Genomic DNA, 57,098 nt, shown 5'->3' with positions numbered 1-57,098 from the left:
ATCCGCGAGGATGAAAGCCAGCGCATTGGCCCCCAGGCGGCTGCGGTGACGGTAAAGCTGTTGATGCCCGCGCAGCACCTGTTGCTGTAACGAGTCGATCAGAAAACTGCTGTAGCCACGCTCCCGTGCCAGTGCCAGGTGCTGGCACAGGCGTCGGTAGTCCTTCGGGAAACTGCCGGCGTCGGTAACCTTGCCGTCCCGTTCCAATTGCTCGAGCAGCCCGCAGAAACGTTCCCACTCGGCCTTGTGCCGACGTTCGAAAAGGCTTTGTTTCATGTCGGCCCCAACAAGCCGCGGGCGATGCCGTTGAGCTCGGTCACCGCCTGCGGGGCCGAGACTTGCAAAGGTTGGGCGAGAATGGTGGCCAGTTCATCGACCCGCGCCCGGGAGAGTTCGCCCTGGCGCTCGGCAAACCCGAGAATGGCCCGTTGCTCGCTGAGCGTCAGGGCAAATGCCGTGCGGCGGGGCTGGGCTTCGGGGAGCTCGGGGCGGGTGTGCGAGTGTTCGCGGTAGATTACCAGGGTCCCGGCGGCGATATCGCCAAGGCGCTTGAAGTGGGGGTGTTGCAGGCAGCTGATGGCCCCGAGGAAGTAGCCGAAGGGCAACAGGTCGACAACGCGCAGCAGGTTGCGCAGCAGCGAAGCGGACCAGCCGACCGGGGTGCCATCGTCGTGCACCACCCGCAGTCCCATCCATTGCTTGCCCGGCGAGCGACCCTGGTTGAGCACCTCGAACAGCACCATGTACCACCAGCTCACCACGAACAGCAGGATCGACCCGAGCCCGGCGCCCAATTTGCCGAGCATCGCCAGCGCAATGAACAGCACACCGAGGGCCAGGCCGCGCAAACCGAGATCGATGGCGAACGCCAGCGCACGAACCATCAACCCGGCCGGGCGCAGCGGCAGGTCGACGCCCTCCGGCGTTTCGACCTGGTACCGCGTATCCAGCGGTGGTGACAGCGGCGCATTCCGTGGCTGTGCTGTGGTCTCGAGCATGGGCACCTGATGATGTGGCCTGGATCGGGATTGTGTATCCATTCGATGCTAGCAGCCTATTCGAGGGGCGGGGGCGCAGGGAAACGACATAACTGTGTATTGCATGGCGAGCCGTGCAAGATGCTTGAATGACAGACTACTGGCCGGGGCGTGAGGTGAACGCCTAGACTTTGCCGATCTTCAGTTCAGGAATCGCCCGTGACCTCCATCTTCTGGTACGACTACGAAACCACTGGCATCAATCCCCGTTGCGACCGTCCGTTGCAAATGGCCGGCCTGCGCACCGACTTCGATCTCAATGAAATCGACGAGCCGGTCAATCTGTATTGCCAACCCAGCGACGACATCCTGCCGCACCCGGCCGCTTGTGCGATCACGGGAATCACGCCCGGGCAACTGCAGGCGCAGGGCTTGAGCGAAGCCGATTTCATGACACGGGTGCATGCCCAGCTTGCGGCACCGGGCACCTGTGGCGCGGGGTACAACACGCTGCGTTTCGATGACGAGATGACCCGCTACAGCCTGTACCGAAACTTTTTCGACCCTTATGCGAGGGAATGGCAGGGCGGCAATAGCCGCTGGGACCTGATCGATGTGGTGCGCGCCGCTTATGCCTTGCGCCCCGATGGCCTGCAATGGCCGACGGACGACGAAGGGCGGGTCACGCTCAAGCTTGAACGCCTGACCGCGGCCAACGGCATCGATCATGGCAATGCCCACGAGGCGCTGTCGGATGTTCGCGCGACAATTGCCCTGGCGCGCCTCATTCGGGAAAAACAGCCAAAGCTCTACGCCTGGCTGTTTCAACTGCGCAGCAAGCAAAAAGTCATGGACCAGATACGCCTGCTGCAACCGCTGGTGCATGTTTCCGGACGCTTTTCGGCGGCGCGCAGCTATGTGGGGGTGGTGTTGCCCCTGGCCTGGCACCCACGCAACAAGAACGCCCTGATTGTCTGTGACCTGCACCTGGACCCCCAGGGCCTGCTCGACCTGGATGCCGAAAGTTTGCGTCAGCGCTTGTATACCCGCCACGACGAACTGGCCGAGGGGGAGTTGCCAGTGCCGTTGAAGCTGATTCACATCAACAAGTGCCCGGTGGTGGCCCCGTTGTCGGTACTTCGCCAGGATGATCAGCAGCGCCTGGGGCTGGACATGGCGCTGTATCAACAGCGAGTGCTGCAGCTAAATGACGCGCGGGAAGTTTGGCTGGATAAAGTCCTGGCGATTTATGCCCGCGAAGATTTTTCTCAGAGCCAGGACCCGGAGCAACAGTTATACGATGGATTCATCGGTGATCGGGACCGGCGTTTGTGCGAACAAGTCAGAACCGTTGACCCGATGCAGTTGGCACAAGAGCAGTGGCCTTTCGATGACGAACGCTTGCCTGAGTTATTATTTCGATATCGCGCACGCAACTTTCCCGATACCTTGAATGCCGAGGAGCAAGAGCGCTGGCGAATATTCTGTCAGAAGCGTTTGTCAGATCCCGGATGGGGGGCGCCAAATACCCTCGAAAGTTTTGTAGAGGCTGCAGCCCAATTGAGCGTTAGTGCCACTGCGTTTCAGCAGGGGGTGCTCGGTGAGTGGCAGGATTATGTCCTGGGATTGCGTCAGCGTTTGCATCTTTGAAATCGAACCTGCCGGTGCTTAAATACCGCGCATAAAAAAACGCCAGCATTTGCTGGCGTTCCTTTTTTTGTCACGGGTCCATCTGCGACAAGCTCTGAGGCTTAGCCCAGCAGGGTAGCCCAGCCTTCTACCACGTCGCCGCCCCACTTGGCTTTCCACTCTTTCAGAGTCTTGTGGTTGCCACCTTTGGTTTCGATGACTTCGCCGTTGTGCGGGTTTTTGTATTGTTTAACTTTGCGAGCACGCTTGGTGCCGGTAGTTTTCACTGCACCGCCGCGTGGTGCCTTGGTTTTCGACTCTGGATCCAACAGCGCGATGATGTCACGCAGGGACTTGGAGTACTCACCCATCAAGGTGCGCAGTTTGCCTTCGAATTCCAGCTCGGTTTGCAGTTTGTCGTCTTGGGACAGGTTCTTCAAACGGGCTTGCAGCTCTTTGATAGCTTCTTCGGTGGCGCGATATTCGTTGATCAAGGACATGGGAACTACCTTATGTTGTACGCTGGATGGCAGGTGACAGTGCGGCAATAATAGTCACGGTGTTTCATCAAGTAAACATTTAAGCCAACTTTATTTAATTTAGTTGCTGTGTCTCGGGCGCACATTGGTAATGCCGTTATTAGTGTGATCCAGGTCCGTCAGATATACATAATTTAACAATTGCCCGGCACCGCTAGAGCATCCGGACGAACCGGCACGGGTGTTGTCGGTCCAGCCGCATCGACCTTCCGACAGGGCGAAACGTCAACAATACTGCAGTTTTGCTGCGCAATCGCTAGAATGGCGGCCTTTGCGAAGTTCTGGAGTTTCCCCCTCATGCGCACTTTTCGTCTGGTGATTTCTTGCCCGGACCGTGTTGGCATCGTTGCCAAAGTCAGTAACTTTCTGGCATCACACAACGGTTGGATCACTGAAGCGAGCCATCACTCGGACAATCTCAGTGGCTGGTTTTTCATGCGTCACGAAATCCGTGCCGACTCCCTGCCATTTGGTATCGAAGCGTTGCGCGAAGCCTTTGCCCCGATCGCCGAAGAGTTCTCGATGGACTGGCGCATCACCGATACCGAACAAAAGAAGCGTGTCGTGCTGATGGCCAGCCGCGAGTCGCACTGTCTGGCCGACTTGCTGCATCGCTGGCACAGCGATGAACTGGACTGCGAAATCTCCTGCGTGATTTCCAACCACGATGACTTGCGCAGCATGGTGGAGTGGCACGGCATTCCGTACTACCACGTCCCGGTCAATCCGCAGGACAAGCAGCCGGCTTTCGCCGAGGTATCGCGCCTGGTCAAACAGCACGACGCCGAAGTGGTGGTGCTGGCCCGTTACATGCAAATCCTGCCGCCCGAGTTGTGCAGCGAATACGCGCATAAGGTGATCAACATTCACCACAGCTTCCTGCCGTCGTTCGTCGGTGCCAAGCCGTATCACCAGGCCTCCCTGCGTGGTGTGAAGCTGATCGGCGCGACTTGCCACTATGTGACCGAAGAGCTGGATGCCGGCCCGATCATCGAGCAGGACGTGGTGCGTGTCAGCCACAGCGACAGCATCGAAGACATGGTGCGTTTCGGCCGCGATGTCGAGAAGATGGTGCTGGCCCGTGGCCTGCGTTATCACCTGGAAGACCGGGTGCTGGTGCACGGCAACAAAACCGTCGTCTTCTGATAGACGCACGGCGCGGTTGAAATTCGAAGGGCCTGGGCGTTCAATCGCTCCAGGCCCTTCGCCGTTTCTGCACCGAGGACATGACCATGGCCGATCCACTGGACAAAGCCACATCCAGGGCTCCCGCCACGCTGGGCGAGGGTTGCCTGAGCCGCTACGACCCCGATGACATGGGGCCTGAAGACGGTACGGAGTTTCCGGGGGCGGCTGAGTTGTGGGAGCAGCTGCAGAAGGAGTCTGACGATGAAACCGGGAAGGATTAAAAAAGATCGCAGCCTGCGGCAGCTCCTACAGGGGAATGCGTGCCCTGTAGGAGCTGCCGCAGGCTGCGATCTTTTCAGGCCTGCCTGATTTTCATCAATTTCTTCAGCAGCGGCCGCCCCAGCATCAGCAAAAACACTGGCCCACCGACCAGCAAGTAGAAGTAATACGTTACCGCCCGCCAGATCAGAATCGCCGCGGCGGCCGTGGATTTCCCGACCATGGGTGCCAAAAGCGCCGCCGACGTCAGCTCCGCCGCCCCGGCTCCGCCCGGCAGAAGGCTGAATTGCCCGGCGCTGAGCGCCAGCATCTGGATCAGAAAACTCCAGGCCCACTGCAAATCCGCGCCGAGCCCGCGTAACGCCAGATAGAGCACGCTGTAGCGCAGGAGCCAATGCACACAGGTCAGGACGAATACCTTGATCAAGGTCTGCGCGGGCAATTTCAGCGTGTCGGTAAACGCCGCCAGAAACTGCAGGAGCTTGCGTGCCCAGCGCATTCGCGTGGCCGCCTTGACATTGACTCGGGCGAGCCATCGACCGCTCAGGCGAATCAACGAGCGGTGATAGCGGGCGACCATGGCGCAGGTGATCAAGCCGCCGAACAGCGAAACAGCGCTGACCATCAGCATCCATTCCATGCGCTGGCTGAGGTGCTGGAACAGGGCGTAAACAAGAATCCCGCTCAGGGCGCAGAGGAAAAACAGCAAGTCGCTCAGTTGGTCCATGGCAAACACGGCACTGCCCCTGGCCGGACGCACGCCGTGACGCGCCAGCAACGCCATGATCGTCAGCGGCCCGCCGCTGCCGCCGGGCGTGGCGCAGTAGGCAAATTCGGCGGCCATCACCACGCCAAGGCTCCTGAGCCGGCTGACCTTGTGGCATTGATCCCCCAGCAACAGGCGCAAACGCAGGGTGTTCACGCCCCAGCACAGCAGGATCATGCCGAACATGATCAACAGCCACGGCAGCGGAAATCCGCTCAGCCGGGAGCCGATTTCGCTGCCGCCCAACAGTAACGGAATCAGCACCGCCGCGAGCAGGCCGACGAGCAACAGCAGGGCGCGACTCATGCGGCACAGCCCATCCGGTTGTTTTGCAGCGCCAGCCACTGGGACTTGGTCATCGGAACGCGTCCATTATCGAGCAGGCGCTCAAGGGTTTGCAGCCAGTATCGGTGCGAGAACTCGTGGCGCATGTCCACCGGGTGCAAGCCCAGGCGAATTACCGGGGTGTGCTGCCAGCGTTGTTCACGGCGGTCGCTGACGAGCTTCGATACACCCCGCCGCCAGGCACTGCGCGCACTCCAGACCAGCCCCGGCGCCTCGATCGCGGTGAAATCCGGTAGCCGGTATAAATGCTGCGAGTCGCTGGTGTAACTCAGCGGCAATTGGCGCAATGCCTGGCGAGTGCCTTGGCTCATCAGCCAGGCCGGGGCGACGAACCCTTCCAGCGGCCATTCATGCCGGTGGAACATCTCGATGCCCGAGCGCAGGCGGGCGAGGGCGGCTTCTTGTGACAAACGATAAAACTCGCCTTCGTGGGTGTAGACCCGACGCATGAACCAGTCGCGGGGATTGAGGGGCATCGGCCCCTCGTCGCTATGGAAATAGCCATGCAGTGCCAGTTCGTCGCCCCGGGCGACCCTGGCACTGAGCTGGCGGCAAAACGGCAGATGGGCGTCCAGGTTGTTGTGATTGTGGTAATCGGGAACCACCAGCCAGGTGATCGGCACGTCCCCCAAGGCGTCGACGGCTTTGACGAACGGTTGGTAATCGGCCCAGGTAGGGGGGGCCACGTCGTGCAGTACCAGCAGTAAAGCGGGCCTGTTCATGGGCTCAACCATTGGCTGTCAGCGGCCATTGGCTGCCGAGCACGGCGTGGTAGTGGCACAGCAAGCTGGTGACCACCGTGTCCCAGGCGTAATGTCGTTCGACATGTAACCGCGCTTGGCGGCCCAGCGCTACGCTGCCCGAGCCGAACAGTTCTCGAACAGCGGTGGCCATTGCGGCTGGATCGTTCGGCGCGCAAAGCCGGCCGCAGTCCTCGGTGACGATTTCCTCGAAAGCCCCGGCCGCCACGGCCACCACCGGAATACCGCTGGCCATGGCTTCGAGTATCACCAGACCGAAGGTTTCCTGATCGCCGGCGTGCAGCAAGGCGTCGGCGCTGGCCATCAGGCGGGCCACCTGTGGCGCCGGGCAGAACTGGTCGATCACTGTCACATTGGACGGTACGGCTGTCGGCATCGATGAGCCAACCAGCAGCAGGTGATAGCGGCGGCCCAGGCGTTTCATGCATTCGAGCAGCACTGGCAGGTTTTTTTCCTTGGAACCGCGCCCGGCGAAAATCAGCAGACGGGTGTTGTCGTCCAGGCCCAACTCGGCCCGCAGCCCGGGGTCCCTGGCATCGGGATTGAAAGTTTGCAGGTCGACGCCCAGCGGTTGCACGAACACATTCCTGACCCCAAGCCCGGAGAGTTTGTCGGCCATGACCCGACTGGGCGCCAGGACCCGGTCGAAGTTGCCGTAGAGCTTGCTGACATAGGCCTCGACGTTGTTGGTCACCCAGTTGCCCATGCGGTTGCTGACCAGCAGCGGCAGGTCCGAGTGATAGAAGCCTATGACCGGTACATCGAGTTGCCTCCGTGCGTCCAGCGCTGCCCATGCGGTGAGGTAGGGGTCGCCGACTTCGATCAGGTCAGGTTGCAAATCCTGCAGGACATTGCGCCAGGGCGCGAGACGCAGCGGGAAGCGATAGCCTTTGCCGAAGGGCAAGGCAGGGGCAGGAACGGTGAAGATGCCATCCTGCTCGGTCAAGGACGATCCGGGGATCAGCAAACTGTGGCGAATGCCCGGCTTGATGCCCAGGCGACGGTGCTTTGCATCCAGATAAGTACGCACGCCACCGCTGGCAGGGGCGTAGAACATGGTGATGTCAGCGATATGCACGATGAACGATCCTCCGGTCCCGGTATTCCCTTGGTTGACCTTTATGAAGGATAGATGTTCGGTTGGGGTTGTGCGGGTGGGATGTCAGCGGGTTTTGTAGTGTTTGACAGGCCGCCTTCGCGGGCAAGCCCGCTCCCACAGTGGATTTCGGTCGTACACAAAGTTTGTGTCCACTGAAGATCAAATGTGGGAGCGGGCTTGCTCGCGAAGGGGCCGGTGAGCGCGCCTCAGATCCTGAAACTTCCGACTAGCTGCTTCAACCGCGTCGCCTGCTGCTCAAGGTCCGAGCACGCGCGCAAGGTCGATTGCAGGTTTTCCACGCCTTCCTGGTTCAGTGTGTTGATCTCGGTGATGTCGACGTTGATCGACTCCACCACGGCGGTCTGTTCTTCGGTCGCGGTGGCCACCGACTGGTTCATGCCGTCGATTTCCCCGATACGCAAGGTCACGCTGTTCAGACGTTCGCCCGCGAGGTTGGCGATTTCCACACTGTCCTGGCTGTGGCGCTGACTGTCGCTCATGGTGCTCACCGATTCCCGGGCGCCGACTTGCAGCTCCTCGATCATGGTTTGTACCTGTTGCGCCGATTCCTGCGTGCGGTGTGCCAGGTTGCGCACCTCGTCCGCCACCACGGCAAAACCTCGACCGGCTTCACCGGCACGCGCGGCTTCGATCGCGGCATTGAGTGCGAGCAAGTTGGTTTGCTGGGAAATGCTGGTGATCACTTCGAGAATCTGCCCGATGTTCACGGTTTTGCTGTTGAGCGATTCGATATTGGTGCTCGAGGCGCTGAGCATGCTCGACAGTTGATTCATCGCCACGATGCTGCGGTCCACCACTTGCTGGCCGTCTTCGGCCAGGCTGCGGGCATCGCTGGCCTGGCTCGAAGCTTGAGCGGCGTTGCGGGCGATTTCCTGCGCGGCGGCGCCGAGCTGATTAATGGCGGCCGCGACACTGCTGGTGCGCGAGGCTTGCTGGTCGGAGTTGAACATCGACGAGTTGGAGGCCGCGACCACGCGCAACGCCACTTCGTTGACTTGCCCGGTGGCCGAGGACACTTCACGGATCGAGCCGTGAATGCGCTCGACGAAACGGTTGAACGCGGTGCCGAGGGTGCCGAATTCGTCATTGTTCTGGATGGTCAGGCGTTTGGTCAGGTCACCTTCGCCGTCGGCGATGTCGGCCATGGCGCGGGTCATGACGTGCAACGGCTGGATCAGGATGCGAATCAACATGCCGAGCAGGGCGATGATGATGGCCACGGCAATGATGGTTGCAACCACAGCCGAGGTACGGAACTCGCTGAGCATCGAGTAGGCTTTTTCCTTGTCGACCGACAGACCGATGTACCAGTTGACCGACGGCAAGCCCTTGATCGGGGTAAAGCTGACAATGCGGGTCTTGCCGTCGACGTCCACTTCGCTGAAGCCGTTGCCGATGCGCGGGGTGTCTTTCGGATACGCCTCGCTCAGGGACTTCATCACCAGCGCTTTGTCCGGGTGAACCAGGATCTTGCCGTCGGCACTGACCAGAAACGCGTAGCCCATGCCATTAAAGTCGCGGGCACTGAGGGTAGCGATCAGGGTTTGCAGGCTCAGGTCGCCACCCACCACACCGACGCTCTGTCCGGCTTTTTTCGAAGCCGTGGCCATCGAGATGATCAGTTGGCCGGTTGCCGCATCGATGTAGGGTTCGGTCAGGGTCGGCGTGCTGCTGTTTTCGGCGCCTTTGTACCAGGGGCGAACACGCGGATCGAAACCGTCCGGCATCTTTGCGTCCGGACGAATGGTGAAGTGCCCGGTGGCATCGCCCAGGTAGGACGCCATGAAGGTCGACGTCAGGCTTTTCTGCTCAAGCAGGCTGGCGACATTGGCTTGTTCGGGGTTGATGGCGATGTTTTGCGAGAGGTTCTCGATCAGCAAAATGCGCCCGGCCAGCCAGGTCTGGATGTTGTTGGCGGTGACGTCGCCCATCTCGTTGAGATAGTTGTTAAGGTTCTCGCGGATGGCATTGCGCTGCAAATAGTCGTTGTACAGCGTGAATGAGGCGAAGGCGGCAATAACAATGAGGGCGGCGGCAAGCAGGATTTTATGGCTGAAACGCAGATTTTTGTTCATGGCTTGGGGTTCCGCTAAGGTCTTAATGTCCAGCGCGTGCTTTTATAAAGGGACGCACGACGGGCAAGGTTAAAAGCAATTGAATTTTCCGACTCTCCTTAGGGAAATTTCCTACCAGATCGTGTCTGACTGCTTTGTCGTTATCTCTATCGGCCGTGTAGGACCAAAGATTAATCATGGGTGACCAAATGCCTGACTCACTGCAACTCGTTATCGGCGCCGACCTCAAAGGGCAGCCGATTGCCCAGGCCATGCGCCTGGCCAATCGCCACGGTTTGATCGCGGGCGCGACCGGCACCGGAAAAACCGTGACGTTGCAACGAATGGCCGAAGCTTTCAGCGATGCCGGCGTGGCGGTGTTCGCCGCCGACATCAAGGGTGACCTATGCGGCCTTGGCGCCGCAGGCAACCCCCAGGGCAAGGTCGCCGAGCGGATTGCCGGGATGCCGTGGCTAAACCACAAGCCTCAGGCTTATCCGGTGACGTTGTGGGACGTTCAGGGTCAGTCCGGTCATCCTTTGCGCACAACCTTGAGTGAAATGGGGCCGCTGCTGTTGGGCAGCCTGCTGGAACTGACCGACAGTCAGCAGTCGGCGCTGTACGCGGCGTTCAAGGTGGCGGACCGCGAAGGCCTGCTGTTGCTCGATCTCAAGGATCTGAAGGCGTTGCTCAATCACCTGCGGGACAACCCCGAGTTGCTGGGCGACGATGCGGCATTGATGACCACCGGCTCCAGCCAGGCGCTGCTGCGACGTCTGGCGACCCTGGAACAACAGGGCGCCGAAGCCTTGTTCGGCGAGCCGGCGCTGCAACTCGAGGACATCCTCCAACCCACTGCCGATGGCCGCGGGCGCATCCATTTGCTGGATGCCAGCCGTCTGGTGCATGAAGCGCCGAAAGTCTACGCGACTTTCCTGCTGTGGCTGCTGGCCGAGCTGTTCGAGCAACTGCCGGAGCGTGGCGATGCCGACAAACCATTACTGGCGCTGTTCTTCGACGAGGCCCACTTGTTGTTCAACGGCACGCCCCAGGCATTGCGTGATCGTCTGGAACAAGTCGTGAGGCTGATTCGTTCAAAAGGCGTGGGTGTGTATTTCGTCACCCAGTCGCCGGGTGACCTGCCGGATGATGTGCTGGCTCAGTTGGGCTTGCGCATCCAGCACGGACTGCGTGCGTTTACCGCCAAGGAGCAAAAGTCCCTGCGTGCAGTGGCCGAAGGTTTCCGGCCGAATCCGGCGTTCGATACGTTGTCGGTGTTGACCGAACTCGGGATCGGTGAAGCACTGGTTGGCACGCTGCAGGAAAAAGGCACCCCGGAAATGGTGCAGCGGGTGCTGGTAGCGCCGCCGCAATCGCGGATCGGGCCTTTGACCGGTGCCGAGCGTACGGCGCTGATTGCCGGTTCGCCGTTGCAGGGGCGTTATGACAAGCCGATTGACCGCGAATCGGCCTATGAAGTGCTGATGGGACGCAAGGGCCTGGCGCCCGAGCCCGAAGCGGAGCAGGGCAAACAGGAGCCGAGTTTCACTGAACAGGCGGGTGAGTTCCTCGGTACGGCAGCAGGGAAGGCGCTGAAATCGGCGATGCAACAGGCGGCGAACCAGCTTGGCCGACAGTTGGTGCGCGGCTTGATGGGCTCATTGCTGGGTGGCAGCAAACGCCGCTAGCGGGCGGACTCAATCAAATGTGGGAGCGGGCTTGCTCGCGAATGCGGTGTGTCATTCAACGAAAATGTCGATTGATAAACCCATTCGCGAGCAAGCCCGCTCCCACATGGTTTCTGTGTCAGGATTTGGTCTTGGCGTGCGCCGCCAGTCGCTCCAGCGCTGCCCGCAGATTCGGGTCGCTGATCCCGTCGGCCGTGGCCTGAATGGTGGCCGCAGCATCGTCCGACAGATCCATGGTGTGCCCGGCCGCGCCCCGCTGGACGGTAGGTGGCTGCACCTTGAACAGGATTCGCGTCAGGTTGGCAAACTCGTCGAACAGTTGCAGTTGCCGTTGCAGGCGCTTCTGCTGGTAGCGCAGGCGGGTTGCCCAATGACCGTCGGTGACAATCAGCAACAAACTGCCTTCGCGCCAGGACGCCACGTGGCAATGCTCGCGAGCGGCGGGTTGCAATTGGCTTTCGAGCAAACGTTGCAAATGACCCAGGCGTTGAGCGTGGCCGAGAATGGCTTTCAGCGGCTTGGCTTCGCGTAGTAGAACGGCGGGTACTTTGGCCGTAAGTGGGCGAAATGCCATGATCAGACACCTGAAGTAACAGAGCCGCCATGGTAGCAGAAAGCACCGGATGCGCCCGCCCATTGCTTTTGTGGGCGCTTTACCCATTAAATCAACAACTAACTTCTGCCTTGAACGGCTTGAAATTGAGCAAAACGCCCCTATTTTAAGTGAGCCCCGTCAAAGCGCTGTGCCAGCATCGTGGAATATCGCCACTTTCCTCACCACCGTTTCCGGGTAGAATGCTCGTTCGCATGCGGCCATGAGGGCTGCACGGGCGACTCACGGGGCCGCCCTCCATCCCTTTAGTGTGGAAGATCCTGCCGATATGTTTGCGCCTTTGTTAAAGAAACTTTTTGGAAGCAAGAACGAGCGTGAAGTCAAACGCATGCTCAAGACGGTGCAACTCGTCAATGCCTTCGAAGAGCAAATGGTGGCCCTTTCGGACGATCAATTGCGTGCCAAGACCAGCGAGTTCAAGGCCCGTATCGCCAAAGGGGAATCCCTCGACAAGCTCCTGCCAGAAGCCTTTGCGGTCGCCCGCGAAGCCGGCAAGCGTGTCATGGGCATGCGCCACTTCGATGTCCAGCTGATCGGCGGCATGACCTTGCATGAAGGCATGATCGCGGAAATGCGTACCGGTGAAGGCAAGACCCTGGTGGCAACACTGGGCGTTTACCTCAACGCGCTGTCCGGCAAAGGCGTGCACGTTGTGACGGTGAACGACTACCTGGCCCGCCGTGACGCCAACTGGATGCGCCCGTTGTATGAATTCCTCGGCATGACGGTCGGCGTTGTCACGCCGTTCCAGCCGCCGGAAGAGAAGCGTGCTGCCTACGCCGCCGACATCACCTACGGCACCAACAACGAATTCGGGTTCGACTACCTGCGCGACAACATGGCGTTCAGCATGGAAGAAAAATTCCAGCGTGAACTCAATTTTGCCGTGATCGACGAAGTCGACTCCATCCTCATCGACGAAGCCCGTACGCCGCTGATCATCTCCGGTCAGGCCGAGGACAGCTCCAAGCTGTACATCGAGGTCAACAAGCTGATCCCGCAGCTCAAGCTGCACGTTGAAGAAGTCGAAGGCGAAGTGACCCAGGCCGGTCACTACACCGTCGACGAGAAGACCCGTCAGGTCGAACTCAACGAAGCCGGTCACCAGTACGTCGAAGAAACGCTGACCCGCATCGGCCTGCTGGCTGAAGGCGAAAGCCTGTACTCGGCGCACAACCTGAGCCTGCTGACTCACGTCTACGCCGGCCTGCGTGCGCACAAGCTGTTCCATCGCAACGTCGAATACATCGTGCAGGACGGTCAGGTCGTACTGGTCGACGAACACACCGGCCGTACCATGCCGGGTCGCCGCTTGTCCGAAGGCCTGCACCAGGCCATCGAAGCCAAGGAAAACCTGAACATCCAGGCCGAAAGCCAGACGCTGGCATCGACCACTTTCCAGAACTACTTCCGTCTGTACAACAAACTGTCCGGCATGACCGGTACGGCCGACACCGAAGCGTTCGAGTTCCACCAGATCTATGGCCTGCAGGTCATGGTGATTCCGCCGAACAAGCCGCTGGCGCGTAAAGACTACAACGACCTGGTGTTCCTGACCGCCGACGAGAAATACGCGGCAATCGTGGCCGACATCAAGGAAAGCATGGCCGCTGGTCGTCCGGTGCTGGTGGGTACCGCCACCATCGAAACCTCTGAGCACATGTCCAGCCTGCTCGTGAAGGAAGGCATCGAACACAAGGTTCTGAACGCCAAGTTCCACGAAAAGGAAGCCGAGATCATTGCCCAGGCCGGTCGTCCGGGTGCACTGACCATCGCCACCAACATGGCCGGTCGTGGTACCGACATCCTGTTGGGCGGTAACTGGGAAGTGGAAGTGGCTTCCCTGGAAAACCCGACCCCTGAGCAGATTGCCCAGATCAAGGCTGACTGGCAGAAGCGTCACCAGCAAGTGCTTGAATCGGGTGGTTTGCAGGTGATTGCATCCGAGCGTCACGAATCGCGCCGTATCGACAACCAGCTGCGTGGTCGTGCCGGTCGTCAGGGCGACGCCGGTTCCAGCCGTTTCTACCTGTCGCTGGAAGACAGCCTGATGCGCATCTTCGCCTCTGACCGGGTGAAGAACTTCATGAAGGCCCTGGGCATGCAGCCTGGCGAGGCGATCGAGCACCGCATGGTGACCAACGCCATTGAAAAGGCCCAGCGCAAGGTTGAAGGCCGCAACTTCGACATCCGCAAGCAACTGCTCGAGTTCGACGACGTCAACAACGAACAGCGTAAAGTGATCTATCACATGCGTAACACGTTGCTGGCCGCCGACAACATCGGCGAGACCATCACTGACTTCCGCCAGGACGTGCTCGACGCTACCGTCAGCGCACACATTCCTCCGCAATCGCTGCCTGAACAGTGGGACGTGGCCGGTCTGGAAGCTGCGTTGCAGAGCGACTTCGGTGTGACGCTGCCGATCCAGCAATGGCTCGACGAAGACGATCACCTGTACGAAGAAACCCTGCGCGAGAAGCTCATGAGCGAGCTCGTCGCGGCGTACAACGAGAAAGAAGACCAGGCGGGCGCCGAAGCGCTGCGCACCTTCGAGAAGCAAATCGTTCTGCGCGTTCTGGACGACCTGTGGAAAGACCACCTGTCGACCATGGACCACCTGCGTCACGGTATCCACTTGCGTGGTTATGCCCAGAAGAACCCGAAACAGGAATACAAGCGCGAGTCGTTTACCCTGTTCTCCGAGTTGCTGGACTCGATCAAGCGCGACTCGATCCGTGTGCTGTCTCACGTTCAGGTTCGCCGCGAAGACCCGATCGAAGAGGAGCAGCGCCTGCGCCAGGAAGCCGAGGCATTGGCCGCTCGCATGCAGTTCCTGCATGAAGAAGCTCCAGGTCTGGAGCAACCGGAAGTGCTGGGCGAAGAGGTCGATGTGGCTCTCGCCGCTGCCCCGGTTCGCAGCGAGCACAAGCTGGGTCGCAATGAGCTGTGCTACTGCGGTTCGGGCAAGAAGTTCAAGCATTGCCACGGGCAGATCCAGTAAAACCCGTTTCAATCGCTGAAATACCCGCGCCGCGACCGGCTTCTGCCGTCGCGGCGTTTTACCATTCGAACCACCGTCTTCCTGAAACGGTGCTGACATCATTTATAAAGGAGCGCATTCATGGCTGTTGGTCTTGGTCCTTTGCCAACGTTGCACCCGGTTGCCGGTTTTGAACTCGGTATCGCCTCGGCTGGCATCAAGCGCCCGGGGCGCAAGGATGTTGTGGTCATGCGCTGTGTTGAAGGCTCCACGGTAGCCGGCGTGTTCACCCTGAACGCCTTTTGCGCCGCCCCGGTGATCCTGGCCAAGCAACGCGTACAAGGCCCTGTGCGTTACCTGCTGACCAACACCGGCAATGCCAACGCCGGTACCGGCGAGCCAGGCCTGGCCGCCGCCGAGCGCACTTGCGCCAAACTGGCCGAGCTGACCGGCGTCGATGCCAGCCAGGTGCTGCCGTACTCCACCGGTGTGATCGGCGAACCGTTGCCTGTGGAGAAAATCGAAGGCGCGCTGCAAGCGGCCCTTGACGACCTGTCGATCCACAACTGGGAAGCTGCCGCCACCGGCATCATGACCACCGACACCCTGCCCAAAGGTGCCAGCCGTCAGTTCCAGCACGACGGCGTGACCGTCACCGTGACCGGTATCAGCAAAGGCGCCGGCATGATTCGCCCGAACATGGCGACCATGCTCGGCTACATCGCGACCGACGCCAAAGTCTCCCGCGATGTGTTGCAAAACCTGATGCTCGATGGTGCCAACAAGTCGTTCAACCGCATCACCATCGATGGTGATACGTCGACCAACGACTGCTGCATGCTGATTGCCACAGGGCAGGCGGCGCTGCCGGAAATCACCCGCGCAGAGGGCGAGCTGTTCGCCAAGTTGAAGCAGGCGGTGTTCGAGGTGTGCATGGACGTGGCCCAGGCTATCGTTCGCGACGGCGAAGGCGCGACCAAGTTCGTGACCGTTGAAGTCAACGGCGGCGGCAATCACCAGGAGTGCCTGGATGTCGGCTACACCGTGGCTCACTCGCCGCTGATCAAGACTGCGTTGTTTGCTTCCGACCCGAACTGGGGCCGTATCCTGGCCGCCGTTGGCCGTGCCGGTGTGCCGAACCTGGACGTCAGCAAGATCGACGTGTTCCTCGGTGACGTGTGCATTGCCAGCCGTGGCGCGCGCGCCGCGACCTACACCGAAGCCCAGGGCGCGGCGGTGATGCAGCAGGAAGAAATCACCATTCGTATCGAGCTGGGTCGTGGCGATTGCAGCGAAACCATCTGGACCACCGACCTGTCCCACGAGTACGTGAAAATCAACGCCGAGTACCGTACTTAAGATCGAGTCGCTCCATTCGCGAACAAGCCCGCTCCCACAGGGTTCAATGGTGACACTGTGGGAGCGGGCTTGCTCGCGAAGACTGACGACCAGACGCTAGAGATTTTGGCCTGTCCCCCTCATCAAAAGGTCCTGACTATGAGCCTGCACCTGATCATCGGCGACAAATTGCATTCCTCCTGGTCCCTGCGCGGCGCTCTGGCCCTCGATCTGGCTGGCGCCTCCTACACCGAAGAACTGATCAAGCTGAACCAGCCGGACACCCGCGAGCGCCTGCTCAAGCATTCGCCGACCGCCAAGGTCCCGCTGCTGAAGACCGAACACGGCACCATCGCCGACTCCCTGGCGATTGCCGAATACCTGGCAGAACGGTTCCCCGATGCGAACCTGTGGCCCAAAGACACCGCCGCCCGTGCCCAGGCGCGTTCGGCGTGCGCGCAGATGCACAGCGGCTTTTTCGCCATGCGCGGCAACATGCCGTTCGACCTGAGCCATGACGCAGCGTTGTCGCCGGTCCCGGCCGATGTCCAGGCGGACATCGAGCGCATGTCGGCGCTGTGGGCCGAGTGTCGTGCCGCTGCGACCGAGAGCGGTCCGTACCTGTTTGGCCGCATCACGTTGGCCGACGCGTTCTTTGCACCCATCGCCGTTCGTCTGCGTACCTATCGGGTGAAACTGTCCGCGGCTGACGAAGCCTATGTTGAAACCCTCTACCAATGGCCGGCGTTCAAGGCCTGGCAGAAGGCCGGACTGGAGGAGTTGGAAAAGTGAAGCGAGTCCATGTCGCCGCCGCCGTCATCCGCGATGGCAGTGGCCAGATCCTGATCGCCCGCCGTGCCGCTTCGCAGCACCAGGGCGGCCTGTGGGAGTTTCCCGGAGGCAAGGTCGAGGCCGACGAGTCGGTCGAAACCGCACTGGCCCGTGAGCTCCATGAAGAGCTGGGCATCGTGGTCGACGCGGCGCGCCCGCTGATCAAGGTCCGGCACGATTACCCGGACAAGCAGGTGTTGCTGGATGTCTGGGAAGTCTCGGCGTTTAGCGGCGAGCCCCACGGCGCCGAAGGCCAACCGCTGGCCTGGGTGTCGCCCCGCGATCTGTCGGGTTACGAGTTCCCGGCGGCCAATCAGCCGATCGTCGCGGCAGCCCGATTGTCATCGCAGTACCTGATTACCCCGGAAGATCTGGAAACCCCGGCGTTGCTGCGTGGCATCCAGAAGGCCATTGCCGGTGGCATGAAGCTGATCCAGTTGCGCGCACCGAACGGTTACGATCCCAAATATCGCGACCTGGCTGTCGATGCGGTGGGCCTGTGTGCCGGCAAGGCACAATTGATGATCAAGGGGCCGTTCGAGTGGTTGGGCGACTTCCCGTCCGCGGGTTGGCACATCACTTCGGCGCAGTTGCGCAAATACGCAGCGGCTGGCCGACCGCTACCGGCATCGCGCTGGCTGGCGGCGTCGTGCCATAACGCTGAAGAGCTGGCGCTGGCCGAACAGATGGGGGTGGATTTCGTGACTCTGTCGCCGGTGCAACCCACCCTGACGCATCCTGGCGCCGAGCCGTTGGGTTGGGAGCAGGCGTCGAGCCTGATCGAGGGCTTCAGCAAGCCGGTGTTCCTGCTGGGTGGCGTTGGCCCGGCCGAGGTCGAGAAAGCCTGGGCGGCGGGCGCGCAGGGTGTGGCGGGGATTCGGGCGTTCTGGCCTGAGGCCTGATTTTGTAGCGTTCCTGCTGGCCTCTTCGCGGGCAAGCCCGCTCCCACAGTGGATTTGTGGCGCACACAAAACCTGTGGGAGCGGGCTTGCTCGCGAAGGGGCCCTGACAGGCGCTGGCTAAACCTCAGGCTTCGCCGCCGGCTGCCATAGAATCTCGGCCACGCCCTGACGCTTGGCAATCAGCCTTGCTGCGACAAACAACAAATCCGATAACCGATTGATGTACGCCAGGCCAACCCCGGCCAACGGCTCAATCGCATTCAATTGCTGGCACCGCCGCTCGGCACTGCGCGCCAGGCTACGGCAGACATGGGCCTGGGCAATCAGCGCCGAGCCGCCGGGCAATATGAAGTTTTCCAGTGGTCCCAACTCTTCATTCCACGCATCGATCGCCGCTTCCAGGCGCTCGATTTCCGTTGCATTCAAGGCCTGATACACCGGCATTGCCAGCTCGCCGCCCAGATCAAACAATCGATGCTGGCAGGGCGCCAAAACCTCGATCACTTCCTGCAAGCCGGCAAAAGTATCCGTTTGCGCCGCTAACCCGGCCAGCAACACGCCCACCTGACTGTTGAGCGTATCGACTTCGCCAATGGCCTCGATCCGCGGGTGATCCTTGGGGACGCGACGGCCATCACCCAGCCCGGTCTCGCCTTTGTCGCCAGTGCGGGTGTAAATCTTCGACAGACGAAAGCCCATGGTTACCTCGATAGCAGATTGAGTTCTTGCGCGACAGGTGGTGTGCTCGCCAGGGGCAGGCGCAAGGTGAAGCAAGTGCCTTGGCCCAGGGTCGATTGCACTTCCATCTGCCCTTTGTGGTTATTGGTGATGATGAAGTACGACACCGACAGCCCAAGTCCGGTGCCCTGACCGATTTCCTTGGTGGTGAAGAAGGGTTCGAAGGTCCGTTTGCGCACGCTTTCACTCATGCCGATGCCGTTGTCCTCGACCTGGATTTCCGCCCATGGCGGGTTCAGCCGGGTGCGCAGAATGATCCGCCCCGGCTCGCTGTCGTCCTCGCGCTGGTGAATGGCTTGCGCAGCGTTTTTCAACAGGTTGAGCAGTACTTGTTCCAATTCGTTGGCGGTGCCGGGGACCGGGCCCAGCGCCGGGTCGAACTGACGAATGATGGCCTGACCCTTGAAGTCGAAGCCGATCGCCAGGTCGAAATCGTTGCCGGCAATTTCCACCGCCTGATCAATCAGGGCGGGCAGATCGCACGGGGCCATCTGGCGGGTGCTGCGACGGCTGAAACTGAGCATGTGGGTGACGATTTTTGCGGCCCGGGCACCGGCCTGCTGGATACCGTCGAGCAACTGTGGCACTTCGCGGATTTTCAGATACTGATTGACCGTCGCCAGTTCGATGCCGGCCTGTTCGGCCACTTCCAGGTTTTTCGGCAGCTCGGGGGACAGGCGTCGGCGAATGTTTTGCACGTTGTGCAGGATCGCACCCAGCGGGTTGTTGATCTCGTGAGCCATGCCGGCGGCAAGACCACCTACCGACAGCATTTTCTCCGACTGCACCATCATTTCTTCCAGGGACAGGCGCTGGGTGATGTCGTCGATCCGGATCACCACGCCACGCCCGGCACCGCCCATCAGCGGATAGAAAGTCAGGGCGTAGTGGCGGGGCTCGTCGTCCTTGAGCCAGGTGACACGTTCGATTTTGGCCACCGTATGCTGCTCGACCGTTTCCTTGAGTTGCGGCAAGAACGGCTTGAGCGGTTCGAAGGCGAGGAAGATGGGCTGGTTCAGGGCTTCATCGAGGCGTGTGCCGGACAGGGCGCTGGCCTCCTGGTTCCATTGAGTCACGTAGAGCTGTTCGTCGAGGGCGATCAGCGCCGACGGCATGGAGTCGATGATGCTGTTGAGGTAGTTCTGAAAGCCCGTGAGCTTTTTCTCGATCTTGCTGCGCACCTGGACTTCGAGCTCCAGTTTGCGGTTGGTGTGGCGGGTTTCTTCCGCCAGACCCTGGGCCTGGTCGTAAGCGGCCTGGGAGTCGTCCCGAGCCCGCTTGAGTTGCTGCTCCCTGGCCTCGATCCGCGAGAGCATGGTGTTGAACGCCTCGGCGAGGCTGCCGATTTCATCGTGGTTTCCTCGTGAAGCGCGCAATGCGTAGTTTTCTTCACGGGTGACCTGCCGCGACAACTCTTCGAGCTGGTGGATCGGCCGGGTGATCAGGCGCTTGATCTGGCGGGCAATGATCAGCCACAGCAACACGCTGAAGATCAGAATGCCCAGGCTGGCCGTCAGGGTCCCGGTGTAGAACGCCACTGGCAGTTCACTGCTGGCGACCAGCAGCAAATGTCCCGGTGCAGCACCGGGGCGGGAGAGGGGGATGACTTGATTGGTGCGAAACTCGGTGACCTGCCAGTCTTCGATGTGCCGGAAATGTTTGGGCAGCTCCAGATTGTCGCCATGCTGCAATTGCGCCAACCGCTCACCCTTTGCGTCATACAGGGCTGCCGCGCGCAACGGTGAATAGCTGTTGAGTTCATTCAGCAGGCGCTCGGCGCTTTGCGGTGACGCCAGGGCTTCGGAGGCCAGGCTCGGGTTGGACACAAGCCGGCCGATGGTCTGCAGGGCCTGGGGCGCCATGCTTTCCTGGGAGATGTAGTACGCGGCGCTGATAAAGGTCAGGTTGGCAACCAGCAGGACGGTGACCATCAGTACCAGCAGGGCGGCCAGCAGTTTCTGGCCGACGGGCAGGTTTTCAAGGCGCTGGCGCAATGGCATCGGATTCATCGCAGACAAGGAACAAGTGGCCAGCGTAGCCGCTGCTCAGTCGCTGGGCAATCCAAGGCTTTGCAGGCGCGCGATCAACCTTGCCTGAAGTTGATTGAGGTGAGGCAGGTTCAGTTGATGACGCCCGGCCACTTTGCAGGCGTAGCCCAGCAGGTAGCTGATTTCCGTGCGGCGCTGGCTCGTTACGTCCTGATGCATCGACGAGTAGTTGGCCGCGGTGGCGTGAATCACCCGTTCGACTTCTTGCTGCAGGTTTTCGGCGGCTGCCGGCTGACCGCAACGCTCAAGCAACTCCACCAGTTCACCGCACAGGGTGGCCACTTCGCACTGATGTTGCTGCAAACCGCCGTTGCGGCAATCGTGCAGCACCGTCAGCGGGTTGATCGCACAGTTGAGAGCCAGCTTGCGCCACAGCCTGGTCAGAATGTCGGTGCTCCACTCGTGAGGGATGCCGGCAGCGCTCAAGTCATCGAGCCAGATCGGCGCGACCGGATGGCTCGCATCTCCCAGCCAGGTGAAGCCATGTCCTGCAAACACCACACGCCAATCGCCATCGCGGAAGGCGCCTTCGGTGCTCGAGGCATAGATGCAGCGTGCCTGGGGAACCTGTGCGGCCACCGCGTCCTGGCTGCCCAGGCCATTTTGCAGCAGGATCAGTTCGGCGCCGGGGGCCAGGCGTGACGCCAGTCGGGCCACCGCGCTTTCGGTATCGTAGGCCTTGCACGCCACCAGCAGGCGGTTGATCGGCTCGCTGCTGTCCGCTGTTTCGGCGGGCACGGCGTAGTGTTGCGCCTGGCCGTGTTCCACCAGTGTCAATCCACCTGCAGCTTCATAGGCCTGCAGTCTCGCGGTGTCCCGCAGGATCAGCCTGACCGGCACGCCAGTCCGTGCCAGACGTGTTGCCCATAAAGTGCCGAGGCTGCCGGCGCCGAGTACATGCCAGGTGGTGGGCATCAGCTTTTTGCTCTGTTTAAGGCGTGCATCGGCAGCTCACAGTGAATGATAGGAAAGACCCGTTATAATCAGCGCGGATTTTAACCGCAAGCCAGGCGCGCTCCATCGGTGCGCCTTTAAATTTGGAGAGATTACATGCCGTCGTTCGACGTGGTATCCGAACTGGACAAACACGAAGTCACCAACGCGGTCGAGAACGCCGTCAAGGAACTCGATCGTCGTTATGACCTGAAAGGCAAAGGCAGCTTCGAGTTCAAGGAAAAAGACCTGACCGTCAACCTGACCGCAGAAGCGGATTTCCAGCTCGAAGCGATGATTGAGATCCTCAAGCTGGCTCTGGTCAAGCGCAAAATCGACGTGCAGTGCCTCGAAGTCAAGGATGCCTTCGCGTCGGGCAAGCTGATGAAGCAGGAAGCCGTCCTCAAGGAAGGCATCGACAAGGAACTGGCGAAGAAAATCGTCGCTCACGTCAAAGACGCCAAGCTCAAGGTCCAGGCGGCCATTCAGGGCGAGCAGGTTCGTATTACCGGCAAGAAGCGTGATGACCTGCAAGAAGCCATTGCTGTGCTGCGGGCCAAAGAGTTTGGTATGCCGCTGCAGTTCAACAACTTCCGCGACTGACCTTGAAAGCGGGAACCTCTTGGCGTTTGTGACGTCGCAGACCCAAGCAACGGCAGAAACGATTGAACCCGTCGCGGTTCGATCTTTCTGCCGCTTTTTTTACGCATGCCGCATAGCCGGAAAACAGGAGAAAGTAGATGGATTTAAGCGCTGAGGTAGACAACCTGGTCAAGGTATCCCAAACCTGGATCCCGATGATCATGGAATACGGCAGTCGCGTACTGCTGGCGGTCATCACCCTGGCCATCGGCTGGTGGCTGATCAACAAAGTCACGAAAAAGCTCGGCGGTCTGATTGCATTGCGCAATGCTGACCTGGCGCTGCAGGGCTTTATCAGCAGCCTGGCGAATATCATCCTCAAGATCCTGCTGGTCGTCAGCGTAGCCTCGATGATCGGTGTGGAAACCACTTCGTTTGTGGCAGCGATTGGTGCGGCGGGCCTGGCCATTGGCCTGGCTTTGCAGGGCAGCCTGGCGAACTTCGCCGGCGGCGTGTTGATCTTGCTGTTCCGTCCGTTTCGAATCGGCGACTGGATCGAGGCTCAGGGGGTTGCCGGCACCGTCGACAGCATCCAGATTTTCCATACCGTACTGCGCACCGGTGACAACAAGACCATCATCGTACCCAACGGTAATCTGTCCAACGGCATTATCACCAACACCAATCGCCAGCCGACCCGCAAAGTCGTGTTTGATGTGGGCGTCGATTATGAAGCGGACTTGCAGAAAGCTCGGGAAGTGTTGCTGGAGTTGGCCACGGATCCGCGTGTATTGACTGACCCGGAACCTCAGGCAGTCATTTCGACATTGGGTGACAGTTCTATCACTGTTTCCCTGCGTGTCTGGGTGAAGACAGCGGATTATTGGGATGTGATGTTCATGTTCAACGAACTGTCCCGTGATCGTTTGAGAGAGGCCGGCATCGATATTCCATTTCCACAGCGGGTTATTCGCGTGGTTCAGGAGTCCGCAGTGCAGTGATTGACTTTGTCATATATGCCTGACTTTTCGGTCAGACATGTAGGGCGATTGTTCAATAATTGAACAATTTGCACGGACAACAAAAAAGGCCCATCCGAAGATGGGCCTTTTGTTTTGTTACCGCAAACTAACTGGATGCGATTACAAAACCGACAGCGGGTAGTCGACGATGAAACGGAACTCTTTCACGTCGCCTTCACCTTCGTCAGCGTTAGCGAAGTGCCATGCTTGACGAATACGGAAGGACAGGTCTTTTGCCGGGCCAGTCTGAACAACGTACTTGGCTTCGAAGTTGGTCTCGTTGTGCTTGCCATCCGCACCGTACAGGCCAGCGTAAGCGCTGTTGGCTGGAGTGTTGGTACCGTCGATGTCCCAACCTTTAACGTAACGGGTCATGAAGCTCAGACCTGGAACGCCGTACTCAGCCATTTTCAGGTCGTAACGAACCTGGGCAGACTTCTCGTTCGGAGCGTTGAAGTCAGAGTACTGGATGGAGTTGGCGAGGAAGATCGAGTCGCCGCCGCGGTTGTTCTTGCCAATACCGATGTAGTCGAACGGAGTGTCACCGTTGACCTTCTGGAAGCCCAGGGTAATGGTGTGTGCTTTCAGGAACGAGAAAGCAGCAGCCAGGGAGTACGTGGTGTTGCTGATATCGCCGGCTTTGGCATCACCAGTGTCTTTGGTGTTGTAGATGTTACCGTCCAGGTTCAGCGATTCGTCGCCGCCCAGCGGGATGGTGTAGTTCAGGTTGGCGTAGTACTGGTTCCAGATGTCTTCCAGCTTGGCGCCGTACAGCGATGCCGACAGGTTGTCGGTGATGCCGTACTTGCCGCCGAAGTAGTCGATCTTGTTGGCGGAAACCCCGGCGTAGGTTGCAAACAGGTCGCCGTCACGGGCGTTTTTGTCCTGGCTGCTACCCGAGTAGAAGTGACCGGCCTCGAGGTCAAGGTCTTTGATCTCGCTGCTCTGCAGTTGGATACCGCTGGCAGTTTGCGGCAGGATACGGGAGCCGCCCACAGCGAACACTGGGGAAGTGCTTGGCTGCATGTCGCCGACTTTCAGCTCGGTTTTGGAAACGCGGAATTTAACGGCGCCACCGGCTTTACCCTGGCTGTCGTTGACATCGCGAGAACCGTTGGCGTTAACGGTGTCGCTACGGCTCATGTTGCCGCTACCGCTAGTGCCGTCACCACCGTCCAGCTTGATTGCCAGGTAACCGTACGCATCAACGCCGACACCGATCAGGCCTTGGGTGTAACCGGAGCTGTAGTTAGCCCAGATGCCCTGGGTCCAGTCTTTCTGGTCTCGGGCACCGTCTTTGTTATCACGGTTGAAGTAGTAGTTGCGAACCAGCAAGTTCAGGGTGCTGTCTTCAACAAAACCTTTGGCTTCAGCCTGGTCACTTACGAAAGGTGCGGCCGTAGCCAATTGGGTACTGGCTGCTGCTGCAACTGCCAGTGCGATCATGCTCCACTTCATCACGCGCATCGTGATTTGCTCCTTTGGTTTTAGAAGAGTACTGCCGTCCCACCTGTTTTATTATCTGGGCGGCTCTTTCTTTTTGTGTCGGCGCAAACTTATATCACGCCGACAATGTTGGCGATACTTGCGTATCTAACCTTTCGCCTTCTTTACGACCATGTCGCAAACAGCGAGGTAGATGTCGCAAATTTCGAGCTCCGACGCAACCGGGCTGACAACTTTAATGCTGTTTTCTGAGCCTGGGTATCGGTAAAAAGAGTCCTGGTGAAACGTTTGAATCTCCATCGGGCTACCTTGCCACTGTCTTTTTTGCCTGAATGCCCCCACTTCCAGCGGGTGTCACTCAGGTGATGTTGGGTATGTATGCAACAAGCGTGCACAAAATCAAGTTTTGCTACGGTTTTTTCAAATTGACTCTCTGACGCTGTAAAAACCTCATAAAATCGGGGTGTTCAAGCGCCATTGCTGTGAGCTTGACGATTTGCCTCACATCATGTTGCACCCTTCTGGCCGACTGCCTGACAACCAAAAATGTTACCGGTTCACCCCGCCAGTGAGTAAATGGCGGATGTCGAAGCGTCCAGCGTAGACCCGCTGTGCGGTTTTGGTGCAAAAATTTTTAATTTTGCGCTGAGTTCATTCCTGTTGATCGAGTGACTGACGCGAACTCTTCGTTGTTTATCAGTCATTTCGGCGTTTTTTTCGGCTGACCGGTTCTGTGGTGGTGCGCGGCGTCGAAAAGTGTCTCATCCGGGGGCAGGCTGTCAGCTTTAAGCTGGTATTCGTGGCGTCTGTGCAAGGTTCGCTGTGAAGCGTGCGTCGTTCGCAGGTATGCTGCCGTCCGGTCGCTTGGTGCGCCGCTCCTCTGGATGGGCGCTAAGCTGAAAAATGATGACCCGGCGGGAGTACGCGCAGTGTTCGCTTTAGATCCACGACTTCAACAAGACACGTTACCGATCGGGGACTTTCCGCTCTGCCGGTTACTGTTGTCGAACGACTCGAACTATCCCTGGTTCATCCTGGTACCTCGTCGTGAGGCTATCAGCGAGATATTTCAGTTGGATGTCGCAGACCAGCTGCAGCTTTGGCAGGAGACGACGGCGCTTTCGCAAGTGCTCAAGGACTCGTTCGATGCGGACAAATTGAATGTTGCGGCGCTGGGCAATGTCGTCAGCCAGTTGCACATGCACGTGATTGTGCGCAAGCACGAAGATGCCGCCTGGCCAGCGCCAGTTTGGGGCAGGCATCCGGCAAAACCCTACACTTCGGAGCAGATTGCCGCCATTCGCGAGCGTTTGCGTCTGATATTGACCGATGACTTTACGTTTCTGGAGGGCTGAACCATGAGCCTGGAAGAACGCGTTACCGACCTTGAAAGCCGCCTGGCCTTTCAGGATGACACCATCCAGGCATTGAATGATGTGCTGGTCGCGCAGCAGCGGGTGGTCGAGCGTCTTCAACTGCAAATGGCTGCGTTGCTCAAACGGCAGGAGGAAATGGTCGGCCAGTTCGAATCGTTCGAAGAGGAAGCGCCACCGCCGCACTACTAACCAACATGCAGGCATTAAAAAACCGCGTACAGCCAGGCTGTGCGCGGTTTTTTTTCAGCCTTGAATCAGCGACGCGGCAGTGCGGCGATCACATCTTCGGCTTGCAGGCCCTTGTCACGATTCATGACAGAGAATTCCACGCGCTGGCCTTCTACAAGGACACGGTGGCCTTCACCGCGAATGGCCCGGAAGTGGACGAAGATATCGTCGCCGGAGTCGCGGGAAATGAAGCCGAAGCCTTTGGACGTGTTGAACCACTTGACGGTGCCAGTATCGCGGTTGCTCATGTCGTAGCTTGGCGAGGCAGCGACCGGTGACGATTTGTAGAAGCTGATACCCAGGTGCAGGGCAACAGCGATCAGGGCTGCGACCAGGCTGAACAGAACGGCAGGTTGACCGGCGATGACAGGCATCGGCGCGATCAGCGTCAGAGTCTGCAGGACTACCGCCAGAGCCAGCAGGACACTGACCAGGTTTTGCAGTTGGTGGCGCGGACCTTTGTTCCAGTAAGGGATGACAGGTGCAAGCGTGAGATTGAGCAGGCCGAAAAAGGCCAGGTACAGCGCATCAGGTTGTTGCAGGTAAGGCAAGGCTTCAGGGTGCAGGCTAGGGATGAAGGACAGCAGCAAGGCTGCTGCGCCTATCAACAGATGGACGATTTTCAACATTTTGATTAACTCACGTTAAGACAGCTCACAAGGAAGAGCTGATGGCGCACGGTTCGCTTCAAGACAATAAAGAGGCGTTGGACACGTGCCCGGTATCAGCCTATGCGCCGTGCCCGGAAAAATAGGCACTGGCGACACGTCGTCTATTTAACAGCAAAGCCGCAGGCTACTCAAATCAGGGCGTCCGGCGGCTCTTTGGCGGTGATTTGCCGCAGGTTGCCCGAAGTTCCGGGGCGGCGGTAAGGCAAGTGACTTGCTGATCCGTGTATGCAGTCGCATGGATGCTTGGCGCTCTTCTTTCCTACGCCATTCCATAGGTTGTTTCTGAAGGGGGCATCGCTTCACTGTGTGGGAAAACGTCCGGAGTAGGACGATCTCCAGGGTCTGCCATAAGTTGTTGGCTTATCCTACGTCGAGGGTCATAAAGTCGGCTGGAAAACACCTTTGCACCTGCGTTTTTATAAGTCGACAGGCAGTTGCGCTTTAAGAAACCAGGATGGCAAAGGAGTGTCAGCGTTATGGTTTATCAAAGGCAAGAAGAGGGGCGATACGGTTCGCACAGGGATGTAAGGGTTGATCCGTTTGTTCGTGAATTCGATATGGGATTGGCCCAGCCCTTGTCCCGCTCCGTACGATTGAATGGCTTCGCTACCTGTTTGCGGCTTGAGCAGGTTTATTGGGATATTTTGGGAGGGATGGCCCGGGCCAACGGTTGTTCGGTCAGTAGCCTGTTATCCCATGTGGATCGCGAAGTTCACTTGCGTCATGGCGGTGTCAGGAATTTCAGTGGATTGGTGCGGGTTGTCTGTGTCGTACACAGCCTCAAGGAAGGGGGATGCATCGTCACCGCCTAGTCAGGGCGGCGAAAACGGCAGAGTGTCGGTCTGTGCAGTCTTACGGCTGCACAGGCCGCATTTAATGGATATAATCCCGCTCTTTGCCGCGAAACCCTGCGTGTGCGGTAGCAATCTGATCGCCGAGACAACCTCCATGCCGATGTACGATTATCAATGTGCTTCCTGTGGTCATCAGTTGGAAGCCATTCAAAAGATCAGCGATGCACCGCTGGTCGACTGCCCTGCCTGTCAGGCGCCAGAGCTTAAGAAAATGCTGTCCATGCCGGGCTTTCGCCTCAGCGGCACGGGTTGGTACGAAACCGATTTCAAGACCGGTTCCAAGAAGAACCTGGCCGGCGGCGACAAAGCTGACTAAGGTCCTGCACCTGAATTGAACGACACACGCGAGTTCTTGCATCACCCGGCGACTTTTTAAAGGCAGGGCTGCTGTAGGATCTCCAACCGAATTTCGAATTACGAGAAGTGAAACCACGACCATGATGCGCAGCCATTATTGCGGCCAACTGAACGAAAGCCTGGACGGCCAGGAAATTACCCTTTGCGGATGGGTTCACCGTCGCCGTGACCACGGTGGGGTGATTTTCCTCGATATCCGTGATCGTGATGGTCTGGCCCAGGTCGTGTTCGATCCGGACCGCGCTGAAACCTTCGCCGCAGCCGATCGCGTGCGCAGCGAGTACGTCGTGAAGATCACCGGCAAGGTTCGCCTGCGTCCGGCCGGTGCGACCAACGCCAACATGGCGTCGGGCATGATCGAAGTCCTCGGCTACGAGCTGGAAGTGCTGAACGAATCGGAAACCCCGCCGTTCCCGCTGAACGAGTTCTCCGACGTCGGCGAAGAAACCCGCCTGCGCTATCGCTTCCTCGACCTGCGTCGCCCGGAAATGGCCGAGAAGCTGCGTCTGCGTTCGCGCATGACCACCAGCATCCGTCGCTTCCTGGACGAGAACGGCTTCCTCGACGTCGAGACGCCGATCCTGACCCGGGCTACCCCGGAAGGCGCGCGCGACTACCTGGTGCCGAGCCGTACTCATGCCGGTTCGTTCTTCGCCTTGCCGCAATCGCCGCAGCTGTTCAAGCAACTGCTGATGGTGGCCGGCTTCGACCGTTACTACCAGATCGCCAAGTGCTTCCGCGACGAAGACCTGCGTGCCGACCGTCAGCCGGAATTCACCCAGATCGACATCGAGACCAGCTTCCTCGATGAAAAAGAGATCATGGGCCTGACCGAGCAAATGATCCGCAACCTGTTCAAGGAAGTGCTGGGCCTGGAATTCGGCGAGTTCCCGCACATGACCTTCGAAGAAGCCATGCGCCGCTACGGTTCCGACAAGCCAGACCTGCGTAACCCGCTGGAACTGGTTGACGTGGCCGACCAGCTCAAGGAAGTCGACTTCAAGGTGTTCAGCGGCCCGGCCAACGACCCGAAATGCCGCATCGCCGCCCTGCGCGTGCCTGGCGGCGCGAGCATGCCGCGCAAGCAGATCGACGACTACACCAAGTTTGTCGGCATCTACGGTGCAAAAGGCTTGGCGTACATCAAGGTCAACGAGCGTGCGAATGGCGTTGACGGTCTGCAATCGCCGATCGTGAAGAACATCCCTGAAGCCAACCTCAACGTGATTCTGGATCGTGTTGGTGCAGTTGACGGCGACATCGTGTTCTTCGGTGCCGACAAGGCCAAGATCGTCAGCGAAGCGTTGGGCGCATTGCGCATCAAGCTCGGTCACGACCTGAGCCTGCTGACCTGCGAATGGGCTCCGATGTGGGTCGTTGACTTCCCGATGTTCGAAGAGAACGACGACGGCAGCTTCAGTGCCTTGCACCACCCGTTCACCGCGCCGAAGTGCTCCCCGGCGGAGTTGGAAGCCAACCCGGCGGGCGCTCTGTCCCGTGCCTACGACATGGTGTTGAACGGCACCGAGCTGGGTGGCGGTTCGATCCGTATCCACCGCAAAGAGATGCAGCAAGCGGTCTTCCGTCTGCTGGGCATCAACGAAGTGGAACAGGAAGAGAAATTCGGCTTCCTGCTCGACGCCCTGAAATACGGCGCTCCGCCGCACGGTGGCCTGGCCTTCGGCCTGGACCGTCTGGTGATGCTGATGACCGGCGCCCAGTCGATCCGTGAAGTGATCGCCTTCCCGAAAACCCAGAGCGCGGCCGATGTCATGACCCAGGCACCGGGCCAGGTGGATGCCAAGGCATTGCGCGAGTTGCACATTCGTCTGCGTGAAACGCCTAAGGCCGAGTAAGGCTGACCCGAAGGGCGCATCTGCGGATGCGCCCTTTCTTTATAGGCAGAGCTGTTCAAGATTTTTGTTTGCCGGCCGGCGCAATACAGCGCGGCGGGCAATGTTTCAAAGAGAATTCGGAGCGAGTTATGGCAGGTCATTCCAAGTGGGCGAACATCAAGCACCGCAAAGAACGTCAGGATGCCAAGAGGGGCAAGATCTTCACCAAGTGGATTCGTGAGCTGACCGTTGCTGCCCGTCAGGGTGGTGGTGATCCAGGCTCCAATCCGCGTCTGCGCCTGGCCCTGGACAAGGCCCTGGGTGCCAACATGAGCCGCGACATCATTGATCGTGCCATCGCCCGCGGTACCGGCGCTGCCGACACCGACGACGTGGTCGAGCTGACCTACGAAGGTTATGGTCCAGGCGGCGTGGCGGTGATGGTTGAATGCATGACCGACAACCGTAACCGTACCGCGGCCGCGGTTCGCCATGCGTTCAGCAAGTGTGGCGGCAACCTCGGGACTGACGGTTCGGTGGCCTATCTGTTCGAGCGCAAGGGGCAGATCTCCTTCGCTGCCGGCGCTGACGAAGACGCGCTGATGGAAGCGGCCATGGAAGCCGACGCCGATGACGTGGTGACCAACGAAGACGGTTCGATCGACGTTTTCACCTCGTTTGCCGGATTCTATTCCGTGCGTAACGCACTGGAAGCGGCGGGCTTCAAGGGTGACGACGCGGAAATCGTCATGCTGCCGACCACCAGCGCCGAGCTCGATCTGGAAGGCGCCGAGAAAGTCCTCAAGCTGATCGACATGCTCGAAGACCTGGATGACGTGCAAAACGTCTACTCCAACGCGGAGATTCCGGAGTCGGTGGCCGCACAGCTCGGTTAAAGGGTGGCCACGATCCATGTGGGAGCGGGCTTGCTCGCGAAAGCGGTTTAATATTCAGCAACGATGTTGTCTGATAGTCCGCATTCGCGAGCAAGCCCGCTCCCACATTTATTATTCGCTGAGCTGAAGATCGTGTTCTTTCTTATCCCGCAGGCGTTATGACTTTAATTCTTGGTATCGACCCCGGTTCGCGCATCACCGGTTACGGTGTGGTTCGTGATACCGGCCGTGGCTGCGAGTACGTCGCCTCCGGTTGTATCCGCACCGGTGCCGGCGAGCTGCCTGAGCGACTGCAGATTGTCTACCGCGGGGTGCGGGAGATCATTCAGACCTACCATCCGGTGACCATGGGGATCGAAAAGGTGTTCATGGCCCGTAACGCTGATTCCGCCCTGAAACTGGGGCAGGCCCGTGGCGCGGCGATCGTGGCGGGAGCCGAGGAAAGCCTGGAAATTGCCGAATACAGCGCAACCCAGGTCAAGCAGGCAGTGGTCGGTACCGGCTCGGCCAACAAGGAGCAGGTGCAGATGATGGTCATGCACATGCTCAAGCTGACCAGCAAGCCGCAGATCGATGCTTCGGACGCCCTGGCCATTGCCATCTGTCATGCTCATACCCGCTCCAGTCTGCTGCCCCATGGTCTCGGGACGGCACGCAGTCGTGGCGGGCGCCTGCGTCTCTGATAGCATCAGCAATCATTTTCATGGGGTGAGGGCGTTTCGCCTGGGTTGTCGGCGCCACTCCCTTGCTCCATCAGTCGCTGGCCCAGAGCTGGCCAACGCTCAAGGATTTGTAACGTGATTGGACGTTTGCGCGGCACCCTGGCTGAGAAGCAGCCTCCACACCTGATTCTGGATGTAAACGGTCTGGGTTATGAACTCGAAGTGCCCATGACGACCCTCTATCGCTTGCCGTCGGTCGGTGAGCCGCTGACGTTGCACACTCATCTGGTCGTGCGTGAAGACGCACAGTTACTCTATGGTTTCGTCGGCAAGCGTGAGCGCGATTTTTTCCGCGAGTTGATCCGCCTCAATGGTGTCGGGCCGAAACTGGCGCTGGCCTTGATGTCGAGTCTGGAAGTCGACGAACTGGTTCGTTGCGTACAGTCCCAGGACACTTCGGCGCTGACCAAGGTGCCAGGTGTGGGCAAGAAAACCGCCGAGCGTTTGCTGGTGGAACTCAAGGATCGCTTCAAGGCCTGGGAAACCGTACCGGCCATGTTTGCCCTGGTGCCGAACCAGCCGGATGGACCGGCTCCGGTGAACACTGCTGAAAATGACGCCGTCAGCGCCCTGATCTCCCTGGGCTACAAGCCGCAGGAAGCGAGCAAGGCGGTGTCTGCGATCAAGGAGAAAGGTTTGAGCAGTGAAGACATGATCCGTCGCGCCTTGAAGGGAATGATCTAAGTGATTGAAGCTGATCGTCTGATCGCCGCCACGCACAGTCCGCGTGAGCGCGAAGAAGTCCAGGACCGGGCGATCCGCCCGGTCAGCCTGGCGGAATACATTGGCCAGCCGACCGTTCGCGAGCAGATGGAGTTGTTCATTCAGGCGGCTCGCGGTCGTAACGAGTCCCTGGATCACACGCTGATCTTCGGGCCGCCGGGCCTGGGCAAGACCACCCTCGCCAACATCATCGCCCAGGAAATGGGGGTGTCGATCAAGAGCACTTCGGGCCCGGTGCTGGAGCGTCCGGGTGATCTCGCAGCGCTGTTGACCAACCTTGAGCCTCACGATGTGCTGTTCATCGACGAAATCCATCGCCTGTCGCCCATCGTTGAAGAAGTGCTGTACCCGGCCATGGAAGATTTCCAGCTCGACATCATGATTGGCGAAGGCCCGGCTGCGCGTTCGATCAAGCTCGATCTGCCACCCTTCACCCTGGTCGGCGCAACGACCCGGGCAGGCATGCTGACCAACCCGTTGCGCGACCGTTTCGGCATCGTTCAACGTCTTGAGTTCTACAATAACGCCGACTTGTCGACGATCGTCAGTCGTTCGGCGAGCATCCTCGGCTTGCCGCTGGACCCGGAAGGCGCCTTCGAAATCGCCCGCCGTGCCCGTGGCACGCCACGAATTGCCAACCGACTGTTGCGCCGGGTGCGTGATTTCGCCGAAGTTCGCGCCAAGGGGCATATCACCAAGCCGATTGCCGACCTGGCGCTGAACCTGCTGGACGTCGACGAGCGTGGTTTCGATCACCAGGACCGGCGCCTGTTGCTGACCATGATCGAGAAGTTCGATGGCGGGCCGGTCGGGGTCGACAGTCTGGCCGCCGCCATCAGCGAAGAGCGTCACACCATTGAAGACGTACTTGAGCCTTACCTGATCCAGCAGGGTTACATCATGCGTACGCCAAGGGGGCGAGTGGTGACGCGGCATGCCTATCTGCATTTCGGTTTAAACATTCCGTCACGATTGGGCGAAATGCCCGTGGCAGACGAGTTCCTCGGTGCCAGTGACGATTAATTAACATTGCGTGCTGATTTTTTCGGGCAATGTAGGGTCCCAGGACCGTACTTTCGCAAGAAAGCCGCAGATCAATGAAAAACAGTTGCCTGGCCGGATTGGCAACCTGAGGAGTAAGCACTAGAGTATGCGCGCGCAAAACGGGCTTGAGCCTTTCGCACATCGTTGTCGCGTTTATTACGAGGACACCGATGCGGGCGGCATCGTGTATTACGTCAATTACCTCAAGTTTATGGAACGGGCTCGAACCGAGCGGCTGCGAGATCTGGGCTTTGCCCAATCACAGCTGGCAGGGGAGGACCTGTTGTTCGTCGTGCATTCCAGCGAAGCGCGCTACCACGCGCCGGCGCGACTGGACGACGAACTGCTGGTAAGCGCTGAAGTAATCGAATTGAACCGTGCCAGCCTGCGCTTCAAGCAGCAGGTCAGGCGGGCAACGGATAATGTGCTGCTCTGCGAAGGGCAGTTTCTGGTGGCCTGTGTGCGCACTGAAAGTTTGAAACCCCGGGCCATTCCCGAAGCTCTACGAGCGGCCTTTGCCGACGTGAGCGGCGCGGGTACACACTCAAAGCAGGAGATAAAGCGTGGAAGCTAACGTCGTCGACCATTCCTCCATGTGGAGCCTGGTCAGCAATGCCAGTATCGTGGTGCAACTGGTAATGCTGACCCTGGTAGCCGCATCGGTGACCTCGTGGATCATGATCTTTCAGCGCAGCAACTTGCTGCGCGCCGGTCGACGTGCCCTGGAGAGCTTTGAAGAGCGCTTCTGGTCGGGTATCGACCTGTCCAAGCTGTACCGTCAGGCCGGCAGCAACCCGGACCCTGATTCGGGTGTCGAGCAAATCTTTCGTGCCGGTTTCAAGGAATTCTCCCGCCTGCGCCAGCAGTCGGGCGTTGATCCGGAAGCGGTCATGGAAGGCGTGGCCCGTGCCATGCGCGTTGCGATTTCCCGCGAGGAAGAAAAGCTCGAACAGAGCCTGCCCTTCCTCGCCACTGTCGGTTCCGTCAGCCCCTACATCGGTCTGTTCGGTACTGTCTGGGGGATCATGAACTCCTTCCGTGGTCTGGCCACCGCCCAGCAAGCGACCCTGGCCACTGTGGCCCCGGGTATCGCCGAAGCACTGATCGCCACGGCCATCGGTCTGTTCGCGGCCATTCCAGCCGTTATCGCTTACAACCGTTTTGCTGCTCGCAGCGAAACCCTGCTGGGCCGCTACTACACCTTCGCCGACGAGTTCCAGGCGATCCTGCACCGCAAAGTGCACACCAGCGAAGAATAAGCAGGTAATTTCCAATGGCTTTAATCGCTCGAGCTCGCAAAAAGCGCAAGCCGGTCGCCGAGATGAACGTGGTGCCCTACATCGACGTGATGTTGGTGCTGCTGGTCATCTTCATGGTGACCGCGCCGATGCTCAATCAGGGCGTGAAAGTTGATCTGCCCAAGGTTTCCAGCGAAGCCTTGCCGCAGGACAACAACACCCAGGTCCTGACCATTTCCATCAAATCCGACAAGACCTACTACTGGAACCTTGGCAGCGAAGTCGACACGGACAAGCAGCAGGACCGGGCCATGACGTTGCCGCAGATGACTGACGCGGTGACCAAGATCATTCGCGTCGGCAACGAAGGCGGCAAGCACACCCAGGTCTTCATTCGCGGCGACAAATCCGTCGATTACGGTTCCGTCATGGGGGCCATGGGCGGGTTGCAGAAAGCCGGTGTCGGTAATGTTGGCTTGATTACCGAGGCGCCCTGATGCAGCAACAGCGAGAGCCGTCCGCCTCGGAAAGCTACTTCTGGCCTAGTGTCTGGGCGATTGGCTTGCACGTGCTGGTGTTCGGCATGTTGTTCGTCAGTTTTGCCTTTACCCCGGAGCTGCCGCCGGCCAAGCCGATTGTCCAGGCGACCCTGTACCAGCTGAAATCGAAAAGTCGGGCGACCACCCAGACCAATCAGAAGATTGCCGGAGAGGCGCAGAAATCTGCTGCGCGTCAGACCGAAGTCGAGCAGATGGAGCAGAAAAAGGTCGAGCAGGAAGCGGTGAAGGCTGCGGAACAAAAGAAAGAAGAGGCGGCTCAAAAGGCCGAGGAAGCCAAGAAGGCCGACGAGGCGAAGAAAGCGGACGAGGCGCAAAAGGCTGATGAAGCCAAGAAAGCCGACGACGCGAAGAAAGCCGCGCAAGCCAAGAAGGCAGAAGAGAAACAATTGGCTGATATAGCCAAGAAGAAAGCTGAAGAAGAAGCCAAGAAGGCTGCTGAAGAAGAGGCCAAGAAAGCGGCCGCTGAAGAAGCCAAGAAAAAGATCGTCGAAGACGCGAAGAAGAAAGCCGCGGAAGACGCCAAGAAGAAAGCCGAGGCTGAAGAGGCGAAGAAGAAAGTCGCCGAAGAAGCGAAGAAGAAAGCTGCTGCCGATGCTGCGAAGAAGAAATCGCAGGAAGCGGCGCGTAAATCCGCCGAAGACAAAAAGGCCCAGGCCCTGGCAGATTTGCTTTCCGATACGCCGCAGCGTCAGCAGGCGTTGGCCGATGAGCAGGGTGACGAAGTCGCCGGCAGTTTCGATGACCTGATTCGTGCGCGTGCAGCGGAAGGCTGGGCTCGTCCACCTTCGGCACGCAAAGGCATGACGGTCGTGTTGCAAATCGGCATGTTGCCGGACGGTACGGTGACTTCGGTCAGCGTGTCCAGGTCCAGTGGCGACGGTCCGTTTGACGCATCGGCTGTTGCAGCAGTGAAGAATATTGGACGTTTGACAGAAATGCAGGGAATGAAGCCGAGTGATTTCGCTCCGTATCGTTCATTCAAGATGACATTCACACCTGAGGATCTAGCCTTGTGAGAAACCTTCTTCGAGGAATGCTGGTCGTTATCTGCTGCATGGCAGGGATGGCGATGGCAGATGAGAAAAACATTCTGGTTACCAGCGGCAGCGATCGGGCGACCCCGATCGCCGTTGTACCGTTCGGCTTCCAGGGCGGTAGCGTGCTGCCGGACGACATGGCGGAAATCATCGGTAACGACCTGCGCAACTCGGGTTACTACTCGCCGATTCCAAAGCAGAACATGATCAGCCAGCCGAGCCAGGCCGGCGAAATCATCTTCCGTGACTTCAAGGCACTCGGTGCCCAGTACGTCATGGTCGGCAGCATTGTTCCGGCGGGCGGTCGCCTGCAGGTGCAATATGCACTGTTTAACGTAGCCACCGAGCAGCAAGTGCTGACCGGCAGCGTGTCGGGCGGTGTCGATCAGTTGCGCGACATGGCGCACTACATCTCCGACCAGTCGTTCGAAAAACTCACGGGTATCAAGGGTGCCTTCTCGACTCGCCTGCTGTACGTAACGGCCGAGCGTTTCTCCGAGAACAACACTCGCTACACCCTGCAGCGTTCGGACTACGACGGTGCCCGCGCCGTGACCCTGCTGCAATCGCGCGAGCCGATCCTGTCGCCGCGTTTCGCACCGGATGGCAAGCGCATCGCTTATGTCTCCTTCGAGCAGAAGCGTCCGCGTATCTTCATGCAGAACATCGACACCGGTCGCCGTGAGCAGATCACCAACTTCGAAGGCCTGAACGGTGCGCCTGCCTGGTCGCCGGATGGCAATCGCCTGGCGTTCGTGCTGTCCAAAGACGGCAACCCGGACATCTATGTGATGAACCTGGGTTCGCGTCAGATCAGCCGCGTCACCAACGGTCCTGGCATCAACACCGAACCGTTCTGGGGCAAGGATGGATCGACCATCTACTTCACTTCCGACCGTGGCGGCAAACCGCAGATCTACAAGACCAGCGCGGGTGGCGGCGGTGCAGAACGCGTGACTTTCGTCGGCAACTACAACGCCAACCCTAAATTGTCGGCTGATGAAAAGACGCTTGTCATGATTCACCGTCAGGATGGCTTCACCAATTTCAAGGTGGCGGCCCAGGATTTGCAGCGCGGTAGTGTAAAAATCCTCACTGATAGCACTCTGGACGAGTCGCCTACTGTCGCGCCCAACGGCACCATGGTAATCTACGCCACCCGCCAGCAGGGCCGGGGAGTCTTGATGCTCGTGTCCATCAATGGACGCGTAAGGCTCCCGCTTCCTACCGCACAAGGCGAAGTCAGAGAACCTTCCTGGTCCCCTTACCTGAACTGACGCGGCGCTATACGTTTTACTTAACACACTGGGGTTCATTAGGAGTTTCACGATGGAAATGCTGAAGTTTGGTAAATTTGCTGCGCTGGCACTGGCCATGGCTGTAGCTGTAGGTTGCTCGTCCAAAGGCGGCGACAATGCCGGTGAAGGCGCGGTAGATCCAAACGCTGGTTACGGCGCAAACACTGGTGCAGTTGACGGCTCCCTGAGCGAAGAAGCTGCACTGCGCGCTATCACCACTTTCTACTTCGAATACGACAGCTCGGACCTGAAGCCAGAAGCCATGCGCGCTCTGGACGTTCACGCCAAAGACCTGAAAGCAAACGGCGCTCGCGTTGTTCTGGAAGGCAACACCGACGAACGTGGTACTCGTGAGTACAACATGGCACTGGGCGAGCGTCGTGCGAAAGCCGTTCAGCGCTACCTGGTACTGCAAGGTGTTTCCCCAGCTCAGCTGGAACTGGTTTCCTACGGCGAAGAGCGTCCAGTTGCTACCGGCAACGACGAGCAGTCCTGGGCTCAAAACCGTCGCGTCGAACTGCGTAAGTAATTCGTCATGCGAACGTGCCGTCGTGCTGTAACTGTCCTGGCTCTCAGCCTCGCGCCGCTTGCGGCGTGGGCTGCGGTTCCTGTGGTCGATAATGACTCCGGCTATAACAATAGCGGGAGCAGTTATCCGCCTGCAGGTTACGGTACGAACGGCGCCTATGCCGGGGGAGGGGTTTCGACCCCTGTCTCGGCACAGGGCCAGCTGTTCAACCAACTGCAACAAATGCAGGAGCAGATCTCGCGCCAACAGGGTGTGATCGAAGAACTGCAAAATGATGTAGCGCGCATGAAGCAGGAAAGCCTGGAGCGATACCAGGATCTTGATCGGCGCATAGGAACCGGCGTTGCACCAGCCGCGACTCCTGAAAATTCTTCCACCGGTGGTGAATTGAACGCCCCCGGTGCAGCCGCAGGTGCAGCAGCTGGCGCAGCCGCCGCTCAAGCACCTGCCGCGGGTAGCGAACCGGCAGATCCGGCGAAGGAAAAGCTCTATTACGATGCTGCCTTCGACCTGATCAAGGCCAAGGATTTCGACAAGGCCAGCCAGGCTTTCGCCGCATTCCTGCGCAAATACCCGAACAGTCAGTACGCGGGCAACGCCCAGTACTGGCTGGGCGAAGTGAACCTGGCCAAAGGCGATCTGCAAGGTGCAGGTCAGGCGTTTGCCAAGGTTTCGCAGCTGTATCCCAAGCACGCCAAGGTGCCTGATTCGCTCTACAAGCTCGCTGATGTAGAGCGCCGTCTCGGTCATACCGACCGGGTCAAGGGCATTCTGCAGCAGGTGGTGTCCCAGTATCCGGGCACTTCCGCTGCTCAGCTGGCACAGCGTGACCTGCAGAAAATGTAAGGCGGCTTGAGCCGTTTCAAAGAAACCCGCGCTTGTCGCGGGTTTTTTCGTTAGAATTCACCCCCCTTTTTCTGAAACACGCTTTTTGGGATCTGCGCATTGCCGGGGTTCCTTGAAGTGCCTGACGGAGGCGGACAGCCTGTTTAGCTGTTACGCCCGTGGCGACTATGCAAGACACATTGAGAATCACCGAAGTTTTCTACTCGTTGCAGGGTGAAACTCGGACTGCCGGCCTGCCCACGGTTTTTGTGCGCCTGACCGGTTGCCCGTTGCGTTGCCAATACTGCGACAGCGCCTACGCGTTCACTGGCGGAACCATTCGCACCCTCGACGACATCCTCGAGCAGGTCGCCGGTTTCCGCCCGCGTTATGTCTGTGTCACGGGCGGCGAGCCCCTGGCGCAACCCAACGCCATTCCCTTGCTCAAGCGCTTGTGCGACGCCGGTTACGAAGTGTCACTGGAAACCAGTGGCTCTATCGATATATCGGCAGTAGATTCCCGGGTCAGTCGCGTTGTCGACCTGAAAACCCCGGGTTCGAAGGAAGCGCACCGCAATCGCTACGAAAACATCCAGCTGCTCACGCCCAACGATCAGGTGAAGTTTGTCATCTGTTCGCGGGAGGACTATGACTGGTCCGTTTCCAAACTGATCCAGTACGGTCTGGACCGGCGCGCCGGCGAAGTCCTGTTTTCGCCAAGCCACCATGATCTCAATGCCCGGGACCTGGCGGACTGGGTGGTGGCGGACAACCTGCCAGTGCGTTTGCAATTGCAGCTGCATAAATATCTATGGAATGACGAGCCGGGGCGCTGAAATGACTGAACAACTCAACACTGCTGAAAAACGTGCGGTCATCCTGCTGTCCGGTGGCCTGGACTCGGCGACCGTGGTAGCCATGGCGCGCGCCGAAGGCTACAGCTGCTACACCATGAGCTTCGACTACGGTCAGCGCTCTCACGCCGAACTGCACGCCGCCGAGCGCGTGGCGCGGGATCTGGGTGTGGTCGAGCACAAGGTAATCGGCCTGAACCTGAACGGCATGGGCGGCTCGGCGCTGACCGACCGCAGCATCGATATACCGGAAGAGCTGGGTGAGGGCATTCCTGTCACTTACGTGCCTGCGCGTAACACGGTGTTCCTGTCCCTGGCCCTGGGCTGGGCTGAAGTGCTCGGTGCACGGGACATCTTCATCGGCGTCAATGCGGTGGATTACTCCGGTTACCCGGACTGCCGTCCCGAGTTCATCGAGTCGTTCGAGCGCATGGCCAACCTGGCGACCAAAGCCGGCGTGGAAGGCAATGGTTTCCGCATCCAGGCGCCGCTGCAAAACCTCAGCAAGGCGCAGATCGTCCAGGCGGGCGTGAAGCTTGGCGTGAACTACGGGCTGACCGTTTCCTGCTATCAGGCCGACGATGATGGCCGTGCGTGCGGCAAATGCGACAGCTGCCGACTGCGCGCGGAAGGCTTTGCAGCGGCCGGAATCAGCGATCCAACACCTTATTTTTGATTATTTTCAAAATAGGTGTTGAATAGTCCTTAAAAATCAGTATTATACGCGCCACCACACAGCGGGTCGTTAGCTCAGTTGGTAGAGCAGTTGGCTTTTAACCAATTGGTCGTAGGTTCGAATCCCACACGACCCACCATTTTTAGCAGTTTTAAAAGTCTGGAAGGCCCACGCAAGTGAGGATTTCCGGATTTTTTTTTGCCTGCGATTCAAGTCCGCCTCGCTTCGGGCTGCTGCGCAAGGCGCAGGTCAGAATCATCTTTTGCATCTGTCGGATATTCTGTAGCCTTGCGCAGCTTCAACGCTGTCCGTACCTGATGAATACCCACTTTCCCGGCGGTACCCTGAAGGGTCCGGAGCCGGGTGTATACTCGACTTTCGCGCGAATGCGCTTGCAGGTCTTGCGAACATGACGCAAATATCCGAACGCCTTCTGGTTCAAGCCCACCTCGACGCCAAACAGCCCAAACCGCTGACCGCCGATGAAGAGGCTTACTACCGTGCCGCCATCGCTGCCGAGCTCAAGGCTCAGGACGCGGTGCTGGTGGCCCACTTCTATTGTGACCCTGTCATTCAGGCGCTGGCCGAAGAGACGGGGGGCTGTGTCTCCGACTCGCTGGAGATGGCCCGCTTCGGCAATGCCCATCCGGCCAAGACCGTGGTGGTCGCCGGCGTGAAGTTCATGGGGGAGACGGCCAAGATCCTCAATCCGGAGAAACGCGTGCTGATGCCGACCCTCGAAGCGACCTGTTCGCTCGACCTGGGGTGCCCGGTGGACGAGTTTTCCGCGTTCTGCGATCAACACCCGGAGCGCACGGTCGTGGTGTACGCCAACACTTCCGCTGCGGTAAAAGCCCGCGCGGATTGGGTGGTGACTTCAAGCTGTGCGCTGGAAATCGTCGAAAGCCTGATGGACAACGGCGAGACCATCATCTGGGGCCCGGACAAGCACCTGGGTACCTACATCCAGCGCCAGACCGGTGCCGACATGCTGCTGTGGGACGGTGCCTGCATCGTTCACGAAGAGTTCAAGTCCAAGCAGCTTGAAGACATGAAGGCGCTGTACCCGGATGCGGCGATCCTGGTGCACCCGGAGTCGCCGACTTCGGTGATTGAGCTGGCCGACGCCGTGGGCTCGACCAGCCAGTTGATCGCGGCGGCACAGAGCCTGCCGAACAAGACGCTGATCGTTGCCACCGACCGCGGCATCTTCTACAAGATGCAGCAGCTGTGCCCGGACAAGGTCTTTATCGAAGCCCCTACGGCGGGTAACGGCGCGGCGTGCCGCAGTTGCGCACATTGCCCGTGGATGGCCATGAACACCCTTGAGCGCACGCTCAAGGCGTTGAAAGAAGGCGCGAACGAGATCTTTGTCGATCCGGCGCTGATCCCGCAGGCGATTCGACCGCTCAAGCGGATGCTGGACTTCACCCAGGCGGCGCGGATGAAACTGGCCGGGAACGCATAAGATCTTTCAACCAAGCGCAAAAAACTGTGGGAGCGAGCTTGCTCGCGATAGCGGCGTATCAGTCACCATTGAAATTGACTGACACTACGCCATCGCGAGCAAGCTCGCTCCCAGAGTGGTTTCTGCGTCGGGAAATTACTTTGCCTTCTTCGGAATCCGCACAAGCCGGGTGTTGGAATACATGTCGTGCCAACTGCGTTTTTGCTTGTCGAACAGCGACCAGAAGAATCCCATGCCAACGCAAAGCAGCGAGGCAATCGACACCACAAAGCGCAACAGCGCCTGCCACAGGCTGATGGATGAGCCGTCGGCGTTCTGGACGCGAATGCACCAAACCTGCATGCCCAGGGTCTGACCCGACCAGGTCCAGAATTTGGCGAAGAAGCCAAACAGTACGAACAGCAGGACTGTGGAGAGCAGGGGATCGCCGTCCAGCGCGCCGGCTTCGGTCAGGGTGCGCATCCTTTCTTCGCCGATGATCGCCATCTGGATCATCTTGTAGATGCCGCTGGTGACGATCAGCAAGGCGGTGCACAGCAGGAAATCATAGAACATGGCTGCCAGACGACGACCCAGACCAGCGGCAGGAAAGTCGCCCTGGGGAGTAAGCAGGTGTTTCGACATGGCAGGCTCTCGGCGGAAAAAGAAGCCATTTTACGGATTTGCGCGCACAAAAAAGCCCCTGATGTCAGCATCAGGGGCTTTTTCGTTACAGAAGATTAGGCTTCTGCTTGTACTTCGTCAGCCTGCATGCCTTTCTGGCCCTGCACGGCGATGAAAGTCACTTTCTGGCCTTCTTTCAGGCTCTTGAAGCCGTTGCCCTGGATGGCGCGGAAATGCACGAACAGATCCGGACCGCTTTCAGGAGTGATAAAACCAAAACCTTTCTCGTCGTTAAACCACTTGACGGTACCGCTCTGACGTTGGGACATTTCTTATTTCCTTTGACGCAAAAAATTAATGACAGTCTCCTTCTCATGAAAGAGTACTGGGGCTGGTTGCAGGAGAGTAAGAAGACGTCGAACGGGATGTAGCTAACTTGTAGGCTACTGCCCAGGTCACGATTCCAAGCGACCCATGCAAACACAGTGAACAAACTCTACGCCAACTACGGGAGAAAAAACAAGCCCTGTGAAGGCCCCGTATTTCCTCAGGTTGATGGCAAAGTCAGTCCACTAGTGGGGCCTTATACGCTAGCGCTGTTCAAATGTTTTCGATCGTTATAAGCAAAGTTCATAATCGAAGCTTAGAGCCAAACAATGCACTATTTTATGGCGGTTGCGTTACACATTAGTGCACAGTTAACGCAACCGCGTTACTTATAGGAACATTCAATCAGCCGCGATAGTAGCGTTGTGGAACAAATGGCATTTTGCTTACAAGCAAAGGCACCTTTTTCCCACGCACAATCGCCCAGACGGGTGTGTCCAGTGCGATATAGGCGCTGTCGACATAACCCATGGCCAGCGGCCCGCCCAGGGTCGGCCCGAAACCGCCGCTGCAGACGCTACCGATGATGTCGCCGGCTTCGTTGACGATCTCGGCGCCCTCGCGCACCGGTGTGCGTTCCTGCGGTAACAGGCCGACGCGTTTGCGGCTGACACCTGCCTGTTGCTGGGCGAACACGGTTTCTGCGCCAGGGAAGCCGCCGGCCCGTGCGCCATCGGCGCGACGCGGCTTGGAGATCGCCCACAGCAGGCTCGCTTCGATCGGGCTGGTCTCGGTGTTCATGTCATGCCCGTACAGGCACAAGCCCGCCTCAAGGCGCAGGGAGTCGCGGGCGCCCAGGCCGATGGCGGCCACTTCCGGCTCGGCCAGCAGGGCGCGAGCCAGTGCTTCGGCGTTGGCGGCGGGGACGGAAATTTCGAAACCGTCTTCACCGGTGTAACCCGAGCGGCTGACAAAACAGTCCACGCCCAGCAGCTTCACGCGGGCGAACTGCATGAAGGTCATCTTCGCCACTGTAGGTGCCAGGCGCTCCAGTACCGTCACGGCAGCCGGGCCTTGCAGGGCGAGCAGCGCACGTTCTTCGAACAAAGGCTCGATCGTGCACTGCTCACCGATGTGCTTGCGCAGGTGGGCCAGGTCCTGATCCTTGCAAGCGGCGTTGACCACCAGGAACAGTTCGTCGTTGCCCAGGTTGGCGACCATCAGGTCATCGAGGATGCCGCCCGTCGCATTGGTGAACATCGCGTAACGCTGCATGCCCACCGGCAGGTCGATGATGTCCACCGGCACCAGGGTTTCCAGGGCCTTGGCGGCATCGGCGCCGGTCAGGCGGATCTGGCCCATGTGCGAGACATCGAACAGCCCGGCCTGGTCGCGGGTGTGCTGGTGTTCTTTCATCACGCCCAGCGGGTATTGCACCGGCATGTCATAGCCGGCGAACGGCACCATGCGCGCGCCGAGTTCGATGTGCAGTGCGTGCAACGGGGTTTTCAACAGTTGTTCGGTGGACATATTCAGCTCCTGAAGAAGGGTGCAGATGAGCGCGCATCAGCACTCGATAATGTTGACCGCCAAACCGCCACGGGCGGTTTCCTTGTATTTGCTTTTCATGTCGGCGCCGGTCTGGCGCATGGTGCGGATGACCTTGTCGAGGGAGACGAAATGTTGCCCGTCGCCACGCATGGCCATGCGCACCGCATTGATGGCCTTGACCGAACCCATGGCGTTGCGCTCGATGCAAGGCACCTGCACCAGCCCGCCAATCGGGTCGCAGGTCAGCCCGAGGTTGTGTTCCATGCCGATTTCCGCGGCGTTCTCCACTTGTTGCACGCTGCCACCGAGCACTTCGCACAAGGCTCCGGCCGCCATCGAGCAGGCGACGCCGACTTCACCCTGGCAGCCGACTTCGGCGCCGGAAATCGAGGCGTTTTCCTTGTACAGAATGCCGATGGCGGCGGCGGTGAGCAGAAAACGCACCACCCCGTCATCATTCGCGCCGGGGATAAAGCGCATGTAGTAATGCAGTACCGCCGGAATGATCCCGGCCGCACCATTGGTGGGTGCCGTGACCACGCGTCCGCCGTTGGCGTTTTCTTCGTTGACGGCCAGGGCGTACAGGTTGACCCAGTCCAGCACTGACAGCGGATCGCGCAAGGACGACTCAGGGTTGCTGCACAATTGCCGATGCAGCGCAGCCGCCCGGCGCTTGACCTTCAAGCCACCGGGCAGGATGCCTTCATTACGGCAACCGGCGGCGACGCAGTCCTGCATGACCTGCCAGATCTTCAGCAGGCCGGCGCGGGTTTCCGCTTCCGGGCGCCAGGCGCTTTCGTTCGTCAACATCACCTGGCTGATCGACAGGCCGTATTTGGCGCAATGAGCGAGCAGGTCCTTGGCGCTTTTGAAGGGGAAGGTCAGGGGCGTGGCGTCTTCGACGATGCGGTCGGCGCCGGCGGCGTCCTCATCGACCACGAAACCGCCGCCGACCGAGTAGTACTCGCGGCTGCGGATCTGCAAACCCGCCGCATCGAAGGCGCGAAAAATCATGCCGTTGGGGTGATAGGGCAAGGGTTTGCGAATCATCGCCAGGTGTTCTTTCTCGTTGAACGCAATGCTGTGTTCGCCGAGCAGGTTCAAGCGTGCGTTGCTGCGAATCTCTTGCAGGCGCGCAGCGACGGTTTCGGTATCCACGGTGTCCGGGTGTTCGCCTTCCAGGCCCAGCAGCACAGCCTTGTCACTGCCGTGGCCTTTGCCGGTGGCGCCGAGCGAGCCGTACAGCTCGACCTTGACGCAGGTGGTGGCCGTCAGCAGCCCTTCACGGCGCAGGCCTTCGACGAATCGCACAGCGGCGCGCATCGGGCCGACGGTGTGGGAGCTGGAGGGGCCGATGCCAATCTTGAACAGGTCGAACACGCTTAACGACATGGTGGTTCTCCGGTTTCTTGTTATAGGAATTCACGGAACATAAGACTTGGCACAGATCCCTGTGGGAGCGAGCTTGCTCGCGATAGCGGTCGTTCAGTCGACATTGATGGTGGCTGTCAGTCCGTCATCGCGAGCAAGCTCGCTCCCACAGGGTTGTGGGGTGTTCTGGAAATCGGGGGCGGATCAATCCGCCCCCTCATTGGTTTAAGCGTAGCTTTCGATCGACGGGCAGGCGCAGACCAGGTTGCGGTCGCCGAACACGTTGTCGACGCGACCGACCGGCGGCCAGTACTTGCCTTCGATCAGCGACGCAACCGGGTAAACCGCTTGCTCGCGGCTGTACGGGTGCGACCACTCGCCCACCAGTTCCTTGGCGGTGTGCGGAGCGTTTTTCAGCGGGTTGTCGTCCTTGTCCAGGGTGCCGTTTTCCACTGCGCGGATTTCTTCGCGGATGCGGATCATGGCGTCGCAGAAGCGGTCCAGTTCTTCCCTGGATTCGCTTTCGGTCGGCTCGATCATCAGCGTGCCGGCTACCGGGAACGACATGGTCGGCGCGTGGAAACCGAAGTCGATCAGGCGCTTGGCCACGTCATCGACGCTGATGCCGCTGCTGTCTTTCAATGGACGCAGGTCGAGGATGCACTCATGCGCCACCAGGCCGTTGCTGCCGGTGTACAGCACTGGATAGTGCTCTTCGAGGCGACGGGAGATGTAGTTGGCATTGAGGATCGCCAGCTGCGAAGCACGCTTGAGGCCCGCGCCACCCATCATGCGAATGTACATCCAGGTGATCGGCAGGATGCTCGCGCTGCCGAACGGTGCCGCGCAAACGGCGCCTTCCTTGCGCTCCATCTGTGCGTGGCCCGGCAGGAACGGCGCCAGGTGCGATTTCACACCGATCGGGCCGACGCCCGGGCCGCCACCGCCGTGGGGGATGCAGAAGGTCTTGTGCAGGTTCAGGTGCGACACGTCGCCGCCGAACTTGCCCGGCGCGCAGAGGCCGACCATGGCGTTCATGTTGGCGCCGTCGATGTACACCTGGCCGCCGTTGTCATGAACGATGCCGCAGATTTCGCGGATGCCTTCTTCGAACACGCCGTGGGTCGACGGGTAGGTGATCATCAGTGCGGCGAGGTGCTCGCGGTGCTCGATGGCCTTGGCGCGCAGGTCTTCGATGTCGACGTTGCCACGGGCATCGCACGCGGTCACGACCACACGCATACCGGCCATCTGAGCGGTGGCCGGGTTGGTGCCGTGGGCCGACGACGGGATCAGGCAGATGTCGCGGCGGTCTTCGCCACGGCTCTGGTGGTAGGCACGGATCGCCAAGAGACCTGCGTATTCACCCTGGGAGCCGGCGTTCGGTTGCAAGGATACCGAGTCGTAGCCGGTCGCAGCGCACAGCATGGCTTCCAGTTCGTCGGTCAATTGCTGATAACCGGCGCTTTGCTCGGCCGGGGCGAACGGATGCAGAGCACCGAACTCGGCCCAGGTCACCGGGATCATTTCGCTGGCGGCGTTGAGTTTCATGGTGCACGAACCCAGCGGGATCATGGTGCGGTCCAGCGCCAGGTCCTTGTCCGCCAGTTTGCGCAGGTAGCGCATCAGCTCGGTTTCCGAGTGATAACGGTTGAACACCGGGTGGCTGAGGATCGGCGACTGACGTACCAGCGCGGCCGGGATGGCGCTCTGCACCGAGGCGGCAAGGCCGGCGAAGTCCGGCAGGGCCTTGCCGTCGGACAGCAGGCTCCACAGGGTTTCAACGTCGGCCTGAGTGGTGGTTTCGTCCAGGGACAGGCCCAGGCGTTCGCCATCGACCACGCGCAGGTTGATGCGCTGGGCGTGCGCCTTGTCGTGCAGGGCGGCGGTTTGAGCGCCGGTCTTCACGGTCAGGGTGTCGAAGAAGTTCGCTTGCTCGACGTTCAGACCCAATGCGCTCAAGCCTTTGGCCAGGATCGCAGTCAGGTGATGCACGCGATTGGCGATCTGCGTCAGGCCTTTCGGACCGTGGTACACGGCGTACATGCTGGCGATGTTGGCCAGCAGCACTTGCGCGGTGCAGATGTTCGACGTGGCTTTCTCGCGACGGATGTGTTGTTCGCGGGTCTGCATGGCCAAACGCAGGGCCGGGTTGCCGAAACGGTCTACGGAAACACCGACCAGGCGGCCCGGCATGTCACGCTTGAATGCATCCTTGGTGGAGAAGTACGCCGCGTGCGGGCCACCGAAGCCCAGCGGCACGCCGAAGCGCTGTGCGCTGCCGATGGCCACGTCGGCACCGAACTCGCCCGGTGCGGTCAGCACGGTCAGGGCCAGCAGGTCGGCTGCCACGGCGACGAGGGCGTTGGCGGCGTGGAAACGTTCGGTCAGCTCGCGGTAATCGAACACGTCACCGTTGCTTGCCGGGTATTGCAGCAGGGCGCCGAAGAACGGCGTCACGTCGGTCAGTTCACGCTCGTCGCCAACCACCACGTCGATGCCCAGAGGCTCGGCACGGGTGCGCAGTACGTCGAGGGTCTGCGGGTGGCAATGCACGGAGGCGAAGAACTGATGGCTGCCTTTGTTCTTGCTCAGGCGTTTGCAGAAGGTCATGGCTTCGGCAGCGGCGGTGGCTTCGTCGAGCAGCGAGGCGTTGGCGATCGGCAGGCCGGTGAGGTCGCTGATCAGGGTCTGGAAGTTCAGCAGCGCTTCGAGACGGCCCTGGGAGATTTCTGGCTGGTACGGGGTGTAGGCGGTGTACCAGGCCGGGTTTTCCAGCAGGTTGCGCAGGATCGGCGACGGCGTGTGGGTGCCGTAGTAACCCTGGCCGATGAAGGTCTTGAACAGCTGGTTTTTGCTCGCGATGGACTTGATCAGGGCCAGGGCATCGGCTTCGCTCAAGCCGTCTTCCAGGCCGAGGACGCTGGTGCCCTTGATGCTGTCGGGAATCACGCTGGCGCTCAGGGCTTCCAGGGAGTCGAAACCGAGGCTGTTGAGCATGGCTTGCTCGTCACCGGCGCGCGGGCCGATGTGACGGGCGATGAATTCATTGGCGGTGGTCAGATTGATCTGGGTCATGTCAGTGCTCCTCAGGCTTCGGCTTGGGCTTTGATCAGGCGGTCGTAGGCGTCCTGGTCCAGCAGTTGGCCGACAGCGCAGGCATCGGCAGGTTTGAAACGGAAGAACCAGCCTTCACCCAGCGGATCTTCGTTGACCAGCTCAGGGCTGCTGTCCAGCGCCGGGTTCACTTCCAGCACTTCGCCGTCCAGCGGCATGTACACGCCGCTGGCAGCCTTTACCGATTCCACGGTGGCGGCTTCGGCGCCTTTGTCGTAGGACTGCAGCTCAGGCAGTTGAACGAAAACCACGTCGCCCAAGGCGTTCTGTGCGAAAGCGGTGATGCCGACCGTGACGCTGCCGTCAGCTTCGGTGCGCAGCCATTCGTGATCTTCAGTAAAACGCAACTCGCTCATGGAAACTCCTAAGGGGCCAGACTCGTCTGGTGGACGCGATTGAATGCTTGGGCGATGCCCTGGTTATGGAGAACTACATAGCAAGAACGCGGCCAATGTTGTTTTTATTGTTATTGATCAATGATTTAGGCGGTTGTGACAAAGATAGAAATTCATTCGCTGTAGCGAAATCGATACGGCGTATGTCAATGATAAAAGCCGAGGTGGATCAAAGCCTTGCACAGCCGTGATCGGAGAGGGATGTAGCGATATCGTTCCGCTGTAGCGCTTTCAGTACAGGTGGAGGTCGTTTTTGAACTCGGTATTGAATTTGACGCAGCACATGTGGGAGCGGGCTTGCTCGCGAAGGCGTAGAGTCAGGCGACGATGTATTGACTGATGTACCGTCTTCGCGAGCAAGCCCGCTCCCACATTGACCGAGGGTGGTTCAGGCCTTGCTTGGAATCCCATACTTGCGCAACCGATGGGCAATCGCGGTGTGGGAGGTTTGCAGGCGGGTCGCCAGTTGCCGGGTCGAGGGATAGCTGACGTAGAGTTTTTCCAGCAGGGTCTTCTCGAATTCGTCCATGGCCTGTTCCAGGCTGTCGACGTCATGGTCGCCCTGGCGGGCCACCGAGGTGCCGGCGATGTCGAGGTCACCAATGTCCACCAGGCTGCTTTCGCAAATCGCCGCGGCGCGGAAGATCACGTTCTGCAATTGCCGCACGTTGCCCGGCCAGCGGTTGCCCAGCAGCGCCGGGTAAGTGCCTGGCGCCAGGCGACAGATCGGGCGCTGGATCTGCGCACAGGCCTGCTGCATGAAGTAGCGGGCCAGCAGCAGGATGTCCTGGCCGCGCTCGCGCAGGGGCGGGACTTCGACGTTGAGGACGTTGAGGCGATAGAACAGGTCTTCGCGGAACAGGCCTTCGCTCACCATTTTTTCCAGGTCGCGGTGGGTCGCGCTGAGGATCCGCACGTTGACCTTGACCTCACGGTCACCGCCGACCCGGCGAAAACTGCCGTCGTTGAGGAACCGCAACAGCTTGGCTTGCAAATACGGCGACATCTCGCCGATTTCATCGAGAAACACCGTGCCCTGGTTGGCCAGCTCCATCAGCCCTGGTTTGCCGCCGCGTTGCGCGCCGGTGAAAGCGCCGGGGGCGTAGCCGAACAGTTCACTTTCGGCGAGGTTCTCCGGTAATGCCGCGCAGTTCAACGCCAGAAACGGTGAGCTGTGCCGGGCGCTGATGGCGTGACAGGCACGGGCCACCAGTTCCTTGCCGGTGCCGGTTTCACCCTGGATCAGCAGCGGTGCATCGAGGGCGGCCACCCGCTGGGCGCGCGCCTTGAGGGTGCGGATCACCGGGGACTCGCCGAGCAGGGCATCGAAACCTTCGGCGTGGTCATGGTGCAGTGCGGACAGGCGTTCGCCGATGCGGTTCGGTTGGTACAGGGTCAGCAGGGCGCCGGCGTCGGTGATCGGTGTGGCGTCGAGCAGGAAGGTCTGGCCATTGACGATGATTTCCCGCAGCGGCAGGCGAAAGCCGTGTTCGAGCAGGGCGTCGAGCAAGGCCGGGTCGGCAAACAGCTCGGCCACACTTTCACCATTCGGTTCGCGGCCGTACAGAGCGATCAACGCCGGGTTGGCCAGCAGCACCTTGCCGTCGCTGTCCAGTGCCAGCACCGGGTCGGTCATGGCGGCCAGCAATGCGTCGAGCTGCAAGTGCCGACGCTGGCCGGGCAGGATGTCGACCACCGTCACCGCTTGCACTCCACGCACGCTGAACAGGGCATCGCGCAGTTCTTCGAGGACTTGCGGGCTCAGGGTCGGGGCGTCGATGTAAACATTGGGCGGGACCATTTCCACCGCATCCAGGTTCAGATTGCGCCCGCCAAGCAGGGCCAGGACTTCCTGGGTGATACCGACGCGGTCGATGAAGCTGACGTGGATACGCATGGGGCGGTTTCGGGTTCTGCAGTGCGGAGGGTGGCAAGTATGCCTTGGGGCGGGCTAATGGTGAAATCCTGCGCGGACTTCAATAGGGCGATGATCCCCCTGTGGGAGCGGGCTTGCTCGCGAAAGCGTCGTGTCAGGCACCATCGTTGGCGACTGGTACACCGCTTTCGCGAGCAAGCCCGCTCCCACAGGGAAATGTGGGCTACTCGAATTTCTCGAGATCTATCGGGTCGCCGGATTTCATATTCAGTTGCGTGCGGATGTCTTCGAACATCAGGTCGTAATGCTTGTGCACCGAGCCGATCTGGCTATGTGTCTTTGGGATACCGTACTTCTCTGCGATTTTCGTCACGTTGTTGGCAAAGTTGTAGGCCTCCTCCTTTGGCAGGAAGAAGGTCTCTGTCATCTCCTTTCCCTGCATGCTGCCATGCATGGTGAACTCGATCCCTTTGCCTTTCTTGGGATCCTGCGCGACCTTATAGTCGAGGTGCACGTTGTAGCTGACATCATCATTGGTCAGCGCGTGACGCTCGATGTGCAAGTGGCCTGGCTCAAACATTGCCATGGACGTCTCTCCTTACAAGTAAATAATGCCCGGTGTCGCCGTGCTGATGCGCGTACCGGCCTTGCCCTGGACGATCGCTTCGATGTCCGCGAGCGAGCCAATCACCGCCACTTTTCCAGTATGGCGCGCGAATTCGCAGGCTGCCTGCACCTTCGGTCCCATGGAGCCGGCGGCGAAGCCGAGTTTTTCCATTTCGTCGGGGTGTGCCTGGGCGATGGCTTTCTGCGTGGGTTTGCCAAAGTCGATGAAAGCGGCGTTGACGTCGGTGGCGATCACCAGCAAGTCGGCTTCAAGCTGTTCGGCCAGCAGCGCCGAGCACAGGTCCTTGTCGATGACCGCTTCGACGCCCTCGAGTTTGCCGGGCGAGGTATACATGGTCGGAATGCCGCCGCCGCCGGCGCAGATCACGATGCTGCTTTTTTCCAGCAGCCATTTGATCGGACGGATTTCGAAGATGCGCTTGGGTTTCGGACTGGCGACCACGCGACGGTACTTGTCGCCGTCCGGGGCAATGGCCCAGCCTTTCTCGGCGGCGAGTTGTTCCGCCTCGGCCTTGCTGTAGACCGGGCCGATGGGTTTGGTCGGGTTCTTGAAGGCCGGGTCATTGGCATCGACTTCGACCTGGGTCAGCAGGGTCGCGAAGGGCACTTCGAAGTCCAGCAGGTTGCCCAGTTCCTGTTCGATGATGTAACCGATCATGCCTTCGGTCTCGGCACCGAGCACGTCCAGCGGGTAGGGCGAAACCGAGGTGTAGGCCGCCGCCTGCAATGACAGCAGGCCGACCTGGGGGCCATTGCCGTGGGCGATGACGAGTTGGTTGCCGGGATGGATCTTGGCGATCTGTTCGGTGGCGATCCGGATGTTGGCGCGCTGGTTGTCAGCGGTCATCGGTTCGCCGCGGCGGAGCAGGGCATTACCGCCCAGAGCAACGACGATACGCATGGTGTCAGTCCTTCTAAGCAAAGAGGTTGCAAGCAACGCGGTCTATCTGTGGAACCCGGACCAGTGTGGGAGCGGGCTTGCTCGCGAATACGGCGTGTCAGTCGACATCATTGTTGTCTGATACACCGCTTTCGCGAGCAAGCCCGCTCCCACAGGGGGGCGTGTTCCGTCAGTGGGAGCCGAGTCAGCCGTTAAAGATCAGCCAGCGTCGACACCAGAATCGCCTTGATGGTGTGCATGCGGTTTTCCGCTTGCTCGAAGGCGATGCAGGCCGGCGACTCGAACACGTCATCGGTCACTTCGATGCCGTTGCTCAGGTGCGGGTACTGCTCGGCAATCTGCTTGCCGACCTTGGTATCACAGTTGTGGAACGCCGGCAGGCAGTGCATGAACTTGGTGCGCGGGTTGCCGGTGGCTTTCATCAGTTCGGCGTTGACCTGATACGGCAGCAGTTGCTGGATGCGTTCGGCCCAGGCTTCAACCGGTTCGCCCATCGACACCCAGACATCGGTGTGGATGAAGTCGACGCCCTTGACCGCCGCTTTCGGGTCTTCGGTGAGGGTGATGCGCGCGCCGCTTTCTTCACCGTACTGTTTGCAGCGGGCGACCAGGTCGTCTGCCGGCCACAGGGCTTTTGGCGCGCAGATGCGCACGTCCATGCCGAGCTTGGCGCCGATCAGCAACAGCGAGTTACCCATGTTGTTGCGCGCGTCGCCGAGGTAGGCGTAGCTGATTTCGTGGATCGGTTTGTCGGCGTGTTCACGCATGGTCAGCACGTCGGCGATCATTTGTGTCGGGTGATACTCGTCGGTCAGGCCGTTGAACACCGGTACGCCGGCGAACTTGGCCAGCTCCTCGACGATTTCCTGCTTGAAGCCACGGTACTCGATGGCGTCGTACATGCGCCCGAGCACGCGGGCGGTGTCCTTCATGCTTTCCTTGTGGCCGATCTGCGAGGAGTTCGGGTCGATGTAGGTTACGTTGGCGCCCTGGTCATAGGCGGCGACTTCAAACGCGCAGCGGGTGCGGGTCGAGGTTTTTTCGAAGATCAGCGCGATGTTGTTGCCCTTGAGATGCTGCTGTTCGGTGCCGGTGTACTTGGCACGCTTGAGGTCGCGGGACAGGTCGAGCAGGTAGCGCAATTCGCGAGGGGTGTGGTGTTCCAGGCTCAGCAGATTGCGGTTATGGATGTTGAACGCCATTTTGGATCTCCTAAGGTGTCGGTTATCCCCTTGGCCCGAACTCGGTAAGTGCGGGCCAAGGTAATAGGTTAGTAGTCGATCGGATCGCGGATGATCGGGCAGGTCATGCAATGGCCGCCGCCCCGTCCCCGGCCGAGTTCGCCGGCGCTGATGGTGATGACCTCCACCCCGGCCTTGCGCATCAGGGTATTGGTGTAGGTATTGCGGTCGTAGCCGATGACCACGCCCGGCTCCACGGCCACCACGTTGTTGCCGTCGTCCCATTGCTCGCGTTCGGCGGCGAAGCTGTTGCCGCCGGTTTCCACCACGCGCAACGCTTTGAGGTTGAGGGCCTGGGCCACGGTGTCGAGGAAGTTGGTTTCTTCGCGTCGGATGTCGATGCCGCCTGCCTTGCTTTCATCGGGACGCAGGGTGAAGGCGACAATCTGGTTCACTACTTCCGGGAAAATCGTGACGAGGTCGCGATCGCAGAAGCTGAACACGGTGTCCAGGTGCATCGCCGCGCGGGATTTCGGCAGGCCGGCGACTATCACTTTCTCCACGGCCTTGTTCTTGAACAGGTTCACCGCCAGTTGGGCAATGGCCTGGCGCGAGGAGCGTTCGCCCATGCCGATCAACACCACGCCGTTACCGATGGGCATCACATCACCGCCCTCAAGGGTGGCGTTGCCGTGGTCCTTGTCCGGGTCGCCGTACCAGATCTGGAAGTCGGCGTTGGTGAACTCGGGGTGGAATTTGTAGATGGCGGTGGTCAGCAGGGTCTCCTGACGGCGCGCCGGCCAGTACATCGGGTTGAGGGTGACCCCACCGTAGATCCAGCAGGTGGTATCGCGGGTGAACTGGGTGTTGGGCAGCGGCGGCAGGATAAAGCTTGAGTGGCCGAGGAAATCGCGGAACATCTCGATGGCCTTGCCGCCGAAACTGGTCGGTAAGTCGTCGCCCGATACGCCGCCGATCAGGAACTCGGCGATGTGACGTGGCTCCAGGCTGCGCAGCCACGACGCGGTTTCGTTGATCAGGCCCAGACCCACCGAGTTGGCGGTGATCTTGCGTTCCAGAATCCAGTCCAGGGCTTCGGGGATGGCGACGATGTCGGTCAGCAGGTTGTGCATTTCCAGCACATCGACGTTACGTTCGCGCATCTTGGTGACGAAGTCGAAATGGTCGCGCTTGGCCTGGGCCACCCACAGCACATCATCGAACAGCAGTTCATCGCAGTTGTTCGGGGTCAGCCGCTGATGGGCAAGGCCTGGGGAGCAAACCATGACTTTGCGCAGTTTGCCGGCTTCGGAATGGACGCCGTACTTAACTTTTTCCGTGGTCATTACAGTGATCCTCCAGATGACAAAACAATTGCATTACAGGGTCAGGAAGCCGTCGTAGAGACCGTAGGCCGCCACCACGGCGCCGACGACCACCGCAGCGAAAATCAGCTTCTCGACGTTGGTGAAAACCGGTTTGTCGATTTCCAGCTTGGCCTTGGCGAACAGGATCACGCCGGGGGCGTAGAGCAGGGCGGACAGCAGCAGGTATTTGGTGCCGCCGGCGTACAGCAGCCAGATCGCGTAGACCAGGGCCACGGCGCCGATGATGAGATCTTTCTGCCGACCGCCTGAGGCGCCCTCGTAGGTTTCGCCCCGCACGGCCAGCAGCAGTGCGTAGGCAGCCGACCACAGGTACGGCACCAGGATCATCGAGGTGGCGAGGTAGATCAGCGACAGGTAAGTGCTGGCCGAGAACAAGGTGATGATCAGGAAGATCTGCACCATGGCGTTGGTCAGCCACAGGGCATTGACCGGTACATGGTTGGCGTTTTCCTTGCGCAGGAATGCCGGCATGGTGTGGTCCTTGGCAGCGGCGAACATGATCTCCGCACACAGCAGCACCCACGAGAGCAACGCCCCCAACAGCGAGATGATCAGGCCGACGCTGATCAGCACTGCGCCCCAGTGGCCGACCACATGCTCCAGCACCGCCGCCATCGACGGGTTCTGCAATTTGGCCAGTTCCGGCTGGGTCATGATCCCCAGCGACAGCACGTTCACCAGCACCAGGAACAGCAATACGGTGACAAAGCCGATCACGGTGGCTTTACCCACGTCGCTGCGTTTTTCCGCCCGGGCCGAAAAGATGCTCGCGCCTTCGATGCCGATGAACACCCACACGGTGACCAGCATCATCTTGCGCACCTGATCCATCACGCTGCCCAGGTCCGGGTTCTTGAGGCCCCAGATGTCAGCGGTGAAGATGTCCAGTTTGAAGGCGAACAACGCGATCAACATGAACAGCACCAGCGGCACGATCTTGGCGACGGTGGTCACCAGGTTGATGAACGCTGCTTCCTTGATGCCTCGCAATACGAGGAAGTGCACGGCCCACAGCAACACCGACGCACCGATTACCGCGGCGACGGTATTGCCTTCACCGAAAATCGGGAAAAAGTAGCCGAGGGTGCTGAACAGCAAGACGAAGTAACCAACGTTGCCCAGCCAGGCACTGATCCAGTACCCCCAGGCGGACGAGAAGCCCATGTAGTCGCCGAAACCAGCCTTGGCGTAGGCGTAGACCCCGCCGTCCAGGTCGGGTTTGCGATTGGCCAGGGTCTGGAACACGAACGCCAGGGTGAGCATGCCGACGGCGGTGATTGCCCAACCGATCAGAATGGCGCCGACATCGGCACTGGCGGCCATGTTTTGCGGCAAGGAAAAGATCCCGCCACCAATCATCGAACCGACGACTAAAGCAACCAGTGCGCCGAGTTTTAGTTTTCCGGGAGCTTCAGACATTGCATGACTCCAATGCAGGAGAAGAGAGGCCAGCAGATTAATTCCGTTGGTTATCCAATCAGCTGACTTGGATCACTAAATGAGAGCGTTCCCAGTTTGTTGGCGGAGTGCCATCACTTCAAGGCGGCTGCTTGTAATGCTTGATTTAGAGCCTTCGAGTGAATTATTTCAGTTAATTTGTATTCTGTTTCGAATTATGACGCTAGTTGGTTTTTCAGAATTCGCCAATCTTTTTCGAGGGTTTTTTGTACAAAATTGATGTATTGGAAAAGCGTATACAACAAATGATTATATCGGCGCCTCTAATAGCCGTTTTGTGCAAGTAAAAAGACTTAGGTTGGCGTTATCCAATAAACGTTATTACGCTTCAAGAGTTTAGTTGACTCTCGATATGTGACGATCTCGCGGCAGATGTCGCCCCCCGGAAAA

The 57,098-nt window shown here is 59.6% G+C and carries 54 protein-coding genes, 1 tRNA gene and 1 pseudogene (1 of these 56 only partly in view); 30 read left to right on the top strand and 26 right to left on the bottom strand.

What is annotated here, in order from left to right; all coding sequences use genetic code 11:
* On the bottom strand, window positions 1–276 hold the 5' portion of the coding sequence (locus ACXX83_RS19025) for a stage II sporulation protein M (RefSeq protein ID WP_458549338.1). The gene continues 702 nt to the left of window position 1, outside the view; the window shows 276 of its 978 coding nt (coding positions 1–276); its start codon is at window positions 274–276; its stop codon lies beyond the left edge, outside the window.
* Window positions 273–998 (bottom strand): RDD family protein, encoded by a 726-nt coding sequence (locus ACXX83_RS19020; protein ID WP_458549336.1) that lies wholly within the window; start codon window positions 996–998, stop codon window positions 273–275. The genes ACXX83_RS19025 and ACXX83_RS19020 overlap by 4 nt, the downstream gene beginning before the upstream one ends.
* Before the next feature lie 198 nt (window positions 999–1,196).
* Between ACXX83_RS19020 and sbcB the strand changes: the two genes are divergently transcribed.
* Window positions 1,197–2,627, top strand: coding sequence for an exodeoxyribonuclease I (gene sbcB / locus ACXX83_RS19015; protein ID WP_217836228.1), 1,431 nt, complete (start codon window positions 1,197–1,199; stop codon window positions 2,625–2,627).
* Window positions 2,628–2,728: 101 nt separating this feature from the next.
* Here sbcB and mvaT read toward each other — a convergent pair whose 3' ends face one another.
* A complete protein-coding gene (mvaT, locus tag ACXX83_RS19010; protein WP_007933316.1) occupies window positions 2,729–3,106 on the bottom strand; it encodes a histone-like nucleoid-structuring protein MvaT in 378 nt (125 codons plus the stop codon).
* Between the two features lie 336 nt (window positions 3,107–3,442).
* Between mvaT and purU the strand changes: the two genes are divergently transcribed.
* Both purU and ACXX83_RS19000 read left to right on the top strand, forming a co-directional pair.
* Entirely contained in the window at window positions 3,443–4,291 is an 849-nt protein-coding gene (purU, locus tag ACXX83_RS19005) for a formyltetrahydrofolate deformylase (protein WP_007977367.1), read from the top strand.
* 86 nt (window positions 4,292–4,377) lie between these two features.
* Window positions 4,378–4,554, top strand: coding sequence for a hypothetical protein (locus ACXX83_RS19000; protein ID WP_458549335.1), 177 nt, complete (start codon window positions 4,378–4,380; stop codon window positions 4,552–4,554).
* Window positions 4,555–4,628: 74 nt separating this feature from the next.
* Here the strand turns inward: ACXX83_RS19000 and gpgF are convergent, their stop codons facing one another.
* The 5 genes and pseudogenes from gpgF to ACXX83_RS18975 all read right to left on the bottom strand — a co-directional run.
* Entirely contained in the window at window positions 4,629–5,624 is a 996-nt protein-coding gene (gene gpgF / locus ACXX83_RS18995; protein ID WP_217836226.1) for a glucosaminyl phosphatidylglycerol flippase, read from the bottom strand.
* Window positions 5,621–6,397 carry an N-acetylglucosaminyl phosphatidylglycerol deacetylase gene (gene gpgD / locus ACXX83_RS18990; RefSeq protein WP_458549334.1) on the bottom strand — a complete coding sequence of 259 codons (777 nt, stop codon included), beginning with the start codon at window positions 6,395–6,397 and terminating at the stop codon, window positions 5,621–5,623. The genes gpgF and gpgD overlap by 4 nt, the downstream gene beginning before the upstream one ends.
* On the bottom strand, window positions 6,390–7,502 hold the full coding sequence (gene gpgS, locus ACXX83_RS18985; RefSeq protein ID WP_458549332.1) for an N-acetylglucosaminyl phosphatidylglycerol synthase: 1,113 nt from the start codon (window positions 7,500–7,502) through the stop codon (window positions 6,390–6,392). Before gpgS ends, gpgD begins: the two co-directional genes overlap by 8 nt.
* A gap of 227 nt (window positions 7,503–7,729) precedes the next feature.
* Window positions 7,730–8,494, bottom strand: coding sequence for a methyl-accepting chemotaxis protein (locus tag ACXX83_RS18980; protein ID WP_458550214.1), 765 nt, complete (start codon window positions 8,492–8,494; stop codon window positions 7,730–7,732).
* A gap of 93 nt (window positions 8,495–8,587) precedes the next feature.
* A pseudogene (locus ACXX83_RS18975) lies at window positions 8,588–9,619 on the bottom strand (HAMP domain-containing protein); the annotation flags it as partial.
* 188 nt (window positions 9,620–9,807) lie between these two features.
* Here ACXX83_RS18975 and ACXX83_RS18970 point away from each other — a divergent pair.
* Window positions 9,808–11,286 carry a helicase HerA-like domain-containing protein gene (locus ACXX83_RS18970; protein WP_458549331.1) on the top strand — a complete coding sequence of 493 codons (1,479 nt, stop codon included), beginning with the start codon at window positions 9,808–9,810 and terminating at the stop codon, window positions 11,284–11,286.
* Between the two features lie 118 nt (window positions 11,287–11,404).
* On the opposite strand, the gene ACXX83_RS18965 is transcribed toward ACXX83_RS18970, so the two are convergent.
* Window positions 11,405–11,860: a DUF721 domain-containing protein gene (locus ACXX83_RS18965; RefSeq protein ID WP_095965404.1), complete on the bottom strand. Its 456-nt coding sequence runs from the start codon at window positions 11,858–11,860 to the stop codon at window positions 11,405–11,407.
* Between the two features lie 307 nt (window positions 11,861–12,167).
* Between ACXX83_RS18965 and secA the strand changes: the two genes are divergently transcribed.
* The 4 genes from secA (at window position 12,168) to ACXX83_RS18945 (ending at window position 17,953) form a co-directional block, all read left to right on the top strand.
* Entirely contained in the window at window positions 12,168–14,903 is a 2,736-nt protein-coding gene (gene secA, locus ACXX83_RS18960; protein WP_458549329.1) for a preprotein translocase subunit SecA, read from the top strand.
* A gap of 120 nt (window positions 14,904–15,023) precedes the next feature.
* Entirely contained in the window at window positions 15,024–16,241 is a 1,218-nt protein-coding gene (argJ, locus tag ACXX83_RS18955) for a bifunctional glutamate N-acetyltransferase/amino-acid acetyltransferase ArgJ (RefSeq protein ID WP_008015779.1), read from the top strand.
* A 138-nt stretch (window positions 16,242–16,379) separates the two neighbouring features.
* A complete protein-coding gene (locus tag ACXX83_RS18950) occupies window positions 16,380–17,012 on the top strand; it encodes a glutathione S-transferase family protein (protein ID WP_015096612.1) in 633 nt (210 codons plus the stop codon).
* On the top strand, window positions 17,009–17,953 hold the full coding sequence (locus tag ACXX83_RS18945) for a Nudix family hydrolase (RefSeq protein ID WP_458549328.1): 945 nt from the start codon (window positions 17,009–17,011) through the stop codon (window positions 17,951–17,953). Before ACXX83_RS18950 ends, ACXX83_RS18945 begins: the two co-directional genes overlap by 4 nt.
* Before the next feature lie 117 nt (window positions 17,954–18,070).
* On the opposite strand, the gene ACXX83_RS18940 is transcribed toward ACXX83_RS18945, so the two are convergent.
* Genes ACXX83_RS18940 through ACXX83_RS18930 form a run of 3 tightly spaced genes read right to left on the bottom strand, consistent with a single transcriptional unit; the run spans window position 18,071 to window position 21,654 of the window.
* A complete protein-coding gene (locus tag ACXX83_RS18940) occupies window positions 18,071–18,652 on the bottom strand; it encodes a cob(I)yrinic acid a,c-diamide adenosyltransferase (RefSeq protein WP_458549327.1) in 582 nt (193 codons plus the stop codon).
* Window positions 18,653–18,654: 2 nt separating this feature from the next.
* Window positions 18,655–20,691 carry a sensor histidine kinase gene (locus ACXX83_RS18935; RefSeq protein ID WP_458550213.1) on the bottom strand — a complete coding sequence of 679 codons (2,037 nt, stop codon included), beginning with the start codon at window positions 20,689–20,691 and terminating at the stop codon, window positions 18,655–18,657.
* Window positions 20,692–20,736: 45 nt separating this feature from the next.
* The gene (locus ACXX83_RS18930) at window positions 20,737–21,654 is read right to left on the bottom strand and encodes a putative 2-dehydropantoate 2-reductase (RefSeq protein WP_458549326.1); all 918 of its coding nucleotides are present in this window, start codon (window positions 21,652–21,654) and stop codon (window positions 20,737–20,739) included.
* A gap of 135 nt (window positions 21,655–21,789) precedes the next feature.
* On the opposite strand from ACXX83_RS18930, the gene ACXX83_RS18925 reads away from it, so the two are divergent.
* Both ACXX83_RS18925 and ACXX83_RS18920 read left to right on the top strand, forming a co-directional pair.
* The gene (locus tag ACXX83_RS18925; RefSeq protein ID WP_007977344.1) at window positions 21,790–22,275 is read left to right on the top strand and encodes a YajQ family cyclic di-GMP-binding protein; all 486 of its coding nucleotides are present in this window, start codon (window positions 21,790–21,792) and stop codon (window positions 22,273–22,275) included.
* A gap of 137 nt (window positions 22,276–22,412) precedes the next feature.
* Window positions 22,413–23,255 (top strand): mechanosensitive ion channel family protein, encoded by an 843-nt coding sequence (locus ACXX83_RS18920; protein ID WP_015096607.1) that lies wholly within the window; start codon window positions 22,413–22,415, stop codon window positions 23,253–23,255.
* 141 nt (window positions 23,256–23,396) lie between these two features.
* Here ACXX83_RS18920 and ACXX83_RS18915 read toward each other — a convergent pair whose 3' ends face one another.
* Window positions 23,397–24,743, bottom strand: a complete 1,347-nt coding sequence (locus ACXX83_RS18915; protein WP_458549325.1) for an OprD family porin — start codon at window positions 24,741–24,743, stop codon at window positions 23,397–23,399.
* 908 nt (window positions 24,744–25,651) lie between these two features.
* On the opposite strand from ACXX83_RS18915, the gene ACXX83_RS18910 reads away from it, so the two are divergent.
* Window positions 25,652–26,077, top strand: a complete 426-nt coding sequence (locus ACXX83_RS18910) for an HIT domain-containing protein (RefSeq protein ID WP_217836216.1) — start codon at window positions 25,652–25,654, stop codon at window positions 26,075–26,077.
* Window positions 26,078–26,080: 3 nt separating this feature from the next.
* Window positions 26,081–26,287 (top strand): SlyX family protein, encoded by a 207-nt coding sequence (locus tag ACXX83_RS18905; RefSeq protein WP_007977339.1) that lies wholly within the window; start codon window positions 26,081–26,083, stop codon window positions 26,285–26,287.
* Window positions 26,288–26,352: 65 nt separating this feature from the next.
* Here ACXX83_RS18905 and ACXX83_RS18900 read toward each other — a convergent pair whose 3' ends face one another.
* The gene (locus ACXX83_RS18900) at window positions 26,353–26,955 is read right to left on the bottom strand and encodes a cold-shock protein (RefSeq protein WP_095965394.1); all 603 of its coding nucleotides are present in this window, start codon (window positions 26,953–26,955) and stop codon (window positions 26,353–26,355) included.
* 518 nt (window positions 26,956–27,473) lie between these two features.
* On the opposite strand from ACXX83_RS18900, the gene ACXX83_RS18895 reads away from it, so the two are divergent.
* From ACXX83_RS18895 to nadA, 18 genes are all read left to right on the top strand, one after another.
* A complete protein-coding gene (locus ACXX83_RS18895) occupies window positions 27,474–27,809 on the top strand; it encodes a ribbon-helix-helix domain-containing protein (protein WP_217836215.1) in 336 nt (111 codons plus the stop codon).
* A gap of 136 nt (window positions 27,810–27,945) precedes the next feature.
* On the top strand, window positions 27,946–28,167 hold the full coding sequence (locus tag ACXX83_RS18890; RefSeq protein ID WP_007977333.1) for an FmdB family zinc ribbon protein: 222 nt from the start codon (window positions 27,946–27,948) through the stop codon (window positions 28,165–28,167).
* Window positions 28,168–28,288: 121 nt separating this feature from the next.
* Window positions 28,289–30,064: an aspartate--tRNA ligase gene (gene aspS / locus ACXX83_RS18885; RefSeq protein WP_007977331.1), complete on the top strand. Its 1,776-nt coding sequence runs from the start codon at window positions 28,289–28,291 to the stop codon at window positions 30,062–30,064.
* A 128-nt stretch (window positions 30,065–30,192) separates the two neighbouring features.
* Window positions 30,193–30,939, top strand: coding sequence for a YebC/PmpR family DNA-binding transcriptional regulator (locus ACXX83_RS18880; protein WP_217836214.1), 747 nt, complete (start codon window positions 30,193–30,195; stop codon window positions 30,937–30,939).
* A 158-nt stretch (window positions 30,940–31,097) separates the two neighbouring features.
* Entirely contained in the window at window positions 31,098–31,622 is a 525-nt protein-coding gene (ruvC, locus tag ACXX83_RS18875; protein ID WP_217836213.1) for a crossover junction endodeoxyribonuclease RuvC, read from the top strand.
* 114 nt (window positions 31,623–31,736) lie between these two features.
* The gene (ruvA, locus tag ACXX83_RS18870) at window positions 31,737–32,345 is read left to right on the top strand and encodes a Holliday junction branch migration protein RuvA (protein WP_007995640.1); all 609 of its coding nucleotides are present in this window, start codon (window positions 31,737–31,739) and stop codon (window positions 32,343–32,345) included.
* Complete coding sequence (gene ruvB, locus ACXX83_RS18865) at window positions 32,346–33,407, top strand: Holliday junction branch migration DNA helicase RuvB (protein ID WP_015096600.1); 1,062 nt, start codon at window positions 32,346–32,348, stop codon at window positions 33,405–33,407. It begins immediately after the preceding gene.
* A gap of 127 nt (window positions 33,408–33,534) precedes the next feature.
* On the top strand, window positions 33,535–34,002 hold the full coding sequence (gene ybgC / locus ACXX83_RS18860) for a tol-pal system-associated acyl-CoA thioesterase (RefSeq protein WP_007990726.1): 468 nt from the start codon (window positions 33,535–33,537) through the stop codon (window positions 34,000–34,002).
* On the top strand, window positions 33,992–34,687 hold the full coding sequence (gene tolQ / locus ACXX83_RS18855) for a protein TolQ (protein ID WP_007977321.1): 696 nt from the start codon (window positions 33,992–33,994) through the stop codon (window positions 34,685–34,687). Before ybgC ends, tolQ begins: the two co-directional genes overlap by 11 nt.
* 23 nt (window positions 34,688–34,710) lie before the next feature.
* A complete protein-coding gene (gene tolR / locus ACXX83_RS18850; RefSeq protein ID WP_172435709.1) occupies window positions 34,711–35,163 on the top strand; it encodes a protein TolR in 453 nt (150 codons plus the stop codon).
* Window positions 35,163–36,242 carry a cell envelope integrity protein TolA gene (tolA, locus tag ACXX83_RS18845; protein ID WP_217836211.1) on the top strand — a complete coding sequence of 360 codons (1,080 nt, stop codon included), beginning with the start codon at window positions 35,163–35,165 and terminating at the stop codon, window positions 36,240–36,242. Before tolR ends, tolA begins: the two co-directional genes overlap by 1 nt.
* A gap of 17 nt (window positions 36,243–36,259) precedes the next feature.
* Window positions 36,260–37,540: a Tol-Pal system beta propeller repeat protein TolB gene (gene tolB / locus ACXX83_RS18840; protein WP_162831820.1), complete on the top strand. Its 1,281-nt coding sequence runs from the start codon at window positions 36,260–36,262 to the stop codon at window positions 37,538–37,540.
* Window positions 37,541–37,592: 52 nt separating this feature from the next.
* On the top strand, window positions 37,593–38,090 hold the full coding sequence (gene pal, locus ACXX83_RS18835; RefSeq protein WP_003178634.1) for a peptidoglycan-associated lipoprotein Pal: 498 nt from the start codon (window positions 37,593–37,595) through the stop codon (window positions 38,088–38,090).
* A 6-nt stretch (window positions 38,091–38,096) separates the two neighbouring features.
* On the top strand, window positions 38,097–38,936 hold the full coding sequence (gene ybgF / locus ACXX83_RS18830; RefSeq protein ID WP_015096597.1) for a tol-pal system protein YbgF: 840 nt from the start codon (window positions 38,097–38,099) through the stop codon (window positions 38,934–38,936).
* 167 nt (window positions 38,937–39,103) lie between these two features.
* Complete coding sequence (gene queE, locus ACXX83_RS18825) at window positions 39,104–39,751, top strand: 7-carboxy-7-deazaguanine synthase QueE (RefSeq protein ID WP_458549322.1); 648 nt, start codon at window positions 39,104–39,106, stop codon at window positions 39,749–39,751.
* 1 nt (window position 39,752) lies between these two features.
* The gene (queC, locus tag ACXX83_RS18820; RefSeq protein ID WP_126047263.1) at window positions 39,753–40,445 is read left to right on the top strand and encodes a 7-cyano-7-deazaguanine synthase QueC; all 693 of its coding nucleotides are present in this window, start codon (window positions 39,753–39,755) and stop codon (window positions 40,443–40,445) included.
* 63 nt (window positions 40,446–40,508) lie between these two features.
* Window positions 40,509–40,584: transfer RNA gene (locus ACXX83_RS18815), tRNA-Lys, on the top strand.
* 270 nt (window positions 40,585–40,854) lie between these two features.
* A complete protein-coding gene (gene nadA, locus ACXX83_RS18810) occupies window positions 40,855–41,913 on the top strand; it encodes a quinolinate synthase NadA (RefSeq protein ID WP_007995624.1) in 1,059 nt (352 codons plus the stop codon).
* Window positions 41,914–42,048: 135 nt separating this feature from the next.
* On the opposite strand, the gene ACXX83_RS18805 is transcribed toward nadA, so the two are convergent.
* The 12 genes from ACXX83_RS18805 to arcD form a co-directional block, all read right to left on the bottom strand.
* A complete protein-coding gene (locus tag ACXX83_RS18805) occupies window positions 42,049–42,537 on the bottom strand; it encodes an RDD family protein (protein ID WP_458549320.1) in 489 nt (162 codons plus the stop codon).
* Window positions 42,538–42,632: 95 nt separating this feature from the next.
* Complete coding sequence (locus tag ACXX83_RS18800; protein WP_007977299.1) at window positions 42,633–42,845, bottom strand: cold-shock protein; 213 nt, start codon at window positions 42,843–42,845, stop codon at window positions 42,633–42,635.
* 403 nt (window positions 42,846–43,248) lie between these two features.
* Window positions 43,249–44,373, bottom strand: a complete 1,125-nt coding sequence (gene gcvT / locus ACXX83_RS18795; protein ID WP_015096593.1) for a glycine cleavage system aminomethyltransferase GcvT — start codon at window positions 44,371–44,373, stop codon at window positions 43,249–43,251.
* Window positions 44,374–44,409: 36 nt separating this feature from the next.
* On the bottom strand, window positions 44,410–45,786 hold the full coding sequence (locus ACXX83_RS18790; RefSeq protein WP_015096592.1) for an L-serine ammonia-lyase: 1,377 nt from the start codon (window positions 45,784–45,786) through the stop codon (window positions 44,410–44,412).
* A 204-nt stretch (window positions 45,787–45,990) separates the two neighbouring features.
* Window positions 45,991–48,843 (bottom strand): aminomethyl-transferring glycine dehydrogenase, encoded by a 2,853-nt coding sequence (gene gcvP, locus ACXX83_RS18785; RefSeq protein ID WP_458549319.1) that lies wholly within the window; start codon window positions 48,841–48,843, stop codon window positions 45,991–45,993.
* An 11-nt stretch (window positions 48,844–48,854) separates the two neighbouring features.
* A complete protein-coding gene (gcvH, locus tag ACXX83_RS18780; RefSeq protein WP_015096590.1) occupies window positions 48,855–49,238 on the bottom strand; it encodes a glycine cleavage system protein GcvH in 384 nt (127 codons plus the stop codon).
* Window positions 49,239–49,665: 427 nt separating this feature from the next.
* Complete coding sequence (gene gcsR / locus ACXX83_RS18775) at window positions 49,666–51,174, bottom strand: transcriptional regulator GcsR (RefSeq protein ID WP_458549317.1); 1,509 nt, start codon at window positions 51,172–51,174, stop codon at window positions 49,666–49,668.
* A gap of 202 nt (window positions 51,175–51,376) precedes the next feature.
* Window positions 51,377–51,739, bottom strand: coding sequence for a DUF5064 family protein (locus ACXX83_RS18770; RefSeq protein ID WP_458549315.1), 363 nt, complete (start codon window positions 51,737–51,739; stop codon window positions 51,377–51,379).
* A gap of 12 nt (window positions 51,740–51,751) precedes the next feature.
* Window positions 51,752–52,681 (bottom strand): carbamate kinase, encoded by a 930-nt coding sequence (arcC, locus tag ACXX83_RS18765; protein WP_007977288.1) that lies wholly within the window; start codon window positions 52,679–52,681, stop codon window positions 51,752–51,754.
* Between the two features lie 191 nt (window positions 52,682–52,872).
* On the bottom strand, window positions 52,873–53,883 hold the full coding sequence (locus ACXX83_RS18760) for an ornithine carbamoyltransferase (protein ID WP_007974406.1): 1,011 nt from the start codon (window positions 53,881–53,883) through the stop codon (window positions 52,873–52,875).
* Window positions 53,884–53,951: 68 nt separating this feature from the next.
* Entirely contained in the window at window positions 53,952–55,208 is a 1,257-nt protein-coding gene (arcA, locus tag ACXX83_RS18755; RefSeq protein ID WP_126047255.1) for an arginine deiminase, read from the bottom strand.
* A 33-nt stretch (window positions 55,209–55,241) separates the two neighbouring features.
* Complete coding sequence (arcD, locus tag ACXX83_RS18750) at window positions 55,242–56,669, bottom strand: arginine-ornithine antiporter (protein WP_217836205.1); 1,428 nt, start codon at window positions 56,667–56,669, stop codon at window positions 55,242–55,244.
* Window positions 56,670–57,098: the final 429 nt, after the last annotated feature.

The organism is Pseudomonas sp. GNP012 (assembly GCF_054343835.1).
The sequence above is the reverse complement of the archived record's forward strand: the minus strand, read 5'-3'. Positions and strand labels throughout refer to the sequence as shown.

Coding starts and splice junctions, on each gene's coding strand:
- ACXX83_RS18890 (WP_007977333.1), top strand. CDS start 27,946: ATGCCGATGTACGATTATCAATGTGCTTCCTGTGGTCATCAGTTGGAA.
- ACXX83_RS18935 (WP_458550213.1), bottom strand. CDS start 20,691: ATGCCATTGCGCCAGCGCCTTGAAAACCTGCCCGTCGGCCAGAAACTG.
- ACXX83_RS18925 (WP_007977344.1), top strand. CDS start 21,790: ATGCCGTCGTTCGACGTGGTATCCGAACTGGACAAACACGAAGTCACC.
- mvaT (WP_007933316.1), bottom strand. CDS start 3,106: ATGTCCTTGATCAACGAATATCGCGCCACCGAAGAAGCTATCAAAGAG.
- ruvC (WP_217836213.1), top strand. CDS start 31,098: ATGACTTTAATTCTTGGTATCGACCCCGGTTCGCGCATCACCGGTTAC.
- ACXX83_RS18880 (WP_217836214.1), top strand. CDS start 30,193: ATGGCAGGTCATTCCAAGTGGGCGAACATCAAGCACCGCAAAGAACGT.
- ACXX83_RS18920 (WP_015096607.1), top strand. CDS start 22,413: ATGGATTTAAGCGCTGAGGTAGACAACCTGGTCAAGGTATCCCAAACC.
- queC (WP_126047263.1), top strand. CDS start 39,753: ATGACTGAACAACTCAACACTGCTGAAAAACGTGCGGTCATCCTGCTG.
- ACXX83_RS19020 (WP_458549336.1), bottom strand. CDS start 998: ATGCTCGAGACCACAGCACAGCCACGGAATGCGCCGCTGTCACCACCG.
- ACXX83_RS18950 (WP_015096612.1), top strand. CDS start 16,380: ATGAGCCTGCACCTGATCATCGGCGACAAATTGCATTCCTCCTGGTCC.
- arcA (WP_126047255.1), bottom strand. CDS start 55,208: ATGACCACGGAAAAAGTTAAGTACGGCGTCCATTCCGAAGCCGGCAAA.
- ACXX83_RS18805 (WP_458549320.1), bottom strand. CDS start 42,537: ATGTCGAAACACCTGCTTACTCCCCAGGGCGACTTTCCTGCCGCTGGT.
- tolA (WP_217836211.1), top strand. CDS start 35,163: ATGCAGCAACAGCGAGAGCCGTCCGCCTCGGAAAGCTACTTCTGGCCT.
- gcvP (WP_458549319.1), bottom strand. CDS start 48,843: ATGACCCAGATCAATCTGACCACCGCCAATGAATTCATCGCCCGTCAC.
- arcD (WP_217836205.1), bottom strand. CDS start 56,669: ATGTCTGAAGCTCCCGGAAAACTAAAACTCGGCGCACTGGTTGCTTTA.
- ACXX83_RS19000 (WP_458549335.1), top strand. CDS start 4,378: ATGGCCGATCCACTGGACAAAGCCACATCCAGGGCTCCCGCCACGCTG.
- ybgC (WP_007990726.1), top strand. CDS start 33,535: ATGCGCGCGCAAAACGGGCTTGAGCCTTTCGCACATCGTTGTCGCGTT.
- ACXX83_RS18940 (WP_458549327.1), bottom strand. CDS start 18,652: ATGGGCTTTCGTCTGTCGAAGATTTACACCCGCACTGGCGACAAAGGC.
- nadA (WP_007995624.1), top strand. CDS start 40,855: ATGACGCAAATATCCGAACGCCTTCTGGTTCAAGCCCACCTCGACGCC.
- ybgF (WP_015096597.1), top strand. CDS start 38,097: ATGCGAACGTGCCGTCGTGCTGTAACTGTCCTGGCTCTCAGCCTCGCG.
- gpgF (WP_217836226.1), bottom strand. CDS start 5,624: ATGAGTCGCGCCCTGCTGTTGCTCGTCGGCCTGCTCGCGGCGGTGCTG.
- ACXX83_RS18770 (WP_458549315.1), bottom strand. CDS start 51,739: ATGGCAATGTTTGAGCCAGGCCACTTGCACATCGAGCGTCACGCGCTG.
- ACXX83_RS18905 (WP_007977339.1), top strand. CDS start 26,081: ATGAGCCTGGAAGAACGCGTTACCGACCTTGAAAGCCGCCTGGCCTTT.
- ACXX83_RS18930 (WP_458549326.1), bottom strand. CDS start 21,654: ATGCCCACCACCTGGCATGTACTCGGCGCCGGCAGCCTCGGCACTTTA.
- gcvH (WP_015096590.1), bottom strand. CDS start 49,238: ATGAGCGAGTTGCGTTTTACTGAAGATCACGAATGGCTGCGCACCGAA.
- gcvT (WP_015096593.1), bottom strand. CDS start 44,373: ATGTCCACCGAACAACTGTTGAAAACCCCGTTGCACGCACTGCACATC.
- gpgD (WP_458549334.1), bottom strand. CDS start 6,397: ATGGTTGAGCCCATGAACAGGCCCGCTTTACTGCTGGTACTGCACGAC.
- purU (WP_007977367.1), top strand. CDS start 3,443: ATGCGCACTTTTCGTCTGGTGATTTCTTGCCCGGACCGTGTTGGCATC.
- gcsR (WP_458549317.1), bottom strand. CDS start 51,174: ATGCGTATCCACGTCAGCTTCATCGACCGCGTCGGTATCACCCAGGAA.
- aspS (WP_007977331.1), top strand. CDS start 28,289: ATGATGCGCAGCCATTATTGCGGCCAACTGAACGAAAGCCTGGACGGC.
- arcC (WP_007977288.1), bottom strand. CDS start 52,681: ATGCGTATCGTCGTTGCTCTGGGCGGTAATGCCCTGCTCCGCCGCGGC.
- ACXX83_RS18790 (WP_015096592.1), bottom strand. CDS start 45,786: ATGTCGTTAAGCGTGTTCGACCTGTTCAAGATTGGCATCGGCCCCTCC.
- ACXX83_RS18900 (WP_095965394.1), bottom strand. CDS start 26,955: ATGTTGAAAATCGTCCATCTGTTGATAGGCGCAGCAGCCTTGCTGCTG.
- ACXX83_RS18760 (WP_007974406.1), bottom strand. CDS start 53,883: ATGGCGTTCAACATCCATAACCGCAATCTGCTGAGCCTGGAACACCAC.
- ACXX83_RS18895 (WP_217836215.1), top strand. CDS start 27,474: ATGGTTTATCAAAGGCAAGAAGAGGGGCGATACGGTTCGCACAGGGAT.
- secA (WP_458549329.1), top strand. CDS start 12,168: ATGTTTGCGCCTTTGTTAAAGAAACTTTTTGGAAGCAAGAACGAGCGT.
- argJ (WP_008015779.1), top strand. CDS start 15,024: ATGGCTGTTGGTCTTGGTCCTTTGCCAACGTTGCACCCGGTTGCCGGT.
- ACXX83_RS18965 (WP_095965404.1), bottom strand. CDS start 11,860: ATGGCATTTCGCCCACTTACGGCCAAAGTACCCGCCGTTCTACTACGC.
- pal (WP_003178634.1), top strand. CDS start 37,593: ATGGAAATGCTGAAGTTTGGTAAATTTGCTGCGCTGGCACTGGCCATG.
- ACXX83_RS18980 (WP_458550214.1), bottom strand. CDS start 8,494: ATGTTCAACTCCGACCAGCAAGCCTCGCGCACCAGCAGTGTCGCGGCC.
- ACXX83_RS18800 (WP_007977299.1), bottom strand. CDS start 42,845: ATGTCCCAACGTCAGAGCGGTACCGTCAAGTGGTTTAACGACGAGAAA.
- ACXX83_RS18915 (WP_458549325.1), bottom strand. CDS start 24,743: ATGCGCGTGATGAAGTGGAGCATGATCGCACTGGCAGTTGCAGCAGCA.
- queE (WP_458549322.1), top strand. CDS start 39,104: ATGCAAGACACATTGAGAATCACCGAAGTTTTCTACTCGTTGCAGGGT.
- tolB (WP_162831820.1), top strand. CDS start 36,260: ATGCTGGTCGTTATCTGCTGCATGGCAGGGATGGCGATGGCAGATGAG.
- ACXX83_RS18970 (WP_458549331.1), top strand. CDS start 9,808: ATGCCTGACTCACTGCAACTCGTTATCGGCGCCGACCTCAAAGGGCAG.